This is a genomic window from Pedobacter sp., assembly GCF_041645105.1.
GTDB lineage: Bacteria > Bacteroidota > Bacteroidia > Sphingobacteriales > Sphingobacteriaceae > Pedobacter.
In genome coordinates this window covers 1-57,671 of record NZ_JBAZQQ010000009.1, presented here as the reverse complement: position 1 = coordinate 57,671, position 57,671 = coordinate 1, and the positions used below count along the sequence as shown (strand labels likewise).

General features: G+C 36.8%; 66 protein-coding genes (1 of these 66 running past the window's edge). 50 read left to right on the top strand and 16 right to left on the bottom strand.

Annotation, left to right across the window (positions count from 1 at the left end; genetic code table 11):
• From WC623_RS22020 to WC623_RS21915, 22 genes are all read left to right on the top strand, one after another.
• Positions 1 to 1,045: the 3' portion of an AAA family ATPase gene (locus WC623_RS22020; protein ID WP_372855210.1), read on the top strand. It extends 185 nt beyond the left edge of the window; only the last 1,045 of its 1,230 coding nucleotides appear in the window; its start codon lies off the left edge, out of view; the stop codon is at positions 1,043 to 1,045.
• 71 nt (positions 1,046 to 1,116) lie between these two features.
• Positions 1,117 to 1,368, top strand: a complete 252-nt coding sequence (locus WC623_RS22015; protein WP_372855208.1) for a hypothetical protein — start codon at positions 1,117 to 1,119, stop codon at positions 1,366 to 1,368.
• A complete protein-coding gene (locus WC623_RS22010) occupies positions 1,355 to 1,660 on the top strand; it encodes a hypothetical protein (protein WP_372855206.1) in 306 nt (101 codons plus the stop codon). Before WC623_RS22015 ends, WC623_RS22010 begins: the two co-directional genes overlap by 14 nt.
• Positions 1,657 to 2,610, top strand: a complete 954-nt coding sequence (locus WC623_RS22005) for an NAD-dependent epimerase/dehydratase family protein (protein WP_372855204.1) — start codon at positions 1,657 to 1,659, stop codon at positions 2,608 to 2,610. The genes WC623_RS22010 and WC623_RS22005 overlap by 4 nt, the downstream gene beginning before the upstream one ends.
• 365 nt (positions 2,611 to 2,975) lie before the next feature.
• Positions 2,976 to 3,242 carry a hypothetical protein gene (locus WC623_RS22000; protein WP_372855202.1) on the top strand — a complete coding sequence of 89 codons (267 nt, stop codon included), beginning with the start codon at positions 2,976 to 2,978 and terminating at the stop codon, positions 3,240 to 3,242.
• A 45-nt stretch (positions 3,243 to 3,287) separates the two neighbouring features.
• On the top strand, positions 3,288 to 4,235 hold the full coding sequence (locus WC623_RS21995) for an FkbM family methyltransferase (protein ID WP_372855200.1): 948 nt from the start codon (positions 3,288 to 3,290) through the stop codon (positions 4,233 to 4,235).
• 226 nt (positions 4,236 to 4,461) lie between these two features.
• A complete protein-coding gene (locus tag WC623_RS21990) occupies positions 4,462 to 4,836 on the top strand; it encodes a hypothetical protein (RefSeq protein WP_372855198.1) in 375 nt (124 codons plus the stop codon).
• Between the two features lie 140 nt (positions 4,837 to 4,976).
• Complete coding sequence (locus WC623_RS21985) at positions 4,977 to 5,408, top strand: hypothetical protein (RefSeq protein WP_372855196.1); 432 nt, start codon at positions 4,977 to 4,979, stop codon at positions 5,406 to 5,408.
• Between the two features lie 5 nt (positions 5,409 to 5,413).
• Positions 5,414 to 5,728: a hypothetical protein gene (locus WC623_RS21980; protein WP_372855194.1), complete on the top strand. Its 315-nt coding sequence runs from the start codon at positions 5,414 to 5,416 to the stop codon at positions 5,726 to 5,728.
• Complete coding sequence (locus WC623_RS21975; protein WP_372855192.1) at positions 5,721 to 6,158, top strand: cytidine/deoxycytidylate deaminase family protein; 438 nt, start codon at positions 5,721 to 5,723, stop codon at positions 6,156 to 6,158. The genes WC623_RS21980 and WC623_RS21975 overlap by 8 nt, the downstream gene beginning before the upstream one ends.
• Positions 6,155 to 7,387 (top strand): nucleotide sugar dehydrogenase, encoded by a 1,233-nt coding sequence (locus WC623_RS21970; RefSeq protein WP_372855190.1) that lies wholly within the window; start codon positions 6,155 to 6,157, stop codon positions 7,385 to 7,387. Before WC623_RS21975 ends, WC623_RS21970 begins: the two co-directional genes overlap by 4 nt.
• The gene (locus tag WC623_RS21965; protein ID WP_372855188.1) at positions 7,384 to 8,250 is read left to right on the top strand and encodes an SDR family NAD(P)-dependent oxidoreductase; all 867 of its coding nucleotides are present in this window, start codon (positions 7,384 to 7,386) and stop codon (positions 8,248 to 8,250) included. The genes WC623_RS21970 and WC623_RS21965 overlap by 4 nt, the downstream gene beginning before the upstream one ends.
• Positions 8,235 to 8,981, top strand: a complete 747-nt coding sequence (locus WC623_RS21960) for a hypothetical protein (RefSeq protein ID WP_372855186.1) — start codon at positions 8,235 to 8,237, stop codon at positions 8,979 to 8,981. Before WC623_RS21965 ends, WC623_RS21960 begins: the two co-directional genes overlap by 16 nt.
• The gene (locus WC623_RS21955) at positions 8,978 to 9,931 is read left to right on the top strand and encodes a Gfo/Idh/MocA family protein (protein WP_372855184.1); all 954 of its coding nucleotides are present in this window, start codon (positions 8,978 to 8,980) and stop codon (positions 9,929 to 9,931) included. The genes WC623_RS21960 and WC623_RS21955 overlap by 4 nt, the downstream gene beginning before the upstream one ends.
• 158 nt (positions 9,932 to 10,089) lie before the next feature.
• A complete protein-coding gene (locus tag WC623_RS21950; RefSeq protein ID WP_372855182.1) occupies positions 10,090 to 10,347 on the top strand; it encodes a hypothetical protein in 258 nt (85 codons plus the stop codon).
• Between the two features lie 188 nt (positions 10,348 to 10,535).
• On the top strand, positions 10,536 to 11,516 hold the full coding sequence (locus WC623_RS21945; RefSeq protein WP_372855180.1) for a hypothetical protein: 981 nt from the start codon (positions 10,536 to 10,538) through the stop codon (positions 11,514 to 11,516).
• A 441-nt stretch (positions 11,517 to 11,957) separates the two neighbouring features.
• Positions 11,958 to 12,635: a sugar phosphate nucleotidyltransferase gene (locus WC623_RS21940; RefSeq protein WP_372855178.1), complete on the top strand. Its 678-nt coding sequence runs from the start codon at positions 11,958 to 11,960 to the stop codon at positions 12,633 to 12,635.
• A gap of 42 nt (positions 12,636 to 12,677) precedes the next feature.
• A complete protein-coding gene (locus WC623_RS21935) occupies positions 12,678 to 13,277 on the top strand; it encodes an SIS domain-containing protein (protein ID WP_372855176.1) in 600 nt (199 codons plus the stop codon).
• Positions 13,259 to 13,831 carry a D-glycero-alpha-D-manno-heptose-1,7-bisphosphate 7-phosphatase gene (locus WC623_RS21930; RefSeq protein ID WP_372855174.1) on the top strand — a complete coding sequence of 191 codons (573 nt, stop codon included), beginning with the start codon at positions 13,259 to 13,261 and terminating at the stop codon, positions 13,829 to 13,831. Before WC623_RS21935 ends, WC623_RS21930 begins: the two co-directional genes overlap by 19 nt.
• Positions 13,828 to 14,535 carry a transaldolase gene (locus tag WC623_RS21925; RefSeq protein WP_372855172.1) on the top strand — a complete coding sequence of 236 codons (708 nt, stop codon included), beginning with the start codon at positions 13,828 to 13,830 and terminating at the stop codon, positions 14,533 to 14,535. The genes WC623_RS21930 and WC623_RS21925 overlap by 4 nt, the downstream gene beginning before the upstream one ends.
• Positions 14,536 to 14,660: 125 nt before the next feature.
• On the top strand, positions 14,661 to 15,065 hold the full coding sequence (locus WC623_RS21920) for a hypothetical protein (RefSeq protein ID WP_372855170.1): 405 nt from the start codon (positions 14,661 to 14,663) through the stop codon (positions 15,063 to 15,065).
• Positions 15,062 to 16,471, top strand: coding sequence for a radical SAM protein (locus WC623_RS21915; RefSeq protein WP_372855168.1), 1,410 nt, complete (start codon positions 15,062 to 15,064; stop codon positions 16,469 to 16,471). Before WC623_RS21920 ends, WC623_RS21915 begins: the two co-directional genes overlap by 4 nt.
• Here WC623_RS21915 and WC623_RS21910 read toward each other — a convergent pair.
• The 15 genes from WC623_RS21910 to WC623_RS21840 all read right to left on the bottom strand — a co-directional run bounded on the left by WC623_RS21910 (position 16,468) and on the right by WC623_RS21840 (position 30,084).
• Positions 16,468 to 17,031, bottom strand: coding sequence for a glycosyltransferase family 2 protein (locus WC623_RS21910; protein ID WP_372855166.1), 564 nt, complete (start codon positions 17,029 to 17,031; stop codon positions 16,468 to 16,470). The two genes, WC623_RS21915 and WC623_RS21910, sit on opposite strands and share 4 nt — an antisense overlap.
• A 32-nt stretch (positions 17,032 to 17,063) precedes the next feature.
• The gene (locus tag WC623_RS21905) at positions 17,064 to 18,128 is read right to left on the bottom strand and encodes a glycosyltransferase (RefSeq protein ID WP_372855164.1); all 1,065 of its coding nucleotides are present in this window, start codon (positions 18,126 to 18,128) and stop codon (positions 17,064 to 17,066) included.
• Between the two features lie 43 nt (positions 18,129 to 18,171).
• Positions 18,172 to 18,879 (bottom strand): SDR family NAD(P)-dependent oxidoreductase, encoded by a 708-nt coding sequence (locus WC623_RS21900; RefSeq protein WP_372855162.1) that lies wholly within the window; start codon positions 18,877 to 18,879, stop codon positions 18,172 to 18,174.
• Between the two features lie 107 nt (positions 18,880 to 18,986).
• A complete protein-coding gene (locus tag WC623_RS21895; RefSeq protein ID WP_372855160.1) occupies positions 18,987 to 20,639 on the bottom strand; it encodes a radical SAM protein in 1,653 nt (550 codons plus the stop codon).
• Positions 20,636 to 20,962, bottom strand: a complete 327-nt coding sequence (locus WC623_RS21890; RefSeq protein WP_372855158.1) for a hypothetical protein — start codon at positions 20,960 to 20,962, stop codon at positions 20,636 to 20,638. The genes WC623_RS21895 and WC623_RS21890 overlap by 4 nt, the downstream gene beginning before the upstream one ends.
• An 81-nt stretch (positions 20,963 to 21,043) precedes the next feature.
• Positions 21,044 to 22,309, bottom strand: a complete 1,266-nt coding sequence (locus WC623_RS21885; protein WP_372855156.1) for an SPFH domain-containing protein — start codon at positions 22,307 to 22,309, stop codon at positions 21,044 to 21,046.
• A 1-nt stretch (position 22,310) separates the two neighbouring features.
• Positions 22,311 to 22,547: a hypothetical protein gene (locus WC623_RS21880; protein ID WP_372855154.1), complete on the bottom strand. Its 237-nt coding sequence runs from the start codon at positions 22,545 to 22,547 to the stop codon at positions 22,311 to 22,313.
• A gap of 262 nt (positions 22,548 to 22,809) precedes the next feature.
• Entirely contained in the window at positions 22,810 to 23,499 is a 690-nt protein-coding gene (locus WC623_RS21875; protein ID WP_372855152.1) for an FkbM family methyltransferase, read from the bottom strand.
• Positions 23,481 to 23,612, bottom strand: a complete 132-nt coding sequence (locus WC623_RS21870) for a hypothetical protein (RefSeq protein ID WP_372855150.1) — start codon at positions 23,610 to 23,612, stop codon at positions 23,481 to 23,483. Before WC623_RS21870 ends, WC623_RS21875 begins: the two co-directional genes overlap by 19 nt.
• A 12-nt stretch (positions 23,613 to 23,624) precedes the next feature.
• Entirely contained in the window at positions 23,625 to 23,906 is a 282-nt protein-coding gene (locus WC623_RS21865) for a hypothetical protein (protein WP_372855148.1), read from the bottom strand.
• Positions 23,872 to 24,921, bottom strand: a complete 1,050-nt coding sequence (locus tag WC623_RS21860) for a glycosyltransferase (RefSeq protein ID WP_372855146.1) — start codon at positions 24,919 to 24,921, stop codon at positions 23,872 to 23,874. The genes WC623_RS21865 and WC623_RS21860 overlap by 35 nt, the downstream gene beginning before the upstream one ends.
• A 488-nt stretch (positions 24,922 to 25,409) precedes the next feature.
• The gene (locus tag WC623_RS21855; RefSeq protein WP_372855144.1) at positions 25,410 to 27,842 is read right to left on the bottom strand and encodes an oligosaccharyl transferase, archaeosortase A system-associated; all 2,433 of its coding nucleotides are present in this window, start codon (positions 27,840 to 27,842) and stop codon (positions 25,410 to 25,412) included.
• Positions 27,829 to 28,563, bottom strand: a complete 735-nt coding sequence (locus tag WC623_RS21850; protein ID WP_372855142.1) for a class I SAM-dependent methyltransferase — start codon at positions 28,561 to 28,563, stop codon at positions 27,829 to 27,831. The genes WC623_RS21855 and WC623_RS21850 overlap by 14 nt, the downstream gene beginning before the upstream one ends.
• Positions 28,560 to 29,264, bottom strand: a complete 705-nt coding sequence (locus tag WC623_RS21845) for a glycosyltransferase family 2 protein (protein WP_372855140.1) — start codon at positions 29,262 to 29,264, stop codon at positions 28,560 to 28,562. The genes WC623_RS21850 and WC623_RS21845 overlap by 4 nt, the downstream gene beginning before the upstream one ends.
• 43 nt (positions 29,265 to 29,307) lie before the next feature.
• The gene (locus WC623_RS21840; RefSeq protein WP_372855138.1) at positions 29,308 to 30,084 is read right to left on the bottom strand and encodes a site-specific DNA-methyltransferase; all 777 of its coding nucleotides are present in this window, start codon (positions 30,082 to 30,084) and stop codon (positions 29,308 to 29,310) included.
• A 181-nt stretch (positions 30,085 to 30,265) separates the two neighbouring features.
• Between WC623_RS21840 and WC623_RS21835 the strand changes: the two genes are divergently transcribed.
• The 21 genes from WC623_RS21835 (at position 30,266) to WC623_RS21735 (ending at position 48,074) form a co-directional block, all read left to right on the top strand.
• The gene (locus tag WC623_RS21835) at positions 30,266 to 30,421 is read left to right on the top strand and encodes a hypothetical protein (RefSeq protein ID WP_372855136.1); all 156 of its coding nucleotides are present in this window, start codon (positions 30,266 to 30,268) and stop codon (positions 30,419 to 30,421) included.
• Positions 30,411 to 30,788: a GtrA family protein gene (locus WC623_RS21830; protein WP_372855134.1), complete on the top strand. Its 378-nt coding sequence runs from the start codon at positions 30,411 to 30,413 to the stop codon at positions 30,786 to 30,788. The genes WC623_RS21835 and WC623_RS21830 overlap by 11 nt, the downstream gene beginning before the upstream one ends.
• Positions 30,772 to 32,169 carry an ArnT family glycosyltransferase gene (locus tag WC623_RS21825; RefSeq protein WP_372855132.1) on the top strand — a complete coding sequence of 466 codons (1,398 nt, stop codon included), beginning with the start codon at positions 30,772 to 30,774 and terminating at the stop codon, positions 32,167 to 32,169. Before WC623_RS21830 ends, WC623_RS21825 begins: the two co-directional genes overlap by 17 nt.
• Positions 32,170 to 32,206: 37 nt before the next feature.
• On the top strand, positions 32,207 to 34,237 hold the full coding sequence (locus WC623_RS21820) for a UvrD-helicase domain-containing protein (protein ID WP_372855130.1): 2,031 nt from the start codon (positions 32,207 to 32,209) through the stop codon (positions 34,235 to 34,237).
• 153 nt (positions 34,238 to 34,390) lie between these two features.
• A complete protein-coding gene (locus tag WC623_RS21815; protein ID WP_372855128.1) occupies positions 34,391 to 35,611 on the top strand; it encodes an RNA-guided endonuclease InsQ/TnpB family protein in 1,221 nt (406 codons plus the stop codon).
• 6 nt (positions 35,612 to 35,617) lie between these two features.
• The gene (locus WC623_RS21810) at positions 35,618 to 35,806 is read left to right on the top strand and encodes a 3'-5' exonuclease (RefSeq protein ID WP_372855126.1); all 189 of its coding nucleotides are present in this window, start codon (positions 35,618 to 35,620) and stop codon (positions 35,804 to 35,806) included.
• Positions 35,807 to 36,053: 247 nt separating this feature from the next.
• Positions 36,054 to 36,488 carry a hypothetical protein gene (locus tag WC623_RS21805; protein WP_372855124.1) on the top strand — a complete coding sequence of 145 codons (435 nt, stop codon included), beginning with the start codon at positions 36,054 to 36,056 and terminating at the stop codon, positions 36,486 to 36,488.
• A 7-nt stretch (positions 36,489 to 36,495) separates the two neighbouring features.
• Complete coding sequence (locus tag WC623_RS21800; protein WP_372855122.1) at positions 36,496 to 37,266, top strand: hypothetical protein; 771 nt, start codon at positions 36,496 to 36,498, stop codon at positions 37,264 to 37,266.
• Between the two features lie 140 nt (positions 37,267 to 37,406).
• A complete protein-coding gene (locus WC623_RS21795; protein WP_372855120.1) occupies positions 37,407 to 39,215 on the top strand; it encodes a hypothetical protein in 1,809 nt (602 codons plus the stop codon).
• A gap of 687 nt (positions 39,216 to 39,902) precedes the next feature.
• Positions 39,903 to 41,303, top strand: a complete 1,401-nt coding sequence (locus WC623_RS21790; protein WP_372855118.1) for a choice-of-anchor Q domain-containing protein — start codon at positions 39,903 to 39,905, stop codon at positions 41,301 to 41,303.
• Positions 41,304 to 41,392: 89 nt separating this feature from the next.
• Positions 41,393 to 41,689: a hypothetical protein gene (locus tag WC623_RS21785; protein WP_372855116.1), complete on the top strand. Its 297-nt coding sequence runs from the start codon at positions 41,393 to 41,395 to the stop codon at positions 41,687 to 41,689.
• 29 nt (positions 41,690 to 41,718) lie between these two features.
• Positions 41,719 to 42,669 carry a hypothetical protein gene (locus tag WC623_RS21780; protein WP_372855114.1) on the top strand — a complete coding sequence of 317 codons (951 nt, stop codon included), beginning with the start codon at positions 41,719 to 41,721 and terminating at the stop codon, positions 42,667 to 42,669.
• Between the two features lie 3 nt (positions 42,670 to 42,672).
• Positions 42,673 to 43,155: a hypothetical protein gene (locus WC623_RS21775; protein ID WP_372855112.1), complete on the top strand. Its 483-nt coding sequence runs from the start codon at positions 42,673 to 42,675 to the stop codon at positions 43,153 to 43,155.
• A 35-nt stretch (positions 43,156 to 43,190) separates the two neighbouring features.
• Positions 43,191 to 43,610 carry a hypothetical protein gene (locus tag WC623_RS21770; protein ID WP_372855110.1) on the top strand — a complete coding sequence of 140 codons (420 nt, stop codon included), beginning with the start codon at positions 43,191 to 43,193 and terminating at the stop codon, positions 43,608 to 43,610.
• Positions 43,610 to 44,533 carry a hypothetical protein gene (locus WC623_RS21765; RefSeq protein ID WP_372855108.1) on the top strand — a complete coding sequence of 308 codons (924 nt, stop codon included), beginning with the start codon at positions 43,610 to 43,612 and terminating at the stop codon, positions 44,531 to 44,533. Before WC623_RS21770 ends, WC623_RS21765 begins: the two co-directional genes overlap by 1 nt.
• Before the next feature lie 66 nt (positions 44,534 to 44,599).
• Entirely contained in the window at positions 44,600 to 44,911 is a 312-nt protein-coding gene (locus WC623_RS21760) for a non-histone chromosomal MC1 family protein (protein WP_372855106.1), read from the top strand.
• Between the two features lie 278 nt (positions 44,912 to 45,189).
• A complete protein-coding gene (locus WC623_RS21755) occupies positions 45,190 to 45,420 on the top strand; it encodes a hypothetical protein (RefSeq protein ID WP_372855104.1) in 231 nt (76 codons plus the stop codon).
• A gap of 366 nt (positions 45,421 to 45,786) precedes the next feature.
• Positions 45,787 to 45,930 (top strand): hypothetical protein, encoded by a 144-nt coding sequence (locus WC623_RS21750; protein ID WP_372855102.1) that lies wholly within the window; start codon positions 45,787 to 45,789, stop codon positions 45,928 to 45,930.
• 98 nt (positions 45,931 to 46,028) lie between these two features.
• Positions 46,029 to 46,238: a hypothetical protein gene (locus WC623_RS21745; protein ID WP_372855100.1), complete on the top strand. Its 210-nt coding sequence runs from the start codon at positions 46,029 to 46,031 to the stop codon at positions 46,236 to 46,238.
• Between the two features lie 245 nt (positions 46,239 to 46,483).
• Positions 46,484 to 46,708, top strand: a complete 225-nt coding sequence (locus tag WC623_RS21740) for a hypothetical protein (RefSeq protein ID WP_372855098.1) — start codon at positions 46,484 to 46,486, stop codon at positions 46,706 to 46,708.
• 679 nt (positions 46,709 to 47,387) lie between these two features.
• Positions 47,388 to 48,074 carry a hypothetical protein gene (locus WC623_RS21735; protein ID WP_372855096.1) on the top strand — a complete coding sequence of 229 codons (687 nt, stop codon included), beginning with the start codon at positions 47,388 to 47,390 and terminating at the stop codon, positions 48,072 to 48,074.
• A 41-nt stretch (positions 48,075 to 48,115) separates the two neighbouring features.
• Here WC623_RS21735 and WC623_RS21730 read toward each other — a convergent pair whose 3' ends face one another.
• Positions 48,116 to 49,357, bottom strand: a complete 1,242-nt coding sequence (locus WC623_RS21730) for a family 16 glycosylhydrolase (protein WP_372855094.1) — start codon at positions 49,355 to 49,357, stop codon at positions 48,116 to 48,118.
• A gap of 76 nt (positions 49,358 to 49,433) precedes the next feature.
• Between WC623_RS21730 and WC623_RS21725 the strand changes: the two genes are divergently transcribed.
• The 7 genes from WC623_RS21725 to WC623_RS21695 form a co-directional block, all read left to right on the top strand.
• Complete coding sequence (locus WC623_RS21725) at positions 49,434 to 50,864, top strand: NosD domain-containing protein (RefSeq protein ID WP_372855092.1); 1,431 nt, start codon at positions 49,434 to 49,436, stop codon at positions 50,862 to 50,864.
• Positions 50,865 to 51,158: 294 nt separating this feature from the next.
• Positions 51,159 to 51,947: a LamG-like jellyroll fold domain-containing protein gene (locus WC623_RS21720; protein ID WP_372855090.1), complete on the top strand. Its 789-nt coding sequence runs from the start codon at positions 51,159 to 51,161 to the stop codon at positions 51,945 to 51,947.
• A 177-nt stretch (positions 51,948 to 52,124) separates the two neighbouring features.
• Positions 52,125 to 54,125: a DNRLRE domain-containing protein gene (locus WC623_RS21715; protein ID WP_372855088.1), complete on the top strand. Its 2,001-nt coding sequence runs from the start codon at positions 52,125 to 52,127 to the stop codon at positions 54,123 to 54,125.
• 4 nt (positions 54,126 to 54,129) lie between these two features.
• Positions 54,130 to 54,555: a hypothetical protein gene (locus WC623_RS21710; RefSeq protein ID WP_372855086.1), complete on the top strand. Its 426-nt coding sequence runs from the start codon at positions 54,130 to 54,132 to the stop codon at positions 54,553 to 54,555.
• 104 nt (positions 54,556 to 54,659) lie between these two features.
• Positions 54,660 to 55,934, top strand: a complete 1,275-nt coding sequence (locus tag WC623_RS21705) for a hypothetical protein (protein WP_372855084.1) — start codon at positions 54,660 to 54,662, stop codon at positions 55,932 to 55,934.
• Entirely contained in the window at positions 55,931 to 56,827 is an 897-nt protein-coding gene (locus tag WC623_RS21700) for a hypothetical protein (RefSeq protein WP_372855082.1), read from the top strand. Before WC623_RS21705 ends, WC623_RS21700 begins: the two co-directional genes overlap by 4 nt.
• Before the next feature lie 35 nt (positions 56,828 to 56,862).
• Positions 56,863 to 57,671 (top strand): hypothetical protein (locus WC623_RS21695; RefSeq protein ID WP_372855080.1); only part of this gene is annotated, 809 nt, incomplete at its 3' end.

Sequence of the window (57,671 nt, the reverse complement as noted above, 5' to 3'; positions counted from 1 at the left end):
AAATGGGTCTGAAGTCAGCACAAAATCAGCACTTGCAGAGGCTATAGATACTGCTATATCAACCATCCCTTCAGAATACGCAATGGATAATGTGACGAAATACCGGCTTATCCTTATCGATGAAGCGGATGGTCTTAATAAGGAAGCGATAAAACTCTTGCCTGAAATATTCAAACGCACTCTTCACCCAATTATACTGACAGCAAATGATAACTACCCGTTATTATCCCTTAAAAATCATGTAAAAGATATCAAATTTCATAAGCATAGACCAACAACTATTGGTAATATTCTTCGACAGCATACAAATAACCAGGAACACATCGATAAGATAATTGATTGTTGTGATGGTGATATTCGAGCTGCACTAAACATGTTGACATCACAGGCCACTAAGGTATATTCCGAAAAAGAAATATTCTTCGTAGTAGACTCGCTCCTGAATGGAAAACCAGTAGATGGAACATTCGATATTGATAACGAAAAACTCCTTCTCTGGCTTGAGGAAAATATTCAGTATCGCAGTGTTGGAATATCATTTCTCCAGAATTACCAGAACCTGTGTAATGCATCGCGCCTGCTCCGGAAAGATTCCAGTATGGCAAAAATGCTCCTTGTGCAGAATACCGAACTTCTCAGCATGTTCCATATAAATGAGTGGATAAAAACCATGAGTCCATCGTATTATGAAAAAATCCGTATTTCTAACTCTCGCCATGCACTCATCACTACCCTTGCCAAAAAACTCCCATTCCATACTTTCAAAAAATTCGAGTGCGACATCCTACCAGTACTACAACGTCATGCTAAAGACGAAAATTGGCTAAAATCCCTATACCAAACCTATCTTTATGATACCGATTCCGAAGGAAACCCCACATCTGAAGTAACTAATATCATTGCTCTTCTACTTAACACACCGCCAGACGATATCTCAGTACGTGGATTTTTTGATTTCGTCAAAAACAAAGAACCAACTCCCACACCACATGTACAAAACCCCAATGTTCCGATATCACAAATGACAAATATCACAACCTTGTAACCCAATACAATAAGGTATATATACCTTCAAACCAATTAACATTCGGTGATAACAAATCAGGAAGCTTGAAAATGAAACCAGAATTTAAAGACAATATAACCGAAATGATACAATCACTTCGGAAAAAAGATTTTAGTTATTATCAAATAGCTGATTTCATTGGTACGACAACCAAAACTGTGCACGACCATCTACAAAAGCCAGACGTAAGTCGTTCGCTTTCAGTAGAAGAAATGAAACTCGTAATTTCCGAAATCGGAGAACCAAACGGCTTTAAGGCCGGAACACAAAGACCAAAGAGGAAAAACAATGATAATAAATGAAGAAATAATAGGAAAAATGTTATACAGAGAGATAAAAAGATATCCACTGGGTTTTATATTACAACCCACGTGTGTCAAAATAGCTACAACAGAAGATAATAGATTCACAATCGCAGAAATCATATGTGAACACAGAGGTTACAAACATCACTTCTTCGGGTTGACGGCGTTACACCCAGGTGAAATATACGATAAACACAAAGGCATAAGTGTTGCACTGAAAGAAGCAGTAGGAAAAATGATGTTCAAGTTCATGTCATCAGAACCATGCAACTGTGGTGAACATTCATGAAAATCTTTGTTACCGGATGTGCCGGATTTATTGGGTCAAATCTTGTCGATAGATTACTGAATGATGGTCATGAAGTAGTCGGATACGATAATTTCAGTACAGGTATCCCGGAATTCCTTAAAGATGCTCGTAAATCAAGCAAATTTAAATGCATCAATAACAATGTTCTGGATACACAACTGCTTGGTAAGTCAATGAGAGGATGCGATTTCGTGTTTCATATGGCTGCAAATGCCGATGTACGACATGGACTTGAATATCCATTCAAAGACCTACAACAAAATACTATTGCAACATTCAACATTCTTGAAGCAATGCGAGCTAATGATATCAAAAAGATTGTTTTTCCATCGACCGGTTCAATCTATGGGGAACATCCCGTGATACCGACACCTGAAGATGCTGCTTTCCCAATTCAGACATCACTATACGGCGCATCCAAGCTCGCATGTGAGGGCTTGATACAGGCTTATTGTGAAGGATACGGAATGCAGTCATGGATATTCCGATTCGTCTCTATCCTTGGCAACCGATATACTCACGGGCATGTATGGGATTTCACAAAACAACTACTTACACATCCTGACTATCTCAATGTACTTGGAGACGGAACACAGACAAAATCATATCTCCATGTTCAGGACTGCATCGATGCAATGATTTTTACTACCGAAAATTCCCACGATAAGATCAACATATTCAATCTCGGAAGCAAAGGATTCTGCACCGTAAATGAATCAATCGATGCTATATGTAAAACCCTGAATGCTTCACCCGAATTAAACTATTCCGGTGGAAAACATGGCTGGGTCGGAGATAATCCATATATCTATCTTGATACGAACAAAATCAGGAAGCTTGGATGGAAACCAAAATACACCATCAGGGAAAGTATAATCCAGACAACAGAATATTTAAAAAATAATAAATGGTTATTTGATATAAGGTAAAATAAACATGGAAAATAACAGTGTTATTTCAAGGTAATATCATGAAACAATTCATGAAACTTCGGGATGCTTTAGTAATAATACTATTTGCGATTCTTATATATTACATATCAGAATATAATGTACTTAATTTGCTAAATCCAACATCGTTTGCTAAATTAATAATAGACATATTCGCAAGCTTAATATCATTCGTTGAAGTTTTTGTTATGTTTATTTTATTACTAGCATTCTTTGGTTGTATATTTTTAGCTGCTACTGAATCATTGATTCGATGAAAATAAAACCACGATTCAAAAATACCAAGACTATACAAATGCAAGATACCAAAGTATTTAATATTCGATAAAAAGGTGATAACAAATATGAACAACAAAAGTGATTGTGAAATTCGTAAAGCGCAAATAGAAAACGAAGACAAAAAACAGCATCGAATAGAAGAGATATATCGATCAGCATCATGTATTAGAGATAGTAGACTTGCACCAAAATGGAATTTTGGATTTGCTCGAAAATGCCCAAAGTGTAACAGTTCACTAAAAAAAGAATATTTATTCAAAGATGGATATACTGTCGGAGTTTTCATTTGCCCAGAAAAAGAATGTGGTTATATCTATGGATACATATTATAATAATACAGAAGAAAAAGAAATGGAGAAACAAATAAGGTGATAACAATGTCTACTAAAACTGCACTTTTTAAAGTCCTTTCCATGATTGGACTTCGTAAACCGGCACTGGAAATTTATGATAAATATCTAATGCACCAGTTAAAACAACAAGCACAGAAGCAGAACCTTGTTCTCTCCATGAACAATGGTCAGTTCGAAATCATAAACCAGGACAAAAAAATAATTCTATCGGAATCACAGATCCGCCGATATGCACAGTCAGTAATCAACGATTTTGATTTCCATTTCAATGACGTATTCCCAAGAGATATCAACGGAATAAAAATCGTTGATCACTCAAAACCCAATGTTCACACACTTAAACATAACATGATAAATTTCTGGTTCTCGTCCTTTGCCGTGGACACGCCAATGGAAGGATATTTCAATTGCCGTGTACCCAAACCTGGCGACATAGTATTTGATGTAGGTGCGTATTGTGGTCTCTCATCCTACTATTTATCAAAAGTCGTGGGTAAAACAGGTAAAGTGTATGTATTCGAACCGGATAACCTGAATTATCAGATGCTTTTGAAAAATATCGATCTCCACAGCCTCACCAATGTTATTCCAATCAAAAAAGGTCTGTGGTCTGAAACAAAATCTCTTGCTTTCAGTAATGAAGGTACACCATCATCATCACTATCGGATATGCCATATGTATCCACCACAGATACAATCGACGTCTTATCATTTGAAGATGCCTGCAAAACTCTTAACCTTGACAAAGTAGACTTCGTAAAGATGGATATCGAAGGTGCAGAGGTCGATGTTATCTCAGGCTCGGCTGATTTTATAAAATCCATGGATATTGATTTCGCAATAGCAAGTTACCATAAATGCGGCAACGTACAGAGTTTTGAAATACTCGAAATATTATTTGATAACATCGGCTATGAAACCAGAACCGTATATCCGGCACACTTGACCACGTGTGCAAAGAGGAAACAATGAAAGAAGGACTCATCAGATTAACAGACGAAAAAGATATCTTTTATGATAGCATCGAAAAAGTATATGTACACTTAAAGCGTATTAAAGTGTATTATGGCATGTAAATATCTCAAATTCAAAGAAGATGAAAACCAGAACATAGCCGTTTTCTGTGTAGCTAAAAAACAATTCTGCCCTAAACAGAGATTGCGAGGTCATGTAAGTGAAAGATGCTGGAGGGTTAAAGATGAGTGAAATAGTCCAACATCATGTAAAATATAAAGAAATTCATGGCAAAGATGAAATCGTGTTATTAACAAAAGGAGCACATCGAGCACTTCATAATAGATTGAGACGAGAAGGTAGATGTAATATTCCTTCGGATATATTAGCTAAAATTTCAGATAAAGCGAGAGGCAGAACTCTACATGCGAAACAATATCTCAAAAACTATAGACTTAACAATGAGTATGAATTTTCATTTTTAGAATCGGTATATCCTGATATACAATTATATGAAAAAATACGATACAATCGCAAAATAGGAACAGTTAGTTTCCGAACTGGATTTGCTCAATTTAGAGGGCAAAAACTCTATTATATTTCACAGGAGAACATATGAATAAACAGTGGTTAATCAAAATACAAGATAATATATATTATGATAGTGAAGAACGAGTTTATAGGTACAAAATGCATTGTCCGAACTGTAAACAAGTAATATCAACTTGTGTATGCTATACGGATTTAGATACTCTTTTAATGAATATTGATGATGGCATAGCAGATTTCACATGTTCTTCAAAATGTGCTTTACTACTTGGAGAATGGGATGAATTAGACGAAGCCATGCAAGAAGCAGGACTTGAACGAGATGTCAATATAGCTCTTACTGAACTTACAAGTGAACAGCTCAGTGAAGAAATAAAAAAATACACCATTGAAAATGTAGTGATTGCGCTAGTAGAAAAGAACAGCAAAATACCGATGTGTCATTTAAAGAATTTAAGCCACAGTGAGCAATTGGAAATTCTCCAAGCAATGGGCGATGTGAAAGATGTTTTGCAAAGTAACAATATTAATATTTACCCCAACATTGAAGATTTAACAGAAGAACAAGCAAAAAAATTATTGGATATCTTAACTGAAAATGCAGATTTCGACACGCCAAGTGGCGATTTTTGTAATACATAAAAGTCATGGAGGAAAATATGAAATACACAAGGGGACAAAAATTATATTATAAAGGATATACAAACGAGTATATCGCTTGTATTGTTGAAACTGTACTTGAAAAATCAAATCGTTACAGAATTAAATATGTTGATAAATCATGGAATGACATAACAAAAATGTCTGTACAACTAAAACAAGAAAAAGAGCTATTTTTATCAATAGATGATTGTATTGCATCAGAAATAAATGTATATAAAGAAGAAATTCATCGCTTGAAATCTAAGATTGGTGTACTTGAATCCAAAACATATACAGTGAGAGATATTAAAAATGAATGATAAAGATTATATGCTGGAAGCAAAAGCAGCAGCGATAGATTCAACATGTAAAAAGAAACAACTTGGGTGTGTCTTGAAATTCACAGATGGTAGTTATATCCAAGGAACAAATGGTGCACCAAAACCATTACAACCATGTACACGATGTCCTCGTTTAAATGATCATAGTGGAACAAATCTCGATAAGTGCCGTGCTGTCCATGCAGAACGACAGGCAATATTAAAAGCAGCTAATAGAGGATTTTCTACAGATGATGCAATACTTTATTCTTATATGGGTGTGCCCTGTAAAGATTGCTTATTGGAATTGATAGAGGCTGGTATTTCTGAAATCATCTGTATTAGGGAAACTTATTACGATAGCTTATCGGAATTTATTTTGAAGGAATGGATTGAAAATGGTGGAAAATTTAGAGTGATAAAAATATGAAAATATCAACTTATGGACTGTATCATCTCGGCTGTGTAACAACAACATGCCTAGCTCGTCGCCATCGTTATCACATAACTGCGATTGACCCCAACCCCGAACTGATCGAAGAACTCAAAAACAATAGGCTCCCGATTTTTGAGCCGCGACTTACTTCACTTATGGAAAAACATTCGGAACATATCGAATTCACATCTGACATATCGTCGGTCAAAGATTCCGATATTGTCTGGGTCACTTTCGACACACCGATCAACAATGACGACATTGCAGATGTGGAATATGTGGAAAAACAAATTGTAAACATATTCCCTTACCTGAAAGATAATACCATTGTCTTGATATCGTCACAACTTCCAGTCGGAACCACGCGGAAACTTATTGACCTTTGCCCCAACAAAACTACTATATTCGCATATTCACCCGAAAACCTGCGACTCGGTAAAGCAATAGATACTTTCATGAGTCCTGACCGTATTATTGTCGGGATGGATAGAATTGATGAACGTGAACGCGTTGCTGAACTCCTGAGTCCATTTTCCGATAACATTATCTGGATGTCGCCTGAATCTGCTGAAATGACCAAACATGCATTAAACGCATATCTTGCAATGTCCATCACTTTCATTAATGAAATCGCATCCATTTGCGAAAAAACTGGGGCAGATATCCGATCAGTAGAACGCGGTCTGAAAACCGATCACCGAATCGGAGATGGTGCATATCTACATGCAGGAAAAGCATTCGATGGTGGAACACTCGCACGCGATGTGGAATTCCTGAAATATCTCAAGGATGACACAATCCTGATACCATCAATAATCAAAAGCAACAAGAACCATAAAAACTGGATCATTAACAAGTTACAAACCTTATTTCCCGACCCAACCAAACTCCACGTAGCCATGCTTGGAACAACATACAAAACAGGCACGAATACACACCGGCGTTCATTTCCTCTCGAATTACGAGATACCTTGATGAATCTTGGAGTACGAGTCACCTGTCATGACCCATTTGACCCAGAACTCGAAGATATTGTCCATGCTACTATAGGTGCAGATGTAATTATTATCGGTACAGATCATCCTGAATATCGAGATATCACACCGGATAATTTAGTTCGTTATACCGAGCATCACGTAGTAATCGACCCAAATGGGTTCCTTGAAGATACTCTCGGACACGATCCTAGAATCAAATACATTACAGTAGGGAGAAAATCATGAAACTCGAAGGAAAAACAGCAGTTATAACCGGTGCATCTCGCGGCCTCGGAAAAGAAATCGCAACACAATTTATCAAAGAAGGCGCAAGCGTAATACTTTGTGCAAAAGACCAGAAAACACTTTCTCAAACATGTCATGAATTAAATCAGTATCTTACCTCGCCGGGACAAGAATTATTTTATTGTTGTGTGGATATTTCCTGTCGCGAGAGCATCCGGCACCTACATAACACTCTAACAACAGATGCCTATCCCACAATAGATATTCTTGTAAACAATGCCGGAATACAGGGCACAAAAGGTTTATTCGAAGAAACTGATTTCGGTGACTGGATGCAGGCGATAAACACAAATCTACTTGGAACTGTCATGATGTGCAAGACATTCCTTCCATCAATGAACCGGAACCATGGCAAGATCATTAATCTATCCGGTGGTGGTTCAACATCTGCATTCCCATATATGTCATCCTATGCGGTTTCCAAAGTCGGTATAGTCCGGTTTAGCGAAACTCTTGCTGAAGAACTCAAAGGCAGTATCGACGTGAACTGCATCGCTCCAGGTGCAATGAATACCCGTATGCTTGATGAGATGATAGAAGCAGGCAGTAAAAAAATCGGATCACCACTCTATCATAAACTACTCAACCAGAAACGCGACGGTGGAACCCAATTAATCAAAGGCGCAGAACTAGCGGTATTCCTTGCATCCCAAGAATCCAATGGTATAACAGGAAAATTAATTGCAAGTGTTTGGGACAATTGGAAATCCCTACCCAATCATCTAAAAGAACTCGACACTGACCTATACACATTACGCCGGATTACACCAAAAGACAGAGGAATGTCATGGGGGGATTTGTAATGGCAATTTATACAGACGACATCGAAAGTACCAAACTAGCAACAGCATGCCCACATGATACAATATCCACACATCAAGCAAATCGTCTTATTTATTTTGGAGATATAAAACTCTTCGACTATGATAAATATCCAGAACCAGAAGACGGATATGAAAAACTCAGAAATTTAACATTGCACTCGGTTTTTTCAAAAATAGTAAAGAAATATCCAGATGTAATCGTACACCTACCCATCGAATGGTGTCGTCTTCATGAAGTAATATCCAAAAGAAATCTACGTAATCGTTTTCAAGATAGTTATTCAAACAAAGAAACCATAGAAAAAACCGATGAATATGAAGTCGATAAATATACAGCAACTAGATATGAATTTAAAATTAAAGAAATAAAAAGAATATTCGATATACCAATGCGTCAACTATATCAAAATTACCTTGACCTCCCGATTCCCATTTCAGATATGTGGCAATCCAAAATTATATTCCATTTCAATGTACCAGATAAACCTTACAGGATCGGGTTCACACTAGATGGAAAAATAGTATCAATAAAGCGACAACTTATTCCATCTCTACCAGAGTTAACTGCAAAAGATATTATCTGTATGTCGGATTGGGCAAATAAGGAATTTGCCGATATCGTAACTGATGCAAAGATATGTAAAATCGTTGAACGGGAAGAAGAACCGGAAGAACCAGAAACAAACACGTCCTATGAGTGTGAAATATGAATATTGGAATAATCGGCTGTGGAAACATTGGTGTAAAGCGTTCCCAATCTATCGGGTCGCATACACTTAAAGCTGTTGCAGATATACAACTCGAAAAAGCACTTCATTTAGCTTCTCAGCATACAGGTGTACTTGTTTTCAAAAACTGGAAAGACCTTGTCAAACGACCGGAAGTCGATATTGTAATTGTATGCACGACCAATGAATATCTTGCTGAAATAACACGTGGTGCAATAGAAGCAGGAAAGCATGTCCTTGTTGAAAAACCGGCAGGATTAAACAGCCATGAACTCGAACCGCTTATCGGACTATCTGCACAATACCAGGTCAGAGTCCACGTGGGATACAATCTTCGTTATCATCCATCATTTATAAAAGCACAATATCTCCTCGCAACCGAACCCCTTGGTGATATCATATTAGCGCGCGGTCGATATGGGCACGGTGGGCGCATCGGATACGATAAAGAATGGCGCGCATCAGTCGGCGAGCTCATGGATCAAGGCGTGCACCTGATTGACCTATCACGGTGGTTCCTTGGTAGCATTTCCAAAATCTACGGGTCAACTCATGCATATTTCTGGAACATGAAAGATGATAATGCTTTCATACATCTTGAAAACGAAAATGGTAATATCGCATGGCTCCATGTTTCCTGTACCGAATGGAGAAATATGTTTTCATTTGAAATTTATTGCAAACATGGAAAAATCCAAATCGATGGTCTCGGTGGTTCGTATGGCACTGAACGTGTCACGCTTTACCAGATGCATCCATCAATGTCCATGCCCGACACAACAATCTGGGAATACCCACAACCAGACCGTTCTATGGAAACCGAATTTTTGCATTTCGTAGACTCAATCGAGAACGGCGGCGGAGCATTCCCAGACATATCAGATGCATACGAAATCTTAAAAATCGTGGAGAAAATAAATAATGGAAACTGAACTAATTAAAAAAACGATACGTAAACTATAATATCTTATAAGTTTATCTATATCTGTTAGCAGCAAAGCGTCAATTTCCGTATGTCCACTATGCTACGGAACAGTTAAGGGATTCTGTGTAAAAATCCCCTCAGATACTCCCGAAAAGAGGTAATACTATGTCAGTATTGGATCAGCTTTTAGAAAAGAAAGATGTAGAACTTTATTTGAAATTCCGTATTGAATTTTTGAAAAATATCAGACACAAGGAAATAATGAAAGAACCTTTGGATAGGCGTGGATTAATTCAAAAGAGGTTTGAAGGAAGAATCGATGAGCTTACCATGATGTTAAATGTAGCTAAAAATGGCAGACTAAAAGATATGTCTAAAAGTTATTTCCATAAATTAGAAAATATGGGTGTTCTTCATGATTGAAATCTATAAATATGATATTCGGACTGGAAAAGAAACTGTTTGGTTCGACGAAGAATATTTTTATAACGATGGAGATATCAATTATCGAAATCGTTATATTACATCCTTAAATATATGTAATGAAAAAAGTTATTATTGGTACGTTCCCGTTTTTCAATATCTGGGACTGATGCCAATGGAGAAAATAAATGATAATCACACGTAGCCCTCTTCGTATCTCGCTGGGAGGAGGATCTACTGATATAAAAAGTTATTATCAAGAACACGAAGGATTTTGTATATCTGCTGCAATAGACAAATATGTTTATACAGCTCTAAATGTAACTCCTCACGATTATATGATTATAAAATATTCTGAAATGGAACATCCTAAATCTATTAATGATATAAAACATCCTATAATACGAGAATCCTTAAGACTTATTGAAATAAATAATTTAAATTTAGAATTGGTAAGTATGGCAGATATTCCAGCCGGAACTGGACTTGGTTCAAGTTCATCATTTACATGTGCATTGTTAAAAACACTTCATACATACAAAAAAGAATTTATCCATCCACATGAACTTGCAGAAGAAGCATGTCATGTTGAAATAGACCTATGTGGAGAACCAATCGGGAAGCAAGATCAATTTATTTCTGCATATGGTGGCATCAACATTTTTAAATTTTGTAAAGATGGAAGAGTTGACGTAAAGCCCTTAAAAATATCCGATGAAACTTTATATTCATTAGAGGACAATTTATTATTATTCTTTACAGGATACTCACGAAATACATCATCAATCCTAAAAGAACAAGATATTCGAAGCAAAGAACATGATGAATCAATGATTCAAAATTTACATCATGTTAAACAAATGGGATATGATAGTAAAAAAGCATTTGAATCGGGAAATATTGAGGACTTTGCTGAAATTATGAATACACATTGGCAAATTAAAAAACAACGTTCTAAATCCATGAGCAATACCAACATAGATAAGTGGTATGATATTGCATTAAAAAATGGAGCAATCGGGGGCAAATTAATTGGTTCTGGAGGCGGTGGATATCTTATGTTTTATACAAATGAAAATCAAAGACTTCGTCACGCAATGGCGAAGGAAGGTTTAAACGAGATAAGATTTAAGTTCGACTTTCAAGGTACTAAAATAATGGTTGAATAAGGTATTGAATGATTCTCTTCAAACCATACCACGTCAATTCTATTCTTCATGGATTGAAGACATGCACACGTCGTCTTGGATTTAAACGATGGAATGTAGGATCAATCCATGAAGCAAAAACAAAATACACATCTGACTCTTGTTTTGCACATCTACGAATTTTCAAAGTTTATCAACAACAATTAAAGTTCATGACTATCAATGATGCCAATGCGGAGGGTGGATATACTATCCATGACTGCAAAATCACCCCTGTAAATAAAGAAACTCTTCAAACATGTCAATCTTGTTCACATTATAAAACATGTTTCCAAGTAGTATGGACAAAAATAAATGGGTCATGGAATCCTGAAGAACATGTATGGGTTATATATTTTGAATGCGTCAACTATCACAAAATTACACCAATGGAAAACACAACAGAATTAATGTAATAATTCCATGCAAACAATAATCCTATGTGGCGGTCTCGGAACACGCCTATACCCAATCACTGAAACCATACCCAAATCACTTATCGAAATTAATCACATACCATTTATTCACCATCAACTTACTCTTCTCAGACAGCAAGGCATCACCGACATTGTCTTGTGTCTCGGAAAGTTCGGCCACATGATTGAAGATTATGTCAAAAAACACTTTCCCGACATGAAAATAAGATACTCTTATGACGGTGACGTTCTCTTAGGTACTGGTGGCTCAATCAAAAAAGCCTCAAATTTGCTCCAGGACGAGTTTATGATTATCTATGGAGATTCTTATCTGGACACCCCAATAATACCTTTAATAAATCAATTTCATGCCCATAACAAGCCAATGTTAATGACAATCTACCACAATAACAATGTTGGCGACAGGAGCAATATCTCATTTCAGAATGGTAATATCATATACGACAAGAAAAATCCAACTCCGGATATGGAATATATCGACTATGGACTGACCATTGTAAAGAAAACCATATTTGATAATTACACGTGGAGATTTAACCTGTCAGATGTTATGTCGGATTATATAAACAACAACGAAGTATCCATTTTTGAATCAGTAACGACTTTTCACGAAATTGGGTCATTTGCAGGAATACAAGAGTTTGAATTGTTTTTAAAACAATAACGCTTATATGTACGGAAAATCCTATCACATCTAAGTGATAACTTGAAAAACCATATTACAAATTACTTAAGTGAGAGTATTCAAATTATTAAACTACTCGATACACAAAACATTGTCAAAATTGGACAACATCTCAAGAATATCAGATCTAGGCATGGTCGTATATTTGTTATCGGAGTCGGTGGAAGTGCCGCAAACGCATCTCATGCAGTCAACGACTTACGTAAAATTGCATGTATTGAAGCATATTCACCATCGGATAACATATCCGAACTCACTGCCCGTATAAATGATAACGGATGGGAAAATGTGTTCAGGGATTGGCTCAAAGGAAGTCATCTGGACTCGGATGATGGTATTCTGGTTTTGTCTGTTGGCGGTGGAAACATAGAAAAAAACATATCTGTAAACCTGATACGTGCAACAGAATACGCAAAAAGTGTTGGTGCATGTGTGATTGGTATCGTTGGCCGTGATGGTGGTTATGTCGCCGAACATAGTAATATAAGTGTTATAATCCCGACTGTCAACCCGGAAACCGTGACTGCGCATAGTGAAGAATTTCAGTCAATATTACTGCACCTTATCATAACAATGCCAGAAATACAGCAGTATAAAATGAAATGGGAAACAGAACAATGACAAAGGCCGTATTTCTTGATAGGGATGGCACACTGAACAAAATAGTTTTTGATAAACAAACAGAAGAGTGTCGTCCACCATGGAAATTCGATGAAATTGAATTTTATCCACTGGTATTTGAATCGTTAAAAACATTGCAAGATAACGGTTTTGACCTGTTCATTGTCACAAACCAGCCTGATTATGCTAAAGGCAAAACTGATATGGTTTCACTTTTATCTGTCCGTCAATTCATATTACACATGTTGATCCGTGAAGGTATTACGCTAAGGGAATATTATTGGTGCGCCCATTCATCATTCCAACAATGTCAATGCAGAAAACCAAAACCATATTTCCTTTTCGAAGCACAAAAAAACCATAACATTGACCTTCAACAATCATGGATGATCGGGGATAGTGACATTGATATTGAATGTGGACAATCCGCCGGTGTACATACCATCATGATAGATGAACCAACATCGATACATAGGCGTGGAAATAGTAAACCGGAACATACCGTAAGAGATTTAAAAGAAGTAGTGGAAATCATAACAAGGAAATCATTATGAGAAAACTAAAAATTAAAATATTTGCAGATGGCGCAAAAAAAGAAGAAATGATAAATGCATACAGACAAAATATTATTCGGGGATTTACGACTAACACGACTCTAATGCGTCAATGTGGTGTGTACAATTACAAAGAATTTGCTCAGTCAATACTGAAAGAAATTCCCGACATGCCAATATCGTTCGAAGTATTCGCAGATGATATTGTGGGCATGGAACGGGAAGCACGAGAAATTGCATCTTGGGGATCCAATGTTTACGTCAAAATTCCCGTAACGAACACGGCAGGGCACCCAACAACTCCGGTCATACAAAAACTATCCAACGAAGGAATAAAACTCAATATAACAGCCATAACCACACTTGAACAGGTCAAACGTGTAGTAGACGAACTGTCATACGATACTCCAAGTATTGTCTCAGTCTTTGCCGGTCGAATTGCAGATACCGGAATAGATCCGGTGCCAATCATGCGACATGCCGTAGCCATTACCAAATATAACAGACATACCGAACTTCTATGGGCAAGCCCGCGTGAACTCTTGAATATTGTCCAGGCGGAAGAATGTGACTGCGACATCATCACAGTAACACCTGACCTACTAAAGAAACTCCACCTGCTCGGTAAAGACCTCACTGAATATTCACTCGATACAGTCAAGATGTTCCGTAACGATGCGGTAAATGCAGGGTACAGGATATGAATACTTTAATAGTTGTTGGTTTAGTGCTATTTGCTATAGTAATCATAATCCTCTTAAGAACTTATGGCTATGTCATGAACAGTAACCACGATGAATGAAATAACCGTACCCTATAAAATAAAACCATGATTCATAAAATCCCGCAGACAAATAAAGCATTTTTGTTTCTGGTTTTTGTATCAATTATTGATTGGATAGCAACATCCGTATCAATATTTTCATTTGGTGGTTCAGAAATGAATCCGATAGCAAATTATTTTATAATGAATTATGGGATAATTGGATTTTCTTTACTTGGTTTATTTTATCTATCATTGATGTTAATATTCAGTAATATTCTTACTGGTGTTGTTTCCATAATAATCGGGAGTTGGCATGTTCTTGGAGCATGGACACAAATGTTAAATATACTGGGGCACATGTATTTTAGTAATGTAAGTGATATGTGGTATTATTCGCTTCTATTTACACTATGTGCTGCAACAGTCATTGCATATGAATTTGGAAAAAAAGACAATGTGGTAACATGAAAGTCCTCCTTGTAAACACACCGCCGCACGACCTTGATGATATAATCAAATCAAAACGCAGTCGTGCAACTGCTCTTCGTGGAAAACAAATATTTCCCACCGGACTATTAAGCATTGGTGCATATCTCGAATCAAAAGGCGTGTCACCAGAATACTCGGATATGTGGAACATGTCCTGGGATGAAATCAGATCCACGATACAAAAAATCAATCCGGATATAATCTTCAGTTCATGCCTCACCGATAATCGGTTAAGTTCATTCAAACTTGCGTCTATTGCCAAGCAAATAAACCCCGCTATCATAAACGTGGTCGGAAATGCCCATGCAACAGCAATGTGTGAACAAATACTGACTCACTATTCTGATGTGGATTTTGTGGTACTCGGTGAAGGTGAAGAAACATGCCTCGACCTTATCCATGTACTCCAAAACAATGGTGATATAAGCAAAGTGCTAGGCATTGCTTACCGTGATTCAGGTAATATACACATCACCGACCGTCGACCATTAATGAACCTCGATGATATACCATATCCCACCAATACCCTTCGTTTTGACCCTGATAATCCTCATGACGCGACGATTGGTACCTCACGCGGTTGTCCGTATGGATGCGATTATTGCTCACTTTCTGGCTTCTGGGAACATAAATGGCGTGGTAAGAACCCAAAACTGGTAGAAGCCGAGATACAGTTTTTGGTATCAAATGGCATAACTCACGTAACCTTCGTGGATGACCATTTCACCTTTAAAAAAGATCGTGCCCTGGAAATCTGCAAAATCCTAAAAAAATATAATATCTCATGGTCTATGCAATGCCGGGTTGATAGAATAGATCGTGAACTTCTTATTGCATGCCGGGATTCCAATTGCCGATTAATTGCTTTCGGTGTAGAAACATTATCCCCAACAATCCTGAAGAGTATTCATAAACAATTCACTATAGAACAAATAAAAGATATATTCAAAACTGCTCATGAAGTCAGGATTCCAGTACAGGCAAACATAATTATTGGATGCCCCAATGAAACAGAAACCACAATTAAAGAAACTATCCGCAACCTGAACGAAATCCGGCCGGATGCCATTGGAAAATTTATTCTCATGCTATACCCGGACACACCGCTTTATCGACGTTTGAAACTCTATAATCAAATCAATGATGACATATGGCTTTCTCCCAGTCCGACACCATTTTACACTATCGAAAATGACCTGTCAACACTCCGAAAATACAGCTTACAAGTCCAAATGCAGTGGTTCAGGCAAATCGGTATTTCCAGAACTATCAAAGAACTGTCATCAATCATGAAAGAACACGGCTGGCAGTTCGGCATTGATTATATCTTATCAGGACTGTCAAGAATAAAAATCAAAAAGTTCAGGTTATCCAAAAACTATTAATCAAAATCGGATACTTTCATTTTCCACAAAAAATTTCTCAATACCATAAACGGGAATTTTGGATGCAGCCTGATAAGTCTGAATAAATTTATATATTCATTTTTGAATTTGGATTTAGGATGTGGGTAATGATATATAGATGTCCTCGGTAATTTGACCAACAAATATCCTTTTTCTATTGCAGATATACAAATATCACTTTCTTCTCCATGTTGTAAATAGTCCTCCATACCACCTAACGCATGCCAATCACTTCGTTTCATTATACAAAATCTGCTTAACAACAATGGTGATGGCCAGAAAGCTTCAAGACCAACAATTTTTTTATCTCCAACTAGTGATATTGCAAAATCTAAAAACTGTCTACTGAACTTAATGTCCGAATCGGCAAGTACAATATATTCAGTATCGGACAACCTCACACCTTCATTTCTTGCCATACCTCTTGTTCTATCCCGCCTAACAATAACTTTACATTCTGGCGGGATAGAATTAAGTGTTTGAATAATTTGTTGATCTTTGTGTACCGGTATTACAAAAGTGAGTTCAGATAATTCCATTAAATATAAAATTACCTGTACACGTATAAGGATTACTTTAATGTATCATATACACTATCCCACACTTCAACTGCGCGTTTCGGATCATGTTCAATACGTAACTTGTCACCCATTGTTTTCACTGCACATATTGCATCCCGATAACGGCTATCGTCCATCTGTACCATACTGACCATATCGTTCAGATTTTTCGGTAACAAACATGTCAAGTTTCGATAGTTCCCATATCCAAATGCCACAACTGGAGTTCCGCACAGTATCGAATTAATGGCCGCGATTCCCAATGGCTCGGCGAAGAAATATGGTAACACAGTCATCTTTGCATGCTGCACCAGGCTTATCATTTCTTGTTTTGTGGGATTCAATACAATCTCAACATCCTTGCAGTTAAGAAGATCCTCATAGTGTTGTCTTGTCTTTGTTTCATCCACTGACAAGTCATAAAGACACATCACACCTTTCATGCCACTTCGCTTTACTATTTCAACAAACCCATATGGGTTTTTTTCATATGACATCCTTCCTGTATAGAACAAATAATCTTTCTTATCGTCGCATGGTAGTAGTTCATCTGTTTCCATGGGCACCGGCAGCATTGTTGGATTCCAGGTATGGTAAAACTCACACATATACTTGCTGTGTACTGCTACCATGTCAGCTTTTCTTGCCAGTGTAAAATATTTTTCCATATTTGCCATTCCTGTCCTGATACCAACATTACCCAGACAATTAAGACATGTCAACGGCTTATCTAAAAACCTGTTTAAAATCTGGCAACAATAATTTCCAACAGGGCAGACCAAGTTATATGCATGGATATCGTAAATGAACTTAGACCCTAACTCGAAAAATTCAGGTTCTACACCACCATGTACATGAACAATATCAAAATCATCACAATTATAATTGTGGAACGTGGCCGCACCGCATAATACCATATCATGTCGTGAATACATTTTCAGATATCGTGGCAGGCAGTCACATAATCCGGCCTTTCCGGAATCCAATGTTGGAATATAGTTCAATATTTTAATAATCTCACTTCCCTGTAAAATTTCTTCGTGAATATTCGTCCTGAAATCTTCTCGGATATCCAATCCGGTAATGGAATCCTGTAGTATATTTTCTTTAAAATTTTCATCATAACAATGACCTCAGCCGGTGCCCGAACCATAGGAATCTATTTTTTAAATTATCGATAATTATTGGTTTTCCATCAGCCTTTCTATTACTCTCAATTATTTTTAGTATCTCTCCGGCAACATAATCCGGTGTCATCCCGATTCCAGTTGGATTCATATCAGTGATAACAGTACAAGGACAAATTACATAAGTTTTCACATCTGGACATTCTGCCACAATCGATTGTGTAAGTCCGATTATCCCAAATTTCGATGCTGAGTATGCACTGGCATTTGCGCCGCCTGTAAGTCCCATTATCGATGATACATTAACAATTACTTTAACATCCTGTAATAACTCTTTACAACACAAAAAAGTTCCTTTCAGGTTCGTATTCAATACTTCATCCCATTCTGCATTTTTCGTTTCCCAAATCTTCTTCTGCAACGGAATTCCCGCACAATTAATAAGGATATCAATTTTCTTATACCAATCCAATGTCCTATTTCGTAGCATGGAAACATTTGACGCATACGAAATATCCATACCAATCCAGTGCGCATCTCCTCCATTCTTTTCAATCATCTCTACTGTTTCCATCACTTTTTCAGTGCGTCGTCCACACACTACTACCTTGGCTCCACGTTCTGCCAGTGCCAGTGCCGTGGCTCTACCAATTCCACTTCCTCCACCAGTTACGATAGCTACTTTATTTTGGATGTTCATACACCATCACGACTATTGAGATTATTAAAAGTACTATCATTATGATTATACAATTTATAATACTTATTTTAGTTCCTTTATCTTTCCACATGTTATTCTTGTTATTTTTATACATACTTCTCCGAAACTTTAATTATTCCATTATTTTTCATTTTTTTCACCATACAATACATCTGATGCAATACCCGGTTCGAGTTCACTCTGGTTTTCAATTCCCGTATTACAATACTCATAACGCGATCCAATATCGAATATTCGATACCGTATGCCTTCAGATTCTCAACCCTTAGATGAACATGACAATCACGGCAAATCACTTTGAAAAATGTCTTGAATGATTTTCTATGCATATGTCTATATTCATTTATAGTACCACAGTTTTGGCATTTTATTTTTAATGTGTACCCGTGGTCAACACATGATTCCATGACTTCTCCGTGATAGAAATATCTTGGGTCATCGGAATAGTTTTCACTGTACACACTCACTGATTCATAATCCTTATTGCTCATTTTTGAACAATTAACCAGTGGAAATACATTATTCAAATGTTCAAACTGATCCGTAATGATTCCTTTCTCAACTGCGTACATGTACTGTGGAGAGAATGGATGTGTCCGGATCATGACCAAGTTTAAACCATATTTCCAGTTCTTTTTAAGCCATTCCAGAGACTTTTCCACGCTCTCCTTAGTATCTTCCATATCCCCGATTATGATATTGCCCTGGATGTTTATTTTGGTTCGATATGTCAATTCCAATGCGTGTTCTATCTGTTCTACAGTGATATGCTTACCCATACTGTGTAAAATATTTTCATCAATACTTTCTATTCCATAACTTGCCTGGAACATCCCTGCATCTTTCAATGTCTTTAGTAAATCCTCGTCAACATCCGGTACGCGTATCTGCGCCCACCATTTAATGTTATATTTCTTGATCCGCTTCGCAAATTCATATAGACGGTCTTTACCAACCGAAAATAACAGGTCATATGTATTCAAAAAATTAATATTGTATTTCTCAACCAGATAATCAATTTCCCTGAAAATATGATCCATTGACCTTTGTCTATACCTATTCCCGATTGCCGTCCCATGCAAATAACAAAAATTACATTTGAACGGACATGACCGAGACCCCATAATATTTCCAACCCGCACCTCGTCAAGCACCGAATAAAAATGATTTTCCGATGGATAAAACAATTCCATATATTTCCCATATTTAAATCCTTCATAATCCGGTATCGGAAGCGTGTCCAAATTTGGCAATGCACGCCTTGGTTCCATTAATATATATTTATTGGTAGAAGGATCATAGCACGAAGTACCATTTACTGGATTTGTATTTTTTCCTTCTATCATTTCCAATAACTCAATAATGGTTTCTTCCACTTCTCCAATAATCCCCAAATCAATTGTTTTAATTCCCCAAAATCCAATATCGGGTTTTCTGGTAACAATAGTGCCACCAGCAATCGTTACTATTCGTGAATCAATTTTCTTAACAGTGTCAAATATTTCCCGAATCTGCCTGTGCCACACGAAAGTATCTTCAACATATACAATGTCAATTCCATTTTCTTTCACAAATCTCGTAACCTGAACAACAATATCCTCATCATAATGATTTGGATTTAAGCAAACCACATTATATCCATGCTGTTTTATCCATGCCGAAGTCGTAGCCAGCGCAAGATTAAAAACATAAGTCTGGCCTTTATTCACATATTTCGGGCAAATTATACCAATGTTCATTTTTCTTTTCTCAACTCCATAATCATCTTCTTTATTTCATCCATGTCCTTCTTCATTTCATTATTATGCAACGTATACGATTGTCGCACCGCATATTTTGCCGCAGATGGTTGTAAAAATGCATGCACTACCCATAATCCCATCGGAACCAAGATAATCACAATAATAATTAATTGAACTGGAGATACGAATTTATACCAAAAAGTCTGATACGTACTAATAAAGGTATTAATAAATGTCAATAGACCCAATATTGCCATTCCGGTAAGTGTTACGTTAAACAATCCACCAAGCTCGCCGTTATCGATTTGGTATTGTTTCATGACTATGTTATATATTTTTTTTAGCATGGTCTTGTTTAATTTTATATTCAATACTATTATAAAAAGAAATAAGAAGAGTTTTTAACTCTTCTCTTGATTTATGTTTACACCAATGTCATTTGGTCTGGCAATCTTGTTAAGAAGTGATTTTCCAAGATTTTCGTTGGCAAGAGATGCACTTGTTATAATCTGTCCAAGGTCAAATGCTTCTTTTCCACCATTCCCCGCGAATAACTTAACATCTGCCTTTCCTAATGCTTCAGCTGTTGCAATACCAACAACTTTGTTTGCCTCTACAATTTTTTCGGCAGTCAATGCACGGATCGCATTATCTCCGAATTGACTTAGAGCTTCTTGTAGTTTTTGTTTGCCTTCCGCTTCTGCAAGCAATTCTTGTAGCTTTGTTGCGGCCTTTCCTATTGCTAATTCCTGTTCTTTAAGTTTCTCACCCTCACCTTCAAGTCTGAGTTTTTCTTTATTGATATTTGCCATATCTCTATTAATTACCGCAACCTCTTTCTCTTTTGCTGCTTCAATAAGAGCAATCGCTTTTTCTTGTTCTGCTTTGATTGATGCTTGTTGTTTGTCAATCTCAGCTTGAACAATTGTTTTTGTTCTTGTAACTTCAAGTTGTTTTTCCGCAGTAAGCTTTTCTTGTTCTGCAATATCACGAGCCATGTTTTGTTCGCGCTCTTTGATAACTTTGTCTTTGCTAATTTCTCTTGTTTTAGCTGCTTCTTCTGCATCAGCAACTTTCATTCTTGCCTGACGATGCTTATCTGCATTCTGTTCTGTGGTTGTAGTTTCAATTTCCACTTCTCTTCTCAGTGAGATATTTAATATGATTTTTGACTCTTTTGTATCAAAGAAATCTCCTAACTGGAAATTTACAAGTTCGAGTCCCCACGCCTGGAAATCATCTGAAATTTCCTTACGAATCTCATCTTGCATCGTCTGTTTTGATGATCTGACCTCTGTTACATCATACTTAACAGTGATTGCTCTCGTTGCCGCTTTAATAATTTCTTCAAGCTGTTTCTTGAGATCATTCTCATCTATGAAAGTTTCTGCGGCTCGTAATACATCAACCACTCTGAATTTTGTACTTGAAGTAACAATATATCTTGCCTGATTCTTTTCATATGTTTCTTGCTCAATTGCAAGTTCTTGTATTATTAAATCGACTTTTCTTACCTGTTTTCCAAGATAGGGAATTCCTGCTGGAATTGCAAAATATGCTCTATTACCTTTACCAATCTTCTCATCTGAAGAATATACTGTTTTTCCTTTTCCTGACACAACACAATGTGCTTGTGATGGTGGAACAATCGTGTACCATAGTACCATTTTAAATCGACCTCGTTTCTGATATTATTTCTTCTGATCTTATTATCATTTCATTATTCTTTACTTTTCCAACAATCGTTGCAGTTATAATAACTTGTGATTGTTTCTTTCCGTCTTTTGTCCAACACAGTTGAATAGCATCTTCATTGTGCAAATCTCTATAGAGTTTATCTACTTGAGAAATGTTTGCAAGAACTATTTCTTTGTCCGTGTATAAGACTATATCAAATTTTTCCATATTTCCTCGGTTATGTTTTCATTCCAAATTTTTTGGTATTGTTATTTGTCGTTTGCAGTACGGGCAAGATACCTGCCCTGGGTATTTTTTTAATCCAGTGTAATCCCATCCGTCAACACTTTTGGGACAATCGGATCGTGTACATTTCATGTGTACCATACTTACCACTTACCACTTACATACATTTTACGGTTACGGTTTTTTAAAAAAGAAACAGATACCTAATAATTATTTGTTTTTGTTATTAAAACAGACCATTTCTTCACCATATTCTCCACGCATGTACAATAACAATCCCAGACCTCGGAACTTCAAAATCGTAAACAAATCCACATCCATCTAACATAGCCAAAAACTTACGTGGGTCGTGATCACCGTCAAGATTATGGATTTCCGCTTCTATCCTCCTGACACCGGTAAGTTCATGCGCCTCAATATTCCATTCTCCACCCTCACAGTCCATTTTTATGAAATCAACATGTCCACCGGTCATATTAATTAAGTCACATAGTCTCCTGCTTTGTACAGTCTTTGTTTGTCCAAGCCACTTGAGTTGTATCATCCCGTGCTTGCCGAGTGCATCATCTATCACAGTAATATTCTTGGCATCATTAAGTTCAATATTCTGTCGTAGCTGGTCTGCAAATGGTTCTACTGCAACTACTTTTTTCACGAATTTCGAGACGAATAACGAAAATGCGCCGACATTTGCGCCAATATCCAGGACAACATCATTTTTTCTGATATCAAAAAATCGATAATCATAGAACACGTCATCAATCTCTGTCGTAAATTTCACGAATCGCATGCCATATTTATTGTTTGCCCTGCGATTAACATATCTCTGAAACGCAGGTATTTTAATGAACTGGTCAAGTATCTGTTCACCGATGAACATAATTTTTTCTTTGATTGGAACTTTATATTTTTCGCTCATATTTTCTGATCCCATGCGTCAAGTAGCATACGTGCAATATTCAACCTTTTTTCTTTTGCTTTGCCTTTGCCTAACCCACCTCTACATGGTGGTGCAACTTCAAGTACATCACGATATTTCATTTTCATTATTTATTCCTCTTAAATTTGTGCTGGATGTTCTTTAATATATTTATCATATATTATTTCTTTAGGTTCGATTATTTTTTCTAATTCTTCCATCCTTTCATTTTGCTCTTTTGTTCTGTTTTCATAACCAATTTCAAGTAAATATATTAATTCTCGTCTGTAAAATGAAATATCATCAGCTAATTTACACACCATATAATAATCTTCATTTGCTTGTGCTAATCCACCAGTAAAAAAATTAAGTAATTTATTTGCCATTTTATTTTCCTCCTTTCGCTGCAATACAGCATCCATTAAATTTTGTATCAAATTCTTGTTTATACATTTCTAGTAAATCCACCAGTCGTTTTTTAAACATTGGAAAATCAAATTGTTTTGCGCATGCCATCAACTCATCTGGGTCATATTCCTTAGTAGATAACTGTATTATTGCATTTTCAATACCTGATGTTGTGCCATCGGTATCTATTCCATATTTATCACTAATAAGAATTTTTGGAAATCCACCTGAACATATCACTGGTTTACCGCTTGCGAGTGCTTCTATTGGCACAATCCCGAAATCTTCAGCCAACGCAGGAAATATCAAACCATTACATCTTGCCAATAAGTCAATTTTTCGTGATTCTGTAACATATCCGGTAAATCTAATATTTTCATAGTTTCCATATTTCTTCCGTAATTTTTTCTCCATGGAACCCACACCAGCTACTACCAATTCTACATTAGCATTAATACATGCCTGTATTGCTTCTTCCGGTCGTTTTTCCATCTCCAACCTGCTCAAAAATAGAAAATATCCAGCGGACGACTTATTTTGATATTTCGAACAATAAATCGGTGGATACAGGATATCCGATTCCCGTTTCATGTATTTCCATAGCCGTCGCTGGATTACTGGAGATATTGAAATGTAATAATCACATCGTTTATCCACTGCCTGATCCCATGTTCTCAATACTTCCGCAACAGGAACAATTAAATCTTTCAGTGAACCAAATTTATCTTTACGATAGTGGTAAATATCATAAAGCCAACGCGGAGTTGAAAAACAAATATTCACCATCGGCACGCCTTCGGGAACAATCATAGCTCGTGTAGTGCTACCCAATGTAAGTATCAAGTCAAAGTCTCCTACGTCACTCGGATCAAAACTGCTCCATGTAAGATAATCGAGGCTTCGGATACCTCGGACTGTTTTCACCATTGGCGACAATCTGTCACTGATATCCACAAACCCAAGTGGGTTTTTTCCACTTACTACGCTATAGACTGGTTCTCCTAATGCTTTCCCAATTTCGGCTGCCAAGACTTCTCCGCCGCCTATTTTTTTATCCGAATTCCAATGGAATATTCCTATTTTAATATATATCAACTCCTAATTATAATATTTGTCTGTTTCATTTTTTATTTTAATTACTTAGTCACTGTAATAGCTCATCCATTTGTGATTTGAGTTCGCTGTTTTCTTGGTTTTATTTTTCATCTTAATCACTTAATCACTGTAACACATGAAACGGGAATCGGATATTCTGTATCCACCTATCTTTCATTTCTTATCTTAATCACTTAATCACTGTAACCAACGCTATACCAAAAGTATCTGCGCTATAGAAACATCTTTCATTTCTTATCTTAATCACTTAATTACTGTAACAGTCAATATTAATATTTCATCATTAGTTATTCTGTGTTACAATTTCTTATTTACTTTCACGAATATTTTATTAAAATTTGTGAAGATCATTAACTCGTATACTTACTTATAAAGATCTTCACATATCAACTCCTTTTATATTACACATATACTATTTCTCCATATATTACATCCTTCTCACTTACATGTACGCTTTTATCTCCAATTTTATAATCTCCAATTGGATAAGTATCGAATTTTGTTTCTATTAACTCGATTCCACATCCTTGCACGTCGCACACAGGTGTCGAATATGGTACTACAAATTTATAATTTCCATCAGCGTCAGACATCACACTCTGACTATATTGAAATTCACGACCAATATTTGTCCTAATGGTATTCGATATCGTAACTGTACTATTTGGTTCGGTTTTCCCAACAATCCTTGCGCCCGGTACCTTCTCAAAAATCTTAACATATCCTGAATTTTCAGTCGGTAGATTTTGTTTCGCTATGAAATTATATATTTGCTTATAGGTGATTTCATCGTTTCCGCCTTCTGTATTTGGATTCACCGCCGATTCATGTATCAATCTGTAGTTCTTCAATCCATTACCATCAAAAATATGCAATTTCGACTCCATCGTCCCGTATAATTTTAGGCTTGGTAATATCTGATCGCCTTTAGATGTACGGATCTTTTGGAAATATCCAGTATTATCTTTATTCCACTCTGCAAACACTGGCTGAATTGAATATGCCATATATGCGTTACTTACGACGTATCTTGTCTTTGCGCTGTTCACACTCAGATTATCAAGTACCCGATTGGCTTCTTCCTCGCTCTGTGCGGTCAAGAAAGTCGATGCACCCGGTAAATGTTCCGAACCGCCGCCAATGCCCGATTGGAAAGGATTAGCGTTCGGTATTCTGTGCGCCCAGTAGGTAATAATATGTCCGTAGTCCCACCAGCTCATCACACCATAAGCGGTGTCTGGATAATCATATTTATCTCCACCAGCCGGTCTTTCATACTGTCCGTAATAATCCAATCCCGTGTCAGGTGTATTGTTTCTCATCCATGTAAGCGCACTATTCCATTCATAAAATCCACTGCTCAATGCACCATATTTAGTGGAATGAACCGCTATATCAAAAGGTGTTAATCCAATAATTGCAATAACTACCGCCAGTGAAATCACATGATTAGCCTTGATATTCATCACGTTTTTCCATCCAATATATTCTAACACGAACGCACAAAAGAATCCGGATAGAACAGCGATATTTACAGCGACGTAGTATGACCATCTGTTCTGAACCATCAAGATCGACAGCATGATGATACTCCATACGACCATCAATAATGCTTTACTTTTCCTGTCTTTCCAGAACTGTCCACCAATTACCAATAATCCAAGCAATGCTAGGATATAATTATATCCAAACTGTCCGATAATCATACCAGTGCTTGTCGGTGCTGCCTCAGCAATTGTCAGGCTCCCGCCAGTTTTTGGCACGAACAACACGTCCAACGATCCGACAGTATTACTAATGACTCCTGGAACAGTTATACCCATAGCAATCAATATTAATATAAACATTCCCAGAGAAAGAGATGTAAACGCCACTCTGTCTTTTATTCTTTTTTCCATAAAGGCCAGACTCATTGCTATGACTATTACCGCAATCATCGATATGACATGCGTCGGAGAATAATACACGACCATGAATCCATTTTTTAGTTCTACAAATGGCAATACTGCAAGCGCGGTTATTCCATAAACAATTATCGTTACCAGAACAAGATAATCACTCGGTTTTCCAATCCACTTATTAACGATGATTTGTAGGAACACAAACAATGCAACAATTCCAGCAAACAATATCCCTGTTGTCCACGTCAATATGTATGCACTGAGAAATACACCTGCTAAAACTGCATAACATAACGGTGATTTAGTAATCGATAACGGTTTCCTTAGAAAATCCGTAACTGATGTATCTTTCGCCCGGTTCAATGCAACAATAAGGCATGCCATAAACGCAGTACTGAACAATACTTCAGCTACATGATGGTCAGTAAATCCCAGGACAGACCTCGACAAAAACTGTCCGGGTAATATCGCAATAATAAACCCAGCAATGATTCCGGCTTTCTTATTATACAATTCTTTCCCAATAACATAAACTGGAATAACCACCAGCGCACCCATCACAGCAGGCACAAAAGCCGCAATTGTATTCAGGTTTTCTACGCCAAACATTAATGCCAAAGTTGCAATGATGAAGTCAAATAGGATGCCCCATGATAATACACTACCATACGGGAAATTTGTAAATGCGTCATATGTTAGTCTGTGTGGATAATTCACAATCGTATTTTCAATAAGTCTCATATGAAATACTGCATCATCCATCGCAAATCCAGTTGCACCACGGAATACCTCATCCATCGGTATGATCCCGCGGATGTAAAAGGACAATGCCATTATACTCGTCAATATGATACACACGACCCAGTTTGAGTGAACAAATGCTGGAATCTTATTTTCTTCTTTTATTTTTTGTTTATTATTATTTTTCTTCATAATCATTACCTTTTTTAGCAAAAACTAAATATTCAAATCCAAGCATTGCTGCCCAGATCGTATTATCAAGACCATGTATAAAGTTCCTATATTTATACATCATTTTCAATACTATCCCTTTCTGGAACCACTCATAAAAATTCGGTGGTAATATCAGACCCGGAAATAACTCTACATTTTTCAATCCACATTGACGGAACAGCATAATCCATAAGTCTGCGCTGAAATTATTTTCGAATCCTCCGGCATCTTTTAGAATAACCGGTCTCAATAAACTTGATTTCTTCGGTGCAATATCAGCATAGAATAGCCCATCTTCCCTGAGTACACGAACCATTTCTTTAATTAATATCCGTGCTCCATCGACATCAAAATGCTCAAGTAACCCACCGGATGAAACCACACTAAATATTCCATCTTTAATGGGCAAGTACCTGGCATCTGCCAGTATTACATCTCCATTAAGACCGAACTTCACAATGTTACCTTTTATCTGCCTGACGGAATCCTTAACATAATCAATACCAACTACTCTATAATTACCTTCCATACCAATTCTTGTGAGCAATCGTCCGCTCCCTGCACCGACTTCCAACACATTCCTGCCTTTCGGTAGATATTTTCGTATGTGTTCCATTTTGAGCCAGTCAATCAGGTTCTCAGGTGATTGCGTATCTAAATCCAGTAATTCATCCGGATTATATTTCCAGTCGGATTTCATCTGAAAAACCTTTCAAATGTCTTTTCCCAGATATATTTCCGGAAAGCCCTTTCACGTTTTCTCAGGTATCCCCAGTAACTATCAACATAATAATGATATACTTTCTGGTCTGACCGATACACAAACTTGTACCCAAGTTCCATTATTGACCTGGTAACAGCAACATCTTCCATAGACCAGACATCACGGAACCCACCTACCTTATTAATCAAATCCTTCCTGATAAGTGTACTTCCTGTCCCAACCACAAAATAATTATTAATGTCAATAATCCTATTCGAGTACTCAAATCTCCCATGTATCTTCTTCAGTATCGCCGGATCACTGTCTCGACACTTCGCCAGCGTGACTACACCACCAACTCCCATGTCATCAAACTCTTTGACCATATTCCCAAGCCATTTTTCATCCGGTAATTCAACATCGGAATCTATCCACGCAATAATATTACCAGTAGCTTTTTCCAGACCTATGGATCTTGCTTTCCCAATCGTTACGAATTCCGGTACATTTTCAATTGTAAACGGTATCTCTGTTCCGTTTTTGTATTCATATAAGATATCGGTTGTTCCGTCATTGCTTGATGCATCAATCACAATAACATCAAATTTATAATCCTGTTTCAGTATTGACTCAATACATTCTATCAGATGTCTTTTACTGTTTTTTGTAAGTACTACTACGGATATTGTTTTTATCATTGTTATCACCTATATTTATTTAGTATTTTGAATGTATATATGTTCATATTTCTGCCAAGTTATAAGAAGTTAAAAATTCCTGTTGATTGTTTGTCATCCCAAAATCAGATTTAATTCTTTCAGGATAATATTTTTCCCATTCGTTGCTTAATTCAAATCCAATACAATTCCTATTCGTGTTCTTGCAGGCTTCTAAAGTTGTGCCGGAACCTAAACAGGAATCATGGACGGTATCACCTTCATTTGTGTAGGTTTTAATGAGGTATTCGAAAAGTGCAACAGGTTTTTGAGTTGGATGTAATCCTCGTTCAATATCGAAATGTATTATTGATTTTGGATAGTTTTTAAATTCCTGTGTATATTCTAATCCTAATGGACGGCTATTAGGCCTTTGTCCAAGAAACTCAGTCTTCGCACTTTTCTTTTTTATATTGCATGGAATAAGTTCCTGGGGATTATATGTGGGCAATGATTTATAAAAAATTAAAACATATTCATGTTGTCTAAGTGGCATCTTTTTTGCATTCATTTGTCCTGTGCAATTATTCTTTTCCCATATTATATCATATCGAAACATGCTTCGGTTACTATTTATTAAATCAATAGCGTATGGCATAGTAGACGTTAGAACAATACACGAATTGTCTTTAGAGATACGTAACCATTCCAGCCACAATTTCTCTAAAGCGATTTGAGTATCCCACACACATTTGGTATTACCATACGGCAGGTCTGAAAGGATTAGGTCGATTGATTTATCTTGTATTTCTGGTAGAAGGTCTAAACAATTACCTATTTTCCATGTTTGTGTAGTTTTCATTTTTGTTATCACCATTATTGTCTTCGTAAATCTGACATGTTGAACAATTAAATTCCTGACATAGTTTTTTCGGTATTATGTAACAGAATTCAACGACCATAAATAACACACAAACACATTCAACATATTTAAAGTTTTTTGTAGAAAACTATTTAAATTCTTGGACATATGTAGAAACATTATGAAACTTTCGGACTACGCGACCAAGCTGGGAATATCGTACCGCACTGCATGGAATTGGTTTAAAGCTGGTAAACTTGACGCATTCCAGGCACCATCCGGGACCATCATTGTCAACGACAAAAAGAACAATGGAATAAAGAAAGATGAGAAATAGATTTCTAACGTATACAGGTATTGGTATTTTTAACACGATACTTGATATTTGTATACTTTTTGTTCTCGTTGCAATTTTCGGGCAAAACGCATCCCTAAATATAATATCATATTCTGTTGGTGTAGCATCAAGTTTCTACCTGAACTCAAAAATAACTTTCAAATTACCGTTAACAACTAATCGTTTTTACAAGTGCTATGCATCGTCACTGTTTGCCATATTGATAAATACCATCGTGGTCTTTGCTTTGCTAGTACCGTTTGGAATATTCACGACAAAAATAATTGCCGCATTGGTAGTTCTATTATACAATTACGCAGTGTCTGTAAAATTCATTTTCGGTGATAACAATGAAACAAAAAATTAAACAAAAAACCCAAATCGACATCATCATTCCAATAGTTTTCGCTATTTCAATGATAGTGCCCATAATCGCATCGCTTTCACAATATTACATTGTTGGATATGCTGACGATATCGTCTGGATAAACTGGGCGCGTGAGCATGGAACCAATATAATCGATATCCTCACGGCAAAACTTGGCACAGGTTTCCGACCAATGATGTCTATCTGGTACGCTATCGGGTATGCACTATGGGGTTCGACTCCAATGTACTACTACCTACTGAGTGGCCTGTTATTCTCCGGATCCATGGTATTTCTGTACCTACTCGGCAAAACTCTACACTCCAAATCAGCCGGATTCATCGCAGTGTTAACATATCTAATCTTAGATGCATCTTTTATCCTTGTCTCGAAAATAAATTTCATCGCTACAACCGGAGAACTATTTTTCCTCTTATTAGCAATCTATTTTTCAATACAATATTTCAAAACAAATTCGAAAACATCAATGTGGTTAGGCATTACTATGAGTGGTTTCGCTTTCCTATCCAAAGAACCATCACTACTCATAATACCAGCCGTAAACCTGACATACTTATTTTTTTCGAAAACATCAACCAAAAAACGTCTATTGATAAATATTGTACCGTTTATTTACTTATCAATACTCTATTTTTTCATTACACCCGACATCGGAGCCGGGAACGCATCACTTACAGAAAGAATGAATTTCTACTTCACAACCGAGTTTGAGACACAATTCAAAACTGGAATACTACTACTTATCGTAACTGTAGTTTCGTGGTATTACATGTACATCAACAAACTAAGAACCGAAATATTACTATGTGGTGCAATATCCGCGTTTGGTTTTTTACCGTTACTGATTACACAGCAACCCGTGCAGCCAACATATCTTGCCGAAGCAAACTTAGGCATGGTACTTCTTATCGGGATAATCATATCCGAGTCCGTCAAAAAGAATAACATAATCCTTGGACTTGTCATAATCGGAATATTGGCACAAGTTACCATAGTTCCTGGTCAAATCTCAAACATGCAAAAATACAATCACATGATCTCGGACAACCAGAAAACATTCTTCGAAACAGTAGAATCCATAAAAACCCTACCTGAAAACGAACCAGTATTCTATCTCCCAGATGCTACCCGCCAAAAATATGGAGGAATGCAAATCAACGAAGATTTCTTCCATGACTACCTATGCATCCGCAATCTATGCAATACCGAAGTCACAACAAACTATTCAGCAGCGTCATACATAATTCTACCAAGCACATTAGATACTCAAATCTTCAAACAAGAATATCCAAATGAAACTGTTGGTGTAATAACTCAAATAAATCATGGTGGAGACTACGGTTTCATATTAAAGAGGTAAGTATATATACTTTTCAAACACTAAAGAACAACAGGTGATGACAATTTACGCAACAATTTTACAGTCTGATTTTGAATCTATTTTGACCGGTCTTGGAAAATGGTTATTGGTAAAAAACACAGACTATACAAAAGAAAATGTTTATCTGGTTGATGATAATATTAAAATATTTTCGTCAATAGTTAACGGTTCATCTCGTCCGGTTGGAGATGATGCAATACGTGTGATGATATGGGATTCGGTTGCCAACATGCCTCTTAGATCATCGGAATCCCGTGTTTACCTTATTGATACATGGTCAAAAAATCTCATTAATCATATAAACAAAGTACGAGCAGAACTTCTGACAATCAAGAAATGCCCAAGATGTGGCGCATTCCTTGTGGAAAGAGAAAATTCAAAAACACATGAGAAATTTTGGGGATGTATGAATTTCAAAAACTGCAAAAACAATACATCCAAAGCTATAAATACAACCAAAGACAATGTTGAAGTGTCTCAACCAATAGAATTGGGCGAGTCACCCATAATACCACCCCCAAAGAGTGAGGAATCACTTGGTTCCTCACCTCCTCTTATTCTAATACCCAACGAAGACCAAGAACATATTTTTGAGGAAATAAAAACAGGAAAATCACATGTTGGAATAGTGGCTGGTGCCGGATGTGCAAAAAGCACCACAATAGTCTGGGCGACCAAGTTTATCCCACCACATTTCAGCGTACTATTTCTTGCTTTTAACCGCGATATCGTGGAACATCTCAAGACCAAGCTACCGAAAAATGTTGATGTCAAGACATACAATTCACTTGGACACTCAAACATTTTAAGGCACTATGGCTATAATGCCGTAAAATTTGATGAGTATAAGCAGAGAAATATCATTCAGGATATCGTTTACTCCAATAGTGAAATACCAGACAATGTTAAACAGGAAGCTATTACACTCATAAATAGAGTTGTTTCATTGTGCAAAACAAATCTCATCGAAGTGGATAAGATGACAATAGAACCACTTATCGAACATTATAACATTGAATTGATTGACCCAATCGATATCGATATGCTGACATTTTCCACAAAATTGGCAATCGATACATCACTAACAAATAAAAAATTAGTCGATTACAACGACCAGATATATTTCCCGGCCGTACTCGATATTTCATGTAAGAAATACGATATCGTAATATGTGATGAATCACAAGATACTTCACCAGCGAATATGGAATTAATCTTAAAATCAGTCAATCCAAATGGTAGAATAATATTCGTAGGAGATCCAAATCAGGCAATCTATTCATGGAGAGGCGCAGATTCAGAGGCAATGCAAAATATCATTGATGAACTCGACGCAACAGTATTACCACTGAATACGTCCTATAGACTTCCATTATCCCATGTCAATCTTGCAAACAAGATAGTTCCCGAACTCAAGGCAAGACCAAATGCTCCGGAAGGCATAATTAAAAGCATTGGTTATTCGGACTTCTATACCATGATCAAACCCAACGACATGATCTTGTGCCGTAACAATGCACCACTCATAAAACCAGCACTCGAATTACTCTCACGAGGCATGAATGTTGCTATCAAAGGTAAAGACATCGGAGAAAACCTAATCACTATCATTAAGAAATTCAAATCCCGTACCATGAAAGAATTTTATATGGAACTCGACAATTGGAAATCTATCGAAGTCAAAAAATGCGAAAGAAATAACACACCTATTGATATCGTAACAGATAAATACAACGTAATAAATATTATATCCGATGGATGTGAAAACATTGACTGCATCATTAACAAGATAAAAACAATATTTTCAGATAAATTCACGGCAATAACATTTTCAAGTGTTCACCGCGCAAAGGGTCTGGAAGCGGATACCGTCTTTATTTTAGAGCCTCAACTTATGCCTAGCCGGCACGCGAATCAACAACACCAGATAGACGAAGAAAAACACATCTTCTATGTAGCTATAACACGATCTAAAAACGCACTGTATTTTGTATCCGAAAAACCATACGATTTCAACAATGTGGGCTTTGAAACATGCCAAGAATAAATATCATCCTTAAATCAATAACACACATTTCAACCCATTAAACAAACATCATTAAAATACTCTCTCTTTAAGAAAAGCATTGCTTAGACACTTTTAGAGAGAGCATAGATATATAAACTTCAAACACATATAACGTTTTGCTTAGACATGAACATGATTAGAACAGAACAGATTAGAATCAATGGAACACCTGAACTCTCTACTTTATGTCATTTATCTAAGAATCTATGGAATGAAGCCAATTACATTATTAGACAACAATTCTTTTTAACGGGTAAATGGATTCGTTACAATGAACTTGATAAGATGATGCAGTCATCAAATAACTATAAAAAATTAGGTAGTGCATCTTCTCAGCAAGCACTAATGTTATTAGATAAAAATTGGGTTGCAACCTTTAAAGGAATAAAAGAACGAACTAAGAATCCAAGTAAATTTAAAGGAAAAGTTGGACTACCACATTATAAACCAAAAGATGGCGAATCGATTATCATATTTACAAATAGAGGTGCGCATATACGAAATGGATATTTAACCTTCACAAAAAAACTCCCATTATCTTTAAAGACTCGTCTTCCAGATAATACTAAGTTAAAGCAAGTCCGAATTATTCCCAAAGTAACATATTATATTTGTGAAATCGTATACGAGAAAAGAACATCTGAAAAGTCTATAATAAACAGGAGATGGTATTCAAAAAACAATAATATATTAGGAATTGATTACGGTGTAGATAATATTATAACTATGTCAAATAACATAGGATTACAATCTATAGTTATTAAAGGTAGTATTATTAAATCAGAAAATCAATGGTATAATAAACGCAGAGCAGAATTACAAAGCATTTATGACAGACAAAACAATAAATCTGGGTTAGCGTTATCAATATTGACTATCAATCGTAATGCAAGAGTAAAAGATATCATGCACAAAATAAGTCATTATGTGATAAATTATTGTCTAGAAAACAATATTGGAACCATAGTAATAGGACACAATAAAAGCTGGAAACAAAATATTAATATTGGTAAACATAATAATCAAAACTTTGTTTCTATTCCGTATTATCTTCTAACAAATCTATTTAAATATAAAGCTGAAGAAGAAGGGATAAAAATAATCGAAATTAATGAAGCTCATACATCAAAATGTTCTTTTCTTGACAACGAACCAATTTGTCATCAAGAAAAATATCTTGGAAAACGCATAAAACGTGGTTTATTTCAATCTTCTAATGGAACTCTCATAAATGCTGATGTTCAAGGTTCCTTAAACATAATTAAAAAAGTATTTCCGAATGCTTTCGCTGACGGAATAGTGGTACAAGGACTTGTGCCTAAAAGATTAAGCATCTTAGAATTACTGAGTTGATATCTTTTGAATAAAATTGATAACAATGTTAAAAATTTTAATAGTCTGCCCAGTCGCCACGCAACACAGGAACATCAAATAAACGAGGAGAAACGTATCTATTACGTGTCAACAACTCGTTCTAAAAATGCCATGTATTTTGTATCTGACAAACCCTATGACTTTAACGGAGTGGATTTTGTAACATGCCAATAATCAATCTCAAACTTGCATTAGCCAAGATCAAAGAAAAAGAACGCGAAAAAAGACATCCACAACGACATGTTATTGAACCACAACGACATATAAAACAGGAGATAGATATGGAAATATATAAACATGCACAGACAGTAATGCCAATGAAAGACATGGAAAGACTAAGACACATAACAGGATTGAATACCTCAAACTCGATTCGAAAAGCAATAATGTTCTTCTTGGAACAACATAAGGAGATACCAAAATGATAACATCTATAACCATAACAAAAGTAGAAGCGAAATCATATCAGGAAATAGGAAACACAGTAATGATAAATCATGATTTTAGCCTGGGAATACCATTGGTCAATAAACCCGATGGGGTCATAAATTTCCAAATAAATTTCAAATTACATACTGTATTCACAAATCCAAACCGTGGATATGTACTTGTTGAAGGATCAATCGGATATCGTGACGATGGAAATCCACTGGATATTTCTCAATGGAATAACCCAGAGGATACCAACATAAACAATATCAAGACCGAAGTGGCAAACTCTATCATGGATAACATAATACCGGTTACAATGCCGCTTGTTCATAGAATGGGACTCCCACCCATGTTCCAGATGCCACGGATTCAATTTGGTTCGCACGCAAAAGGAAAAGAACCATCGCAGAGTTATATCGGGTAAGGTTAGCATGCACCCGAAAACATTATTAATTTTATCAATTTTATTTTTATCGATACCGGCAAATTCGACACCTGACCGAATAAATGTATTTATCGGAAACCAGCAGGATAACACATCACTGATTCTGATTAATAACACTTCATTAAACTGGAACTCACTCACACTACTCTACACGTATTACGATATCCGCAATGACACAGCAACTGTCATTGTTGACAATAATGCCTATATTTTACCGGTTAATCATACACCCGTAAATCTTTTAGATAATACTAAAATCTATCTATACGGTCGGCTATCGACTAGCAATATGACCCGCACTGCAAGTAAATATTATTTTTATAATAATAGTACCGATACTGTTTCTATTACATTTACTCCTGATGGTGCGAATTTTAGTATTTTTGCAATCAAAGAGATTTTGCCAAGTAACTTCAATTTGACTAATTCTTCATACCCCAATAACTTCACCGTAGTATTTGGAAATGATACAAAATACATGGCTTCAGAAACATCATACCCTAAACAGTACCTATTAACTACATCATCTCTAATTGGCCTAAAAAGGATTTCCGGGATATTTGTAGACGCAGATCATGGTTTTGATTACATTCCTGATACTTACATTTGTGTAATAGATACTGAGTGGCGTGAATCTGATACCAATTGTGACGAAAAAATAGACAAATCCGAAGTTAACCGTGCAGTCAGAAAATACTACCGCCATGAAATATCTTACATAACCTTGATGAAAGTAATTTCCAATTACACATTCTAGTTTTGTGCCAAAAGTCATAAATACTATGTATTGCATAAATTGGTGTTGGTGATAACATGATACTTGATAGAATCCTAAAATTAATAGTAGATACTACTTTTCCTAAACCATACCATACCATTAATGAGCTAAGATAAAAAATGAAACCAACCGAAATTAAACCAATATTCAAGATATCATCACGTGATATCACGTTTTCAATCGAGTACTGTGGCCAGAACTATCCGATATCAATTCTGGATACACCGAATGCTTCTATTGCATGGAAAAAATTCCAACTCGGAGTAGAACAAATTAACGAAGTCCGAAAAGAACATGATGAACCCGAAATTACGTATTCGCCAACATTTCAGGCAAAACTCGAATCGGCGATGATAGATGTTAGAACAGAATTTGAAGCAGCAAGGAGCAACGCGAAATCAAAAAAAGAAGAACCCAAGAAATCCAAAAAACCCAAGACTATGCCATGTACTGCATGCGGCGGCGTGGGTTATCTCAATCCGGATGGAGAAACATACATTTGCGCGGCGTGTAAACACCAGTTCAATGAACAGGGTGAATACATAAAATATCCATGGTATGATGAGCCAAATGAATCAGAGTGGATTGCGACTGCTGGAAAAGACCTATATTCAATAGTATCGGATTACATCAAGGATCATGTAATTTTTCCAGAACCAATTCACTATCATCTGTATACTTTATGGTGCATCAGCACTTATAAAATGAAGCATTTTGATACTACTGGATATATGAATTTTGAAGCTGCTGGTAATGAAAAAGGCAAAACACGAGCATTAGAGATAGGTAAAGAATTATCATATCGTGCCGTACTTGCCACAAGACCGACTGTTGCATTCATAACAAAAGCACTTACCGATGGTGCCACTATTATGATTGACCAGGCTGAAAATACATTCTATGAACGAGATTACAGAACAGACGTATATGATGTCTGGACGTCTGGATATAAACGCGGGATATGTATGGGAAAGCTCAGTGCGGCAGACAAGGTCTCATATGATATTCGCGACACGTTCGGAGCAAAAGCCACATCAATGCAGGAAGATGCCAAAACGGATAACCCGATCAAAGCCAGGACATTCAATATTAAAATGCAGAAAGGTACACCACGGCGAAAAAAACTAGATCGTGAACGTGCAAAAGAAATCAGGAAACAACTTTACTGGTTCAAGAACCAGGAGATTGAATTTAATGGCGAGACTATTCTTGAAGGTCGCATTGCGGAGATTATTGACCCATTGATTTTCACAGCTCGAATGTTGAACTTAGAAGAAGAAGCAATCGGGAAACTGATGAAATATGCATTTGAGATGAAATATGAGAAGGCTGATGAATCCTCAATAACTCTTCCTTCACGTATTCTTGTAGCAATAGAAGGAACGTATGGCGTATATTCACAAGGTGAAGGAGAAAAATTATACATAACGTCAAAAATCGTGTATGATAACCTGAAAGAAAACTACCCCGAATTAGTAATCAACGCTAAACCACCTGTTACACCATCAAGAATCGGCACATTGATCAGCCAGATGGGATTCAAGAAACTTAAACATAGTAACCAGGGCAATATCTACAATATAGGAGATCCTAAAAATCTTGACGTTCTCGAAAAACTCAAAAAACAATACAGACCAGACTCCATGGAAGATGAGATTGAAGAGATATTTGACAGGTTTGAGGATGAAGGCAGGGATATTTCAGGGATGCGTGAAAGACTTCACAATAAAGACAATGTTCAGAAGCTCATACAATTGAAAGACTATTCAATCATGCTTGAGAAATCAGCTATGATGGCGCGGGAAAAGGCTGAAGAAGGACAAGAAGAATTCGTTGTTTTTGAACCTGACATGGAAGATCAAGATCAAGACCCCGAATTCACCAAACACCATGAAAAATATGCGCCAAAAGATGAGGAAACTGATTAACAATTGAACTTTTGCGTGTTCAACTGTTCAATTGTTCAACTTTATCCTTACTTTTTTAATTTTTTCATCTCAAAGAACCGCCAATTTTGCATCAGGTTGAATTTTCTTATGTTTCCTACCTTTTGTACGCACCCTACCCCAAAAACGCCTACAAACTCAAAATCAATACCACTGAATGCATTTTATGGTAGTGACAGGTGTGACAGCGAACACCCCGTCACCACCCCGTCACCTATCCCGTCACTTTTCACTTTTCAATATGCTAACCCACAATTTTCAATAAAAAACTCCTCGAAAGTGACGGAGTGACGGATTTTTTACCTTGTTGTAAGACATATACTTTTGACTAAATCTATTGTATTAAGAAGCATTATTCTGTGTGTATATATTATATATATAAAAAAATAGCCTACACTAAGGTTACTCCCAATTTCTTAATGGTTTTTCTTATTTATATAGTTATTCCACAAGACTAAAAATAAAAAACTTAATCGTATAGGTGTAGTTTTGTCGTCACTCCGTCACTTTTATACATATAATTAAGTATACACATATTGTTTTTATCATAGTGACGGGATAGGTGACAGGCGATGTGACAGTCACATAATTAACTTTATATCTCTAATGTTCATTTGATACAATATGACAAAACAAAGTAAATATAAAATTAAAAATTGGTATATAGTTGTGATATCAATATTGGTATTATTTGTTGCAGCAAGTATTGATATTCAAATGCCACCGATTAATCATAATAATACAACTCCAGTGCCTACTCCAACACCTGTTAGTGGTGCATTCTACGTAGCAACTAACGGAAACGATGCCAATCTTGGTACAGAAGCACAACCATGGAGAACTATTCAGAAAGCTGCTGACACATTGACAGCGGGACAGACAGTATATGTTAAGACAGGAACATACAATGAACAAGTAACTATACAGAATTCAGGCAGTGCTGATAATTGGATTACTTTTACTTCTTATCCTGGACAGACAGCTACGATTGATGGTGTAGGGATATCAATGGATCGTGCCAGTGGACGGTCTGCATTGATCCAGATTTATGGAAAAGATTATATTAGGATCAGTAACTTACGATTAATTAATTCTGACTGGGCAGCTTTTCTTGTAACAAGTATAGGAGGTGGACTTAAACCATCTTCAAATATTATATTCAGTAATAATTATATAGAGAAAACATGGGGAGCAGCCATCGTTATGATGGGACTGGGTAATGTACCAGCAAGGAATTTTATCGTTGATGGTAATACACTGGTTCAATCACATTATAGTGATGATGCCATAGCACATGAAGGTATATCAATTGGTGGAGATTTAGATGGGTTTGAAGTAAAAAATAACATAATTAGAGATAGTCTTCATGGAGCTATAGATGCAAAAGACGGTGCGCATAATGGTAAAATCTATAGAAATACGTGTACCACAACCACATATAGTTGTGTCTATATTGATGGATATGGTGGAGGAACATCCGATATTGATATATATGAAAATGTTGTACATGATATGAAAAGTCAAAATGTAGATGATGTAAGTAACGGATTTTCCGTTGCCTCTGAGCAGGGTGGAGGAGTTAGGAACATTAGGTTCTATAATAATATAGTTTATAACAATCCTGGGATAGCTTTTATAATCCCATGGTATAGTACGGGAACGATAGACAATGTATTGATATCAAGCAATACGTTTGTTAACAATGGTATAGGATGGTCACACAGAGGCGGAATAACGCTAGATTACCCACCCGCAACAAACATTGTAGTAAGAAATAATATCGTTAGCCAGAATAACCAGTACCAGTTATCAAATCGTGGTGTTAATGCCATATTCGAAAATAATCTAATCGATGGTTATAAAGGTTATACTTCAGAAGTTCGTGGTATATCTTATGTAGAAGGAAACCCATTATTTATGAATCTTAATACCGCGAATTTCCATCTTCAGGCATTATCACCGGCTATAAACAAAGGGTCACCCGTTAATGCACCAGCCGTAGATTTCGATGGTAGAACAAGACCTTATGGTTTAGGATATGACATGGGGGCATTTGAATACAGACCATAAGCACCAAGAAAAGCTTTATCTATTAAGAAATCTATTCCAGTAATTACTTATACACGTAAGTAATCATGAGATGTAACAAGTGTAGGTCATTGAACCTGGTCAAAACTGGAATAGAACGCACGTCAAAAGGCAAAAAAACCAGAATCAAATGTAAAGATTGTGGTAAAATAATGATTATAGTTCTACCCAGAACACCGTGTCCGACATGTGGAATAACAGTAAGAATGGGAAGTACACATGGAAAAATAAGTACTGATCTCGAAACTTTTCAGGAATTGATACCTTGTTCAATGAGTGGAAAATTTTGGGACGAACCAACAGACACAACTACAAATATACAGAAAAAAACAAAACCAAAATTAAAAGAATTAGGATATGAACTATGAGTGAATGTGCAGGTATCAAAGTTGGCAGTATGAATACTGCCATAGCTCTCCGTAATGGAGACGGGATCGAAACAAAGACAACACGAACATGCGTCCGATATCCAAAAGACCTATCAGGGAAAGAACTTTCACCAGTTGTTGGAGAACCAGCATCCTTATTTGCAGATGCCCAATTTCCACTGAACCTTGGTCTGGTTGAAACAGATGAGGGCATTCGGCACACAAAAGACATCCTTGCATCGTTTGATATTCCGCAGGGTATGAATATTATTCTTGCGGCACCGGCTGTCGAGATAGCAAAAGGAGAAAAACGTCTTGCACAGGCAGTGAAAGAAGTCTGCTTACCGACAAAAATTCGGATGTTCAGCGAGTGTCTGGCATCCGCAGTTGCGGTCTTAAATGACCCAAAACTAATTCTCGACTCTGCATTCTTCAGTATTAATCTCGGATCATCAACAACCGAATTCGGGTGTTTCAATTCAGGAACAAAAGAGCACCTATCTGCACATTCTGAAACATCAGGAAATCGCGTAGATCATGCTATCAGGAGCAGGATAGAGCGGTCAGTCGGAGACAGTATGTTTTCCCTTCATGACATACAAATCATGAAAGAATCATCATCCCTGAAGTCACCAAAGACCTTCAAAGTACCAGGTTTCTCTCGACATGGTAAGATTGAGAAAGATGTCTGTGAAGAAATTATCATCCCGTTGCAAGAATACGCAAATGGAGTAGCATCATTCGTAGCAGATGAAATTTACAGTAATGTACAGCCGCGTGTACGAAAACTTGCGCTCGATGAACCAATAATCATATCAGGTGGTATGGCAAACATCGAAGGTCTTCCGGAGCTTATAATTGAAAAGCTTTCGGAAAGAACAAAATGTAGAATAGAATTCAAATCATCTGGAACAAACAATCATATCGCTCCCGCAATCGGTGCTCTCCTGCTCTGTGAAGAGATCATGAAAGAAGACTGAGATATGTCCAAAACTATACTATTACTGTGTCTTTTATTTTTACTGATCCCATCGTCTTCTGCGTTACAACAATCGGTCGGTTCGCTGACCATTGATATATCAAAAACTCACATGGCATATTATGGTATCAGGAATGACCTGAACAAAACTGTAACCGTAACATTTACAACAACAGGGGACACTGCAAAATACCTAAAATATGAACCGGGGATTACGTTAAATGCCAGTGAGTCCAGATATGTCGTCATCTCAGTTCCATGGTATTATTATGCTGGTGACAAATCAGGCACGATTTATGCACTTACGGAAGGTGACAACGGACAGGTAAAAGTCAATATCCAACTAGGAAAAGAGATAAGTATCATAAACACACCACGTTATACATACATCATAATTGGAATTGGATTAATAACAATTCTTATGTTGATATTAAAAAACAGAAAACCAAAAAATAAGAAATATAAAATAAACAAGGTAAAAATATGAAAAAATTAATAGCAATATTATTACTTGTCATGATAATGACAGTACCGTTTGCGAGTGCAGATAGTGGAAACTTTGCCGTGGATACTACCATCGCTAGTCTTCAGGTATGCGGTAGACCATTCATTGGTATCACAGCACCAACCACAATTAACTTTGGATTATTGTATCCGGGATCCAGTACACAACAGACATTAACAGTAAATGCTACCGAATTCACCGATGGTACTTGCACCAATCAAGATATATCTGTTTTAATATCAGTAGTACCTTCACCATGGCTCACGGTGATTGGTGGTAATTCAAATACTGGCATTACAACCAGTGTTTCACCAACATCTCCTACTATCACAGTTAATACCACAGGAAGTAGCACATTCACGCTCACGGCCAATGTCGGTGCAGATGTAGTCCCAGCATCTTACACACAGACCATCACAGTAACAGCGACTTATTGATGAGAAAATTTTTTATTTTATTTCTTTTTTTACTACTTCCCATAGCATCGGCACTTAATACAACATCTTCGACATCTGCATCCCTGACAGTCCTGCCTCCATTTAACATTACACGTTCAGTAGATACTGACACATTCAATGTAACTGATTATTCGAGCCGGTTCGTAGTTACCTTGAAAATGATTGGAACATTTTCAAACTGGACACTTATTGAAACAATTCCACATGGTTTTAGTGCCGTTGTTCCAATTAACTCCGGTCTGAATATAACCACATCCGGAAACACAATCATATTTAGCAGTAATAATACCAAATATAAAAATATCACGCTTCAATATGCTTTGAGACATACTTCCGCGCCGAATGGAATATACGTACTGAGTGGTGTTTTTCGATCTTATGGTACCAATAAAACTATTTCATCTACACAATTTACATCATTTAAAGACAATACTTTGCGTATTTATCCTTCGCATCCGACAATATATAATTTTGATTCGTTATCCACACCAACACCTATTCCAACATCTTCCTTTATTCCATCAATAGTTACAGTAGCGCAGGAAGTATCATTTATTCCTGAACAAGTAGAATATGATAATAAATACTTAATCCCAATTATTTTATTTCTTCTTGTAGAACTCTTATTTTTCCTTCTAAGACCATTCCATAAAGAATTCCATGTATCTATCAAGGAATCCGGAGAAGTCTTTGTGAATGGCAAGGATGTCGGTGTAATCGAAGATTTAAAGTTCGGCCTGGATACAACAAAAATAATTTACACAAAAATGACTGGCGACCTAGCCAGTATAATAATCAACATTACTAACATCTCAAATTCTTATATCATCACTATCCGGCCGGATGGAAAATCACACGAAGGAAATGTGATTTTTACATCACGGAAACCGAAACTCTTTTAAACAAGTGATGTACTATCATGTTTGGCGTACTGGTTAATCGAAAATCAGTAACAAGAATGTGATAAAATGGCAGAAATCGAACCAGAAACAAATGATGAATGGCGAAATTTCGTTATCGTTGATAAAGATGGTAACGAATCCGGATCGTACAAGGGAAAACAACCCAGACAAGCCGCTATGAAAGTTGCGAGAACACTTGGTGGAACAAAAGAAAAACCAATAGAATTCAGTCTCCGTGAACGTGGTGTCAAACACAAACTCCACAAATTCACTGGATATGTAGAGGAAATCAAGACTCCTCCGGCTCTCGCAAAATTCATCAAGACCGCGACGATCAAAAAACCACACGTGAAAAAACTCGGAGTTGAAGTAATTTAAAACTCCGATTTTATTTTTTTTTCATACCATGGAATCCTTTAAACGCAAACAACTCATTCTCAAAACATGTATCGACATTGAAAATTCAAATGAAATAATAACCATTGACACAATCTTCAAAAGAATTGACTCAAAACTCACCAAACAGATAATCTCATCTGATATAAAAACAATGAACCCTGTATTGATACAATCCGGAAAAACTTTTATAATCACCGAAAAAGGAAGGAAATTATTTGAAAACGCTTGATAAAATCACCAAAATCAAATACACATCATTGGAACTTGAACTCGCACCAAAAGTATCCGATATCATCCGAAGCATCAACTTACTTCCAAATAACGATCCACAATTCACACGTGGCGCAAAGTTCGATGAACTCATGACAGAACTCCAAAAAAGAAAACTCATATATCCCGACACACAAATCATGAACCTTCTTACCAAACTTAAAAATGATGCTGTCCTTGCCAATATCGAAAAAAAGTGGTATTATGTGGTTGTTTAAATTTATCGACACACCTGTAATCGAACAGGTTTCCCCCTGCGATTCCAACTCATTTTCTAAGAATACTAATATAACAATAAAAGCATAGCATACGTTTATATACGTTGATTGCGTATAGTGTAGTATGGTATGTGATAATTTAGACACTACTCAAAAAGGAAGTTGCATTTGTAAGTATCAGGTTGAACTGAACACTTACGGTAAGACTTCTTTGAAATGTCCGAAGCAATACCTGAGGGGTGCAATAAGCCCGAATTGCTGGAGAAAACAAAAGGTGGAGATACAAGAAATGCTTAGTTTAAGTCATAACAGTGGAAATGAGAAATGTGCAGCAGAGATTGCGCGAACACGAAAGGAGAAAGCGAAATGAGCGAAGGACATGACTATGACACCACGAAGGGAATTGTTTTTGTGGTTGAATTGGATGGATATTATACAAAAGAACAGGCATTTGAACTGAGGAATAAGCTGATAGAGAAAGGATTCATGGCACACGTTGCGGAGGTATAAATGAGCGTGAAATATAAATGTGATTTTTGTGGAAGAAAAGTTGATGAAGTGAACGATGGTGGGGCATGTGAATCCTGCGCAGAAGAGAGTGAATAACCATGAGCGAAGAACTAAAATCAACATTGCTGGCATTGCCAGACAATATCGCAGAGATGGCTACAAAAATACTGGAATTACAGACGGATAAGAGCGTACTTGACGTACAGATTGCAGAGATCGAAACTGCTGTGAAGTTCCAGGTAGGAACAGACATAAACCTGAAGAACGATACTGCTCGCAGGGGTGCAATTCAGGACATGCTCAGTTAGAACAATGATTACACTCAAAAGCTGAAAGACCAGAAAGACAAAGCAAAACAACTTGAACTTGCGAGAATAGAGCACCAGCGGCGAAGGGATACCCAGAGCGTATTGATCGCAATTGCAGGGATGAGATAAATGAACTCATACAATTGTACTGAATGCGGAGCGCACTGCGTAATATCTATAGAATCTGAGGATAACATTAAGATCAAAAACAAAATATGCCCATTTCTTGGGGATAAATACGCATCTTGGAAATCGTTAGTGGAAATGGAGGAAGAATGATCATAACATGGACACCTGAAAAGAAAGACGCTGTATGTAAGTATCTTGATACAAAACTCAAAGAACTTGATGTAGATTGCGGCGAAATGATGCAACAGTCCGACAAATGCCAAGAAGAAGCAATAAACATCTTATCGGATTTGGTTGATGAGATTATCAAACCGGAAATGGAAGAGGAAGCGGAGGAATAATAGTATCTGGAATATGCTTAATAAACTTCAGTGATTTTGCTTCACCCGATGCTATTAAAGAAGCAGTAACTAAAATTTACAAAACCAATGAGAATATAATCAAGGGTATGTCTTACAGGCTATCTGCCTAGTCGGAGAAGGATTCACATTGCATTCTACTTGGAAAATTAAACTGGAACGGAGGATAATTTAAATATAAGAACGTACTTCTTATTAGCATGGGAATATTCCTAGATCAAGGGGGTAATCTCATTCGCACATAAATTGAATACAAATCCCATGCGATAGGACAAATGTCCCATGGCTTATCAAGCTATCGCATGGTTTAACTATTTATATTCATAACACGTAGGTGCAAATATTGTAAGATACAATAAATAAAGAGGAAAAATAATATGACAGATTGTAGAAAAAGCAAGAAAAAAATGACTCAGACAGAAAGACAAGAGTGTGCGGGAAAAAGAGCAAACGCAAAAAGAAAGAAGGGGTTAAAGTCTACTGGATGGGATTAATAAATGTCAAAATAGGCATGGAAGAGTTCCATGGCTTATCAAGCTATCGCATGGTTTAATTTTTATAAGATACTTCCTTTCCCAATTTTTGACAATTAGTATAACCAGATATAAATATCCAAACATCTAATACTATATCTATGTTCACTTGTCAATATTGCCCACGATTGCCACCGTTCCCAAATCAATTTCTTTTAGACCAGCATACACAGATGTATCATCGAGGTGGATATCCGGAAGCACAGCAAATGACAATCACCGATAAGGGGAAACCGGAGTTAAAAGCTCTTGAACATTCACTTGCTGCAATGCGTGATAAAATACAAAAAGCAAATCCGCAGGCAATGCCTATTCCAATATCTGCAACTAAACCACGTGAACAAATTACATCTTTACCAAGAGGATGGGTCAAGAAATCAGATAACCAATATGTTTTTGACCAGGAAATTCACCGCAACAACACACCATTCCAGACCACTGTCATAACAGTAAGTGCAGAACTTAACCCACGACATGGTACAATTACAGAACATCGATACGAACGTGATTTAACGGAACTACAGAGAGAAAAAGATAAGGATACTGTTCTTGAATCTCGCCTTAGTGCATTGACCACATCAGATCCAAAATTTCATCAAATATCTACAGAGTTATATAAGACAAAAGACCGTATCGCAAAATTATCCCGTGACATAAAACCAGATGCGTATCACACTCTCGTACTCGAAGATTACTATCGTTTTGATATCGGAACAAATGAAAACACAGAATGGATGAAACAATTTATGGATAAAACATTGTCAGAATGTCAACGATTAACAGAAAATCATAAAAAAATTCAACCTATTGCTTAATTTTTATTCAGAAAAATAATTTTAGAAGGGAAAATTCCCCTCTAATTTTTCTGATAAATCCTTACATAATCTATATCCATATAAGCGGGCAATACACTACTACTAGCACAATCAGGCCAAGTAGAACCACAAGTTCCACTCCATGCACCCGCGCCAATTTTCATTGGATATGATGAATATAATTGATTTGCGGTCTTCTTTAATACACCATCAATATACCATCTAAGTGTTGTTCCTTCCCACTCAAATACATAAGTATGAAAACTCGTATCCCAAGTATCACCAATTACTTGTGTTACATCATATTTTGGATCGGTTGAAGTTCCGTATATTTGTTGGATATAATTTATTGTTCGTCGTTTTCCAATATTTTCAGTGATTATAATTTCTGGTGGCCATTTATGTGGGTTTCCATATAATCCAATATAACCATCAGTTCCGAATCCTTTAGGCATTTTGGCTCTAACTTCCCATCTTCCTTGTGTTAGAGTTGAACACTTTGTGTCCGGTTCATTATCAAGCCCTCCACCGATATACTTTTTACCCGTTAATGGATTCATAGCAATACCAAGATGTAAGATTCCATTACTTACTGTTGTCATACTTGACATGAATCTTGTGTCTGATGTTGCACCATTCTGATCATAAGAACTATAGACTTTCCATTTTGCCGGATCTATAGGAGCATTAAATTCCTCTCCACATAACAAAGTCCACCCCGATGGTGTAGGTGTAGGAGTTACTGCGCTTTTCAAATTTAATATTACATCATCCACCCATAATGTGCCAGGACCATATAGCCTAAATTCGACTCTTACAAAGGCAGTATTTGCGGGTGCAACACCCTGAGCTGTAACCTGTGTCCATACTGAAGTGGGTAATACAGATATAGATTCATAACTTCCTAGATAACCCTGTCCCGAATTCCAGAAAGTAATGACAAATTTCCCGTATGAACCCGTACCAGTATCCTTCATCCATACAGACCCGGAATAAGTTTGTCCGGCCTGCGCAGATATAACATTTGTTTTACTCATCCAACGTGAGAAAGCACCAGATGTTTGTTTAGATGATATTTTTAATGAGTGAGTTCCAAAATGCGCTGTCGCCAAATCCCAGAGAAAAACACTGTTACCATTTGTGTAATAACTCGTTGTAGGATTGGTTTCAAAACTTGGGTTCGGAGCCAATGAAGCCGGTGTGTTTCCTATCGATGCCACCACTAACGATGCTAATAACGTCAATGATAAAACTACAATCAATATTTTTGTATGTTTGACCATATTATTCCGTAGTACCTAATATGGTTTAAACCTATCGAACAATAACTTAATATATTAATCCAATACTAATTTGGTTATGAAAAAAATTAAATCATATTTATTTTGTATTGTTATGATATTACTCACAACATTTACAGTATCGGCAACACCAATAAATACATGCACCAGAATATCCGTACCTGGCGAATATATACTTATTCAAGATATATTAAATAGTGACATTCCAAATTGTATTACAATAGCCGCAAACGATGTAGTTTTCGACGGTGCAGGTCACATAATTGATGGAGACGGACAAACAAACTATGGAATATTAACCAATGGTATTGTTGGTACCGTTATAAAAAATGTGAATCTTCGTGATTGGAATACGCGTTCTATTAACATAATCAGTTCTAATAGTGGTTTTTTCGAGAACATTACAATAAGCGGTGGAGACTTTGATGGATTCTACCTGAAAACATCAAATAATAACACACTTCGGAACATTACAGTGGTTGGAAGTGGTCACGTCGGATTTACTTTCGATAGTTCATATGGGAATAGACTAAGCAATTCTTTATTTCAGCATAATCCATGGGAAGATTTCGATATTTACATTACTGGAGGAATTGCATCCTGTGACAATGTAGTATCAAATGTTTCACTTACAAAACACCAATTACATTATTACAACAGTTCCGTAACCCTGCGAAATGAAGTAGTTGGATCTTTATACCTCTGTAACGCAGACAATTCCCTGATTGAAAATGTTATCGTGGACTCTACAAACGAACAAAATAGTATTTCAAATTACTATGTTGAAAATTCCGTTTACAGAAACATAACAACAATTGGATTAAGAGAAGCGATTTTCTTCAAGAATTCCGAAGACAACGAAGTTATAAACATTGTTATGAGAGACGGATGGAATGGTATTTCTTATTCAACCGGAACGCGTAACATAAATTACAACAATGCTACCATATACAATATGAGTGGTCGAGCCGTGCGTATTTACGGCGAATCGTCAAGTAATATAATTCGAAATTCTCGTTTCTACAACAATGCAGTGGGTATATACATCAATACCATGGGCAAGAATGGGGCAAACACAATCTATAACTCATATTTTAACAATACTCAAAACATAGAATGGGGCATACCGGATTTCTTTGGTAATGGAATAGTATATTTCAATAACTGGAACATTGCCAAAACACCAGGCACCAACATCATCAGCGGTCTTTACCTCGGCGGCAACTTCTGGGCATCTCCATCAGGAAATGGATACAGTCAAATCTGTGATGATTCCGATTCTGATGGTATTTGTAACATTCCATACACTGTAGGAACGCAAAACATTGATTATTTCCCATTGAGTTCATCAACAAATACCCCACCACCGACTCCACCACCCACACCAACCAATACACCACCACCGCCACCACCAATAACACCATCTAAATGGGCAATCGTTATACTGGTAATAATAATATCCACGGTTATTTTCACAAGAAAAAAGTAAAGTGTTTACACTTCTTTATTTTTTAAAAATTCTTTCCGATTATACCGATTTTATAAATACAAACCTATATATACAACTTTGAATAATAATTGATTATTAGTTTATTATAAAGGACGTGAATTAAATTGAATGAGAAAACAAATTGTTACTGTCAAAAATGCGGATTTAAGTGGTATTCCCTTAAACTTGCAACAAAAGGAGTCCCACCAACAGAATGTGCATCATGTAAATCATACAAATGGAATGAACCACGAAAAATAACACGTAGTAGAAGATAGGAAGAAGTGATACAACATGCCGCCCAGTAAAAATAATGGTTTATTTAGAAATACGCTTCTCGGAGTATTATTCGTGGTTGCAGTTGTAGCTTTTTGGCAGTTTTCCGCTCCCTACATTCCACCCACTAATAATACTACTCCAACACCTACACCCACTCCCACCTTTACATCAACCCCAACACCAACCAATACACCACCTGTAGAAACTGTAAAAGCATTCTGGAAATTTAACGAGAACAATGGAACAATAGCTACCGACTCGTCAGGAAATGGTCATTCAGGAACAATAATTAACGGTGTTTATTCGGTCGGTGTGGAAAGTTCATCTGCTATATCACTTAATGGTAACGGATATGTAGAAATCCCTGCTTCCGGATCTCTGAGTGGTGGGAACAAGATTAAAATAAGCGCATGGGTCAAACCAGTTTTGGGAACAAGAGGTGCTATCATTTCCAATTGGTATTACCAATATGCAAGCAACACAAATCAACGATCATATGTACTGGTAATCGAACCAAATGGTGCCGTTTCATTTGCACTGTCCCCGGATGGAACATCCAATAACGCATATTGGCTTACATCAAGTACTATCTTACAAAGTGGTGTATGGACACTTGTAGAAGCAGAAAATGACGGAAATACTATGAAAATCAAAATAAATAACGTTATCGATCCGAACAGTCGCTCTGCTCCATACGCAATATTCCAGTCAAATCATAATGCATACATTGGTGCATGGGACGCAAACGGAGCCATGGGAGAATTCTACAATGGTTTGATTGACGAGTTAAAAATCACCGGATAATAGGTAATCACAATGGAACCAATTCCCAAAACAATAAAAAGAATCACCATTCTTATACTATTGTTAATCTTATTTACATTAATTGGATCAGCAGGTTTAGTATCACCATGTACAAATGTTTGTACAGTTGGAGATAATGGAGATGTTAATTATTTAATTGATCACAGCCAAGATGAAATGGAGATTAATCAGGCAGTTCAGCAAGTTGCAATTGGTGCAACTACACAAAATAAAGGAATTGTGATATTGAAAGAAACAATAAGACCTTATGAATTTACGAATCCTATTCGTTTGAATAAAGAAAATGTCATCTTGAAAGGTGAAACAACAATTACCCAAGCAGATGGGAATCAAAAAGTGACATTGAGGATGTCGAGAGATGCACCAAATCTAGGGTTCTATCCAGGATTTATAGCAATTGAAACAAATAACATTGAGGTTAGAAACCTTCACTTTAATGGGAATGTAACTCCTAATTATGGGTTTAATGGTTTTTGGGAAGGGTTGAATAATTATAGAGGTTATGAAGTAATTTACGTTGGTATATGGAGACAAACTGAATCGGCAAACCCATTATCAGTATCAAATATAATTATAGAAGATATTTCAGCATATGATACTCCAAGCGATACTATTTATGGGACAGCACGTAATATTGTAGTACGTAATATTAGAAATGTTCATATAGGACACTCTGGTATAGATATTAGGGGATGGTCGCCAAATACAAATCTTTTAATTGAAAATATATATTGTCATGATATTTTAAATGCGTGTGTACGATTTAGAGTAATTGACGGTGCTATAGTTCGGAATATATATTCTGATTATTATGGTGGTGAGCCTTTACCAAAATCCGCAACGTTACCAAATGGTAAGCCGTATTATAATCAAGATGGTATAGAACTGTGGCAAGAATATGATACTGGAAAAATGCAAAACGTATATGTTGAAAATGTTGTCGTAAAGAATCCATCGTATCAAGGTATAATAGTAGTACAGGATCCTACGATAATGACATCGATATTTCGTAATTTAACATTTAAAAATATATATATAGATTGTACGCCTACACAATGGAGTACAAATCCATGTAATACGGAATCTGGTTCATCAGATTCTCTAGTAGGTGGTGCTGATAAAGCTGGAGCAATACGTTTACAAAACGTTGAAAGTGTTACCTTTGATGATGTAACAACGATTGGAAGAAGATATGGAATTAGGGCAGTAAATTATATGCCTACTCCATCTAGCATCACTATAAAAAATAGTGAGATTAATAATGCTCTTGAATGTGGAATAACTACAGTAAGAGGAAATTCAAATTACATATGGCATGTAGATAATAATAATTTTTGGAACAATAAAGCCAATGTGTGTGGTTATGTTCAACTCGGTACTGGAAATACATATAATAATCCAGGAACACCAACACCCCCACCCACTGTTATTCCTACTTATACTGTTTCCCCAACAATTTCTCCAACAATCCAGCCCACCGGGTCACAAACACCAATTCCAACAACTGGGATTTTCCCAATCGCAGACACAAGTATAAAAAGTGGTCAGCCAAGTCTAAATAGAGGTGGAATACCCTGGATAGATGTTGGAACTCTGGCCGGATCTGGATATGGCAATTACAGAGGTCTTTTAATGTTCGATATTCTAGGAACACCGGCAAACACTACCATCAAGTCAGCTACACTTCGTCTGAAATACGAGGGAGATAATAGAAATACACCGACTACAGTAGGAGTATATCGTCCATCTTCTTCCTGGAACTCGGCCTCTACATGGAATTCATTCACGCCAGCAGGAGGTTCATGGTATGACAAGAACGGAGTATCTTTTGGTACAACTCCATATTCTCAAGTAATCCATCCACTCGGTTCAAATGCAGATATAAACTTAGATGTAACCGCACTTGTCCAATCTTATACAGATGGTACATATCCAAATACTGGATTTTTCCTCAAAGCAAACGAGATTGAAAGTTCATACTTGACATTCCATAGTTCCGAAGCGTCAGAAAGTCTTCGGCCATTACTGATTATTGAATACAATACCGGTATCACACCAACACAATTAAATAATGATATATATGCATTGATAGTATTATTATCAGTGCTTGGAATAGTATATGTAAACGGAATGGGAAATAAGAAGAAACGGAGATAATAAAATGGAACCAAAACAACCTATATGGATTATGTTTATAGCAATAATAGCCACAATCTACCTCGCATTAATCACAATCCCAATCAGTGATAAAACCAACGATGTCTATCTTGACATGACCATCACCAAACCAATAAACGTCGTAATCCCTCAACCTCTTGAGTTCTCTGATGTCACTGCAACCGTAAAGCGCAGTACATTTCTCGAATCTCCAAATCTCGGATGTCTAATCGGATGTTCAGGAACCATAAAATTAACTGCATCCACTCCATCAGTTACGACCACAAAAAACCTTGACCCTATCTACATCACATCGTCGGTTTCAACACGTATAGTCCTCAAGAAAGTTCCACTCACTGAAAAAACAGTCACTCTCAAACTCTTTGAAAATAATGTTGTCACATCCACAAAAGAGGTAATCATACCATGAAGACAGAACACATAGTAATCATCGCAACCCTGCTAATCGTAGCAGTTCTATTTGCATCATCTGAACTCGCACCCAACACCGCATCAATAATAGGTGTGGACTACGTGCCCATAACCCTCAATTTCGGTTCACATGGTTCTTCAACTGAAAAATATTACCTCATTCATGCAATTGTAGGTTCCCGACGAGATGCATTCCAGGTAATCCTCCCGAAAGACACAGTTATCGACCTCGGCAACAATCAGCTCATCAAAAATTCCAATGAAGTGGTAGTTAAAATAGACCCCCGTAATCCAACACAGACAACAACATTAACAAAGGGCACACTGCTAAAATATACTAGTAGCTATGACATTTGGTACGGATATCAGAAAACAACACCTAACTATTTTGATGTTAATGGCGCAAACTGGCTCACAACAGCACGCTATGCGATTTCCACATATAATAACAATGCATTGATGTCATCTCAGGATGTCAACGTGAATTATCAATCTCCACAGGAAATCAACCTTGGTAATATCTATGTTGAGAACCTCGGCATTCTTCCGAATGGCCTAAGTGTTCCATCAGGAGACTATGTGGTAGCGCAAGACAAATCATCTACGTACAAATTCTATAGATGGGACTCACTGAATACAATAGTCTCAAGGTTCAATGACTATGTCGATATTCATGGTTTATCCGAATGGGGACTCTGGTCTCCTGTTGTCACCTGGCAGAATGTTATAGATAAAATGTCATCGCTGGGTTATCAATTCAACCCAGAAACAACACAAGGTACAGTATCAATATCATATCTAGGCACTGAGCCAAATAAGGTTACACTAACCCTTCCAACAGGGTCATATTCAGGTGAAATACTCATCTATGTACCTCAATCAGTCGCGGATGGCATAATCATCATTAAGCAGCAGAGCAAAGGAGTAATCACATCTGCACCAGATATTCCAACAATTGATGAAAATCACCCCGTGGGCTACTCTGTCCGTGTCAAAAATGTAGGAAGTTCAGACTATATTGGTGTCAGTATGTCCTGTAATAATTACAATGTGAATGGAAATACCCGCGTCCTATTCAACGAAAATGAAGAAAAGACTTTCCCCTTCACTCTGACCGCTCTTGAAACCACGACTACCACTCGTGTTCCATGCACTGTATTGGCAGATGGAACAGCTCTATCAGGTGGAGATGATACGAAAACAGTATACGGTACAATCAATAACGTGGCAAATCCCACCCCGACTTCGGGAACCACACCAGTACCCAATACAATAAATGCGGAATTCATAAACTGGTATGATACCCCACAAGCAGTTTTATTACTGTTTACAGTCATCACTCTGATATTCTTACTATATTATAGGAGAAAACAATGAATAAACTTAATACATGTTTCAAAATCTTGCTAATTATAGCACTAGTAACCGTAACTGCGTCGGCTTCACCACAAACAGTTAGTGTAGTTGTACATGGTGGCGGAGATGTTCAAGTATTTAAAAATCAGGGTTACATGGATACTGTAACTACCACTGGTTCTTTTCAATTCGACACATCTGATCAAATTGGATTAGTCCCAAGACCAAATGCTGGATGGCGATTACAAGGTCTATGTGATGTGTTCGAATGTATAACAGGATCTTACTGGGGAGGACTGTATCAAGGTTTGTCGATTTATACAGTAACCGCCACATTTGTTCCGATTAGTGTAACACCTACACCTACCACTCCACCACCAGATGTTTGGAGTGTAGATGTTTCAGTGTCAAATGATTTAGTACAAATTGGAGCATGTATAGGTTCCGGGGGAGGTTATTACAAACTAAAATCAGCATCCAATACAATTTTAAGAAGTAATTTTCTTGAATCCAATATGTGCAGGTCATATACTGAATCAAAATCTTACTTGTATTCAATTGAACACGGAAATTGGATTGCTTATGCTACAGACACATCCGGAACAATAAAAGCTTTCAAATCATTCAGTGTTGACCCTATAGTAACTCCAACTACTCCACCACCGACATCATCTCCCACACCACCCTGGACACCACCACCGACTCCACCACCGACATATACACCACCACCCACTCCCACACCAACCAATACTCCAATTCCACCATGCCCGGATGGCTTATCTTGGGATGGAACTCAGTGTGTAGTCGAACCCCCACCTAGCGACAATATCTGGCTAGTCTGGGCAGCAGGAATAATAGGACTTGGCACAGTTGTCTATTTCACAATCAGGAAACCCAAAAAAGGAAATAAATGAAAAAAACATCTGCTAAAAATAACTATGCATTAATAGTGGTCGGAATTTTATTATCCGCCACTATACTTTTCATGTTATTTGGTTCAGTTATTACCAATCTCACAACAGGAAGCTTAATTCAATTCGGAAATAGAATAGACACATTTGCCAATTATAACGGAAAATGTGGCAGTGGAACATCAAATACTATTTATTATACAATTAATGACGGTGATCCTAAATATGGCACCATACAAGTCCCATGCTCCGCACCAGATGGACTCAAATATCTGAAAGATGCAGTATTGGGATATGCGGCGGGTACTATATATGACACAATATATTTCAACAATATTTTGCATCAGTCACCACAATATAATCCCGACCTACCCACCCAATCATACACAACAGATGTTTCGCCAGTAGGAAGCACTAACATCAATGCGATCACTAACGTTCCGATAAATATTCCACTAACATTAAAAATGTTTCCACAAGATACCATGTCCAGTGATGGCAGCATGACCATTGGATGGTATAAGATCACGATATTTGATTCATTCATGAATCCGATAAAAGACCATAATTGGATTCAATTCACAGAACCATACACAAATAAAACAATAGATTTTGGTTTTAACCCCATGTATGAAACGACTTATTACATTGCTCTCACTAGCGTGAAACAAAACTATACCTTCATAAGCAATATATGGAATATAACAGAGGAATTCGATTCACGTGATTTGAAACAAATAACATCCAGACTATCATTTTCAACTCCAACACCCACATCTACACCACCAACACCATGCCAAACGGGACAAATATGGGATGGTACGAAATGCACATTGGAAACACAACT

What these genes read in the sequence shown, in the direction of transcription:
- WC623_RS22015 (WP_372855208.1), top strand. Translation starts at nt 1,117, where the DNA reads ATGAAACCAGAATTTAAAGACAATATAACCGAAATGATACAATCACTT.
- WC623_RS22010 (WP_372855206.1), top strand. Translation starts at nt 1,355, where the DNA reads ATGATAATAAATGAAGAAATAATAGGAAAAATGTTATACAGAGAGATA.
- WC623_RS22005 (WP_372855204.1), top strand. Translation starts at nt 1,657, where the DNA reads ATGAAAATCTTTGTTACCGGATGTGCCGGATTTATTGGGTCAAATCTT.
- WC623_RS22000 (WP_372855202.1), top strand. Translation starts at nt 2,976, where the DNA reads ATGAACAACAAAAGTGATTGTGAAATTCGTAAAGCGCAAATAGAAAAC.
- WC623_RS21995 (WP_372855200.1), top strand. Translation starts at nt 3,288, where the DNA reads ATGTCTACTAAAACTGCACTTTTTAAAGTCCTTTCCATGATTGGACTT.
- WC623_RS21990 (WP_372855198.1), top strand. Translation starts at nt 4,462, where the DNA reads ATGAGTGAAATAGTCCAACATCATGTAAAATATAAAGAAATTCATGGC.
- WC623_RS21985 (WP_372855196.1), top strand. Translation starts at nt 4,977, where the DNA reads ATGAATATTGATGATGGCATAGCAGATTTCACATGTTCTTCAAAATGT.
- WC623_RS21980 (WP_372855194.1), top strand. Translation starts at nt 5,414, where the DNA reads ATGGAGGAAAATATGAAATACACAAGGGGACAAAAATTATATTATAAA.
- WC623_RS21975 (WP_372855192.1), top strand. Translation starts at nt 5,721, where the DNA reads ATGAATGATAAAGATTATATGCTGGAAGCAAAAGCAGCAGCGATAGAT.
- WC623_RS21970 (WP_372855190.1), top strand. Translation starts at nt 6,155, where the DNA reads ATGAAAATATCAACTTATGGACTGTATCATCTCGGCTGTGTAACAACA.
- WC623_RS21965 (WP_372855188.1), top strand. Translation starts at nt 7,384, where the DNA reads ATGAAACTCGAAGGAAAAACAGCAGTTATAACCGGTGCATCTCGCGGC.
- WC623_RS21960 (WP_372855186.1), top strand. Translation starts at nt 8,235, where the DNA reads ATGGGGGGATTTGTAATGGCAATTTATACAGACGACATCGAAAGTACC.
- WC623_RS21955 (WP_372855184.1), top strand. Translation starts at nt 8,978, where the DNA reads ATGAATATTGGAATAATCGGCTGTGGAAACATTGGTGTAAAGCGTTCC.
- WC623_RS21950 (WP_372855182.1), top strand. Translation starts at nt 10,090, where the DNA reads ATGTCAGTATTGGATCAGCTTTTAGAAAAGAAAGATGTAGAACTTTAT.
- WC623_RS21945 (WP_372855180.1), top strand. Translation starts at nt 10,536, where the DNA reads ATGATAATCACACGTAGCCCTCTTCGTATCTCGCTGGGAGGAGGATCT.
- WC623_RS21940 (WP_372855178.1), top strand. Translation starts at nt 11,958, where the DNA reads ATGCAAACAATAATCCTATGTGGCGGTCTCGGAACACGCCTATACCCA.
- WC623_RS21930 (WP_372855174.1), top strand. Translation starts at nt 13,259, where the DNA reads ATGGGAAACAGAACAATGACAAAGGCCGTATTTCTTGATAGGGATGGC.
- WC623_RS21925 (WP_372855172.1), top strand. Translation starts at nt 13,828, where the DNA reads ATGAGAAAACTAAAAATTAAAATATTTGCAGATGGCGCAAAAAAAGAA.
- WC623_RS21920 (WP_372855170.1), top strand. Translation starts at nt 14,661, where the DNA reads ATGATTCATAAAATCCCGCAGACAAATAAAGCATTTTTGTTTCTGGTT.
- WC623_RS21915 (WP_372855168.1), top strand. Translation starts at nt 15,062, where the DNA reads ATGAAAGTCCTCCTTGTAAACACACCGCCGCACGACCTTGATGATATA.
- WC623_RS21910 (WP_372855166.1), bottom strand. Translation starts at nt 17,031, where the DNA reads ATGGAATTATCTGAACTCACTTTTGTAATACCGGTACACAAAGATCAA.
- WC623_RS21900 (WP_372855162.1), bottom strand. Translation starts at nt 18,879, where the DNA reads ATGAACATCCAAAATAAAGTAGCTATCGTAACTGGTGGAGGAAGTGGA.
- WC623_RS21895 (WP_372855160.1), bottom strand. Translation starts at nt 20,639, where the DNA reads ATGAACATTGGTATAATTTGCCCGAAATATGTGAATAAAGGCCAGACT.
- WC623_RS21890 (WP_372855158.1), bottom strand. Translation starts at nt 20,962, where the DNA reads ATGAAACAATACCAAATCGATAACGGCGAGCTTGGTGGATTGTTTAAC.
- WC623_RS21885 (WP_372855156.1), bottom strand. Translation starts at nt 22,309, where the DNA reads ATGGTACTATGGTACACGATTGTTCCACCATCACAAGCACATTGTGTT.
- WC623_RS21880 (WP_372855154.1), bottom strand. Translation starts at nt 22,547, where the DNA reads ATGGAAAAATTTGATATAGTCTTATACACGGACAAAGAAATAGTTCTT.
- WC623_RS21875 (WP_372855152.1), bottom strand. Translation starts at nt 23,499, where the DNA reads ATGGGATCAGAAAATATGAGCGAAAAATATAAAGTTCCAATCAAAGAA.
- WC623_RS21870 (WP_372855150.1), bottom strand. Translation starts at nt 23,612, where the DNA reads ATGAAAATGAAATATCGTGATGTACTTGAAGTTGCACCACCATGTAGA.
- WC623_RS21865 (WP_372855148.1), bottom strand. Translation starts at nt 23,906, where the DNA reads ATGGATGCTGTATTGCAGCGAAAGGAGGAAAATAAAATGGCAAATAAA.
- WC623_RS21855 (WP_372855144.1), bottom strand. Translation starts at nt 27,842, where the DNA reads ATGAAGAAAAATAATAATAAACAAAAAATAAAAGAAGAAAATAAGATT.
- WC623_RS21850 (WP_372855142.1), bottom strand. Translation starts at nt 28,563, where the DNA reads ATGAAATCCGACTGGAAATATAATCCGGATGAATTACTGGATTTAGAT.
- WC623_RS21845 (WP_372855140.1), bottom strand. Translation starts at nt 29,264, where the DNA reads ATGATAAAAACAATATCCGTAGTAGTACTTACAAAAAACAGTAAAAGA.
- WC623_RS21840 (WP_372855138.1), bottom strand. Translation starts at nt 30,084, where the DNA reads ATGAAAACTACACAAACATGGAAAATAGGTAATTGTTTAGACCTTCTA.
- WC623_RS21835 (WP_372855136.1), top strand. Translation starts at nt 30,266, where the DNA reads ATGAAACTTTCGGACTACGCGACCAAGCTGGGAATATCGTACCGCACT.
- WC623_RS21830 (WP_372855134.1), top strand. Translation starts at nt 30,411, where the DNA reads ATGAGAAATAGATTTCTAACGTATACAGGTATTGGTATTTTTAACACG.
- WC623_RS21825 (WP_372855132.1), top strand. Translation starts at nt 30,772, where the DNA reads ATGAAACAAAAAATTAAACAAAAAACCCAAATCGACATCATCATTCCA.
- WC623_RS21820 (WP_372855130.1), top strand. Translation starts at nt 32,207, where the DNA reads ATGACAATTTACGCAACAATTTTACAGTCTGATTTTGAATCTATTTTG.
- WC623_RS21815 (WP_372855128.1), top strand. Translation starts at nt 34,391, where the DNA reads ATGATTAGAACAGAACAGATTAGAATCAATGGAACACCTGAACTCTCT.
- WC623_RS21805 (WP_372855124.1), top strand. Translation starts at nt 36,054, where the DNA reads ATGATAACATCTATAACCATAACAAAAGTAGAAGCGAAATCATATCAG.
- WC623_RS21800 (WP_372855122.1), top strand. Translation starts at nt 36,496, where the DNA reads ATGCACCCGAAAACATTATTAATTTTATCAATTTTATTTTTATCGATA.
- WC623_RS21795 (WP_372855120.1), top strand. Translation starts at nt 37,407, where the DNA reads ATGAAACCAACCGAAATTAAACCAATATTCAAGATATCATCACGTGAT.
- WC623_RS21780 (WP_372855114.1), top strand. Translation starts at nt 41,719, where the DNA reads ATGAATACTGCCATAGCTCTCCGTAATGGAGACGGGATCGAAACAAAG.
- WC623_RS21775 (WP_372855112.1), top strand. Translation starts at nt 42,673, where the DNA reads ATGTCCAAAACTATACTATTACTGTGTCTTTTATTTTTACTGATCCCA.
- WC623_RS21770 (WP_372855110.1), top strand. Translation starts at nt 43,191, where the DNA reads ATGACAGTACCGTTTGCGAGTGCAGATAGTGGAAACTTTGCCGTGGAT.
- WC623_RS21765 (WP_372855108.1), top strand. Translation starts at nt 43,610, where the DNA reads ATGAGAAAATTTTTTATTTTATTTCTTTTTTTACTACTTCCCATAGCA.
- WC623_RS21760 (WP_372855106.1), top strand. Translation starts at nt 44,600, where the DNA reads ATGGCAGAAATCGAACCAGAAACAAATGATGAATGGCGAAATTTCGTT.
- WC623_RS21750 (WP_372855102.1), top strand. Translation starts at nt 45,787, where the DNA reads ATGAGCGAAGGACATGACTATGACACCACGAAGGGAATTGTTTTTGTG.
- WC623_RS21745 (WP_372855100.1), top strand. Translation starts at nt 46,029, where the DNA reads ATGAGCGAAGAACTAAAATCAACATTGCTGGCATTGCCAGACAATATC.
- WC623_RS21730 (WP_372855094.1), bottom strand. Translation starts at nt 49,357, where the DNA reads ATGGTCAAACATACAAAAATATTGATTGTAGTTTTATCATTGACGTTA.
- WC623_RS21725 (WP_372855092.1), top strand. Translation starts at nt 49,434, where the DNA reads ATGAAAAAAATTAAATCATATTTATTTTGTATTGTTATGATATTACTC.
- WC623_RS21720 (WP_372855090.1), top strand. Translation starts at nt 51,159, where the DNA reads ATGCCGCCCAGTAAAAATAATGGTTTATTTAGAAATACGCTTCTCGGA.
- WC623_RS21715 (WP_372855088.1), top strand. Translation starts at nt 52,125, where the DNA reads ATGGAGATTAATCAGGCAGTTCAGCAAGTTGCAATTGGTGCAACTACA.
- WC623_RS21710 (WP_372855086.1), top strand. Translation starts at nt 54,130, where the DNA reads ATGGAACCAAAACAACCTATATGGATTATGTTTATAGCAATAATAGCC.
- WC623_RS21700 (WP_372855082.1), top strand. Translation starts at nt 55,931, where the DNA reads ATGAATAAACTTAATACATGTTTCAAAATCTTGCTAATTATAGCACTA.